Source organism: Nonomuraea sp. NPDC005730, assembly GCF_040630865.1.
Taxonomy (GTDB): domain Bacteria; phylum Actinomycetota; class Actinomycetes; order Streptosporangiales; family Streptosporangiaceae; genus Nonomuraea.
In genome coordinates, this window is sequence record NZ_JBEXYK010000009.1 from 165737 (window position 1) to 215419 (window position 49683).

Below are 49683 nucleotides of genomic sequence, written 5' to 3' on the forward strand. Positions count from 1 at the left end.
GCCGTCGATGTCGACCTTCGCCTTGAACGGCCCCGCGTCCGCCACCGCCGTGGTGGCGCTGACCAGCGACAACGGCCAGATGACCGATAAGGCGAGCATGATCGTCAATAAGTTGCGAAGAACGTGTCCCATACGCGCGGAACTCCCTGGTGGGCGAGGAACGATGCACGATCACGGGGCATGCTGATCATCGTCGCCGTGGCGGCCGACCTCGCTCATCGCCCACGCGCCGACAGCTTGCTACGGCGGCGCGCCGCGGTCGTTAGCGTGAGACGCAGACTTTCTACGCACCAGGCGCACCCTGCGGTTCCCGCAGCGCCGTCACGCTGTGGCGGTAGTGCCTGGGCGACATCCCGTACGCCGCACGGAAGGACCGGCTGAAGTCGGCGGCACGCGGGAACCCCCAGCGGGCCGCGACGGCCTGGATCGACAGTGTGCGCAGCCGCGGATCAGCCAGGTCGGCGCGGCAGTGTTCGAGGCGCCGCCGCCTGATCCAGTCGGTCAGGGTGGTGCCCTGACGTTGGAAGAGCACCTGCAGGTGACGCACGGAGATGTGGTGACGGGCCGCGACGACCCCGGGCCCCAGTCGGGCGTCGCCCAGATTGTGCTCGACGAACGCGCAGATCTGCGCCATGAGGCTCTGGTCCCGGGTCTCGGGTGCCAGCCGGTGCTGGGCGTTCAGCCGATGGGCCAGGAAGGACAGGGCCAGGTCCAGGGTGGTCGCGCCCAGCCGCGTGGCGTCCTGGGGTGACATGGCGGGAACCTCGCGCACCAGGGTCCTGAGGTAGGTGGCGAGCACCGCACTCAGCCCGCCGGTGGCGGGCATCCTGCGCGACAGGAGGCCGTCTACCTGCCGTTCGGGCAGCGGCAGCCCGGCGCGTGGCAGGTGCATGATGATGGCCTTCGCCTGGTGCGGCCCGTCGAAGGCGCCGCCGTCGTACGGGCGCGAGGTCTGCCACATCACCAGGTCGCCCGTGGTCATCCGGGTGTCGTCCCGGTTCTGGCAGATCCACATCTCGCCGCCCACGATCAGCGTCAGCTCGTACGCCTCGGGGTCGGAACGGCGGATCAGCGCCGGGGTCCGCGCCGACGTGAGCGCCGGGAAGGAGGTGGTGGTGAGCTGGACGACGCCCAGGTCGATGACTCCGGCGGTGGCACGGAAGTCGGCCATGTGGTCGCTCGTGATGCGGGTGGGCCCCACATCCCGGCTGATCATGTCGCACCACCAGCCGAATCGTTCCTCGGCCGGCAGGTCCGTGCTCTTCAGGACGACGAAGCTCATCCGCGCACCCCCACCACTGGACGACCACAGACTCCCATGATCGACCAACGACGAAGAGCCGGCGGCCCCGGGTCAGACGGCGGTACCGGGCGGGGACTTGAGCAGCGCCGCCTACGAGGTCGACCCGGACGCGGTCCCGGTCGACATCGTCCTGTGCTCGGCCCACGAGCGCGCCGGGACGATCCGCGACGGCCGCGCCGACGTCGGGCTGCTGCACCGCTCGAACACCGACCTGACCGGTCTCGACTTCGCGGAACTCCTGACCGAAGACCAGGTCGTCGTCCTCCCCCACCGCCACCACCTGGCCGGCCGGGCAAGCGTGCGCCTCGCCGACCTGACCGGTGAGACGATGCCCCGCTGGTCGGCCGGCAGCCCGAACGGGCTGTCCGTACAGGACGTCGGCCAACTCATGCAGCTCGTCGCGCTCGGCCGCGCGGTCGCCGTGGTGCCCGCCTCCGTACGCGGCCAGCTCCGCGACGACCTGGTCTGCGTACCCGTCACCGACGCCGAGCCCACCACCCTCATCCTCGCCTGGCCACAAGGACACCGAACGTCCGCACTCGTGGCCTTCGTCCGCACCGCGACCACCGTCGCGGCCCATCGGCAGCTCAAGCAGCCACGCCGCGGGTGAATGTCCGCAGTCGGGGTCGGGCGGCGGCTGTGTTCAGGCGTTACGCCCTATGCGGATCGGCAACGGCGTCGGCTACCTCGTGAAGGACACCCACGATCTGGAGGCCGTCCTGGCCGCCCTGCACGGGGTCGCCGCCGGCGGGATCATCATGGACCCGCACCTCATCGAGAAGCTGCTCACCCGGCTCGACAGGGTGCCCGCGTCCGTGCCGATCCTGCTCTCCCAGCGTGACGAGCGCCGCAAGGAGCCGCTCAGCCGGGCTCGGCCAGGTCGAGGAAGGCTCGTACGGCGGGCCCGCAGTCGCTCGGCGACAGGACGGCCAGGGCGAGCGTCCGGGTGAGGCGCGGTTCGAGCGGCCTGGTCGCGACCGGCCCGAGCTCGGGCGGCAGACCGAGCGTGGGCACGATGCTGACCCCCAGGCCCGCGGCCACCATTTCGAGGATGGCCGATTGGCCGCCGGCCTCGTGGGCGACGTCGAGCTGGGCGCCGGCCTGGCGTGCCGCTTCGGTGATGAGCGGGCGGCAGCCCGCCGTGGTGAGGATGAACGGCTGCCCGGTCAGGTCGGTGATGTGGACGGTCTCCTGCCCGGCCAGGTGATGGCCGGCCGGCACCACGGCAACCATCTCGTGCGTGCTGAGCGGGATCGTGTGCAGGCCGGGGGCCGGGAGCGTGACCACACCGACCTCGGCCGCGCCTCCTTGCAGCCAGCCGCGGACGTCGTCGTCGGCCCCCTCGAACAGACGTACCTGGACCTGGGGGTAACGATCGGTGAAGACCCGCAACCGGTGGGCGATCAGGGTGCCGGTGGCGCTGGGCAGGCTGGCCAGCCGGAGCGGCCCGGTGACCTCACCGGCGGCGGCTGCCACCTCCGCGCGGATCAGGTCGAAGTGGCGCAGAGCCTCGCGAGCACGAAGATGGGCGCGCCGTCCGGCCTCGGTGAGGGCGATGCCGTCGGTGTGCCGGACGAACAGGGGGGCGCCGAGCTCGCGTTCGAGACTGGCGACCGCGCGGCTGACAGCGGGCTGGGACATGCCGAGCAGGTCCGCCGCCGCGGTGAATCCGCCCTGCTCGGCCACCGCGATCAGCGCTCGGAGCTGCGTCAACGTCATGGGGCCATACCCTAAGTGGTATTTGACCGGCCTTTGCGCATTCCAAGATGGTTATGTCCATGTCCACACGCATGACGATCGACGTCGACGGCCGCGCGGCCAGTTATCTGACGGCGGGCGAGCACGGCCCGCAGGTCCTGTTGCTCCACGGCACGTACTGGAGCCGTGTCTGGCAGCCGGTGCTCGACGACCTGGCCGCGGCCGGGTTGCGGCCGGTCGCCGTCGACCTCCCCGGCCTGGGCCGCTCGGAAGGGGAGCTGACGCTGGAGACGGCCACCGTGCCCGCACTGGCCGCCTGGGTGGCGCGCTTCGCGGCGGCACTCGGCATGGACGCGCCCGCGGGCGTGGCCGGGCACGACATCGGCGGCGCGGTCGCCCAGCATCTGCTGACCGGCGGCGAGCTGACGGTTCCCCGGCTGGCGCTGGTCAACTCGGTGAGCTACGACTCCTGGCCGGTGCCCGGCGTGGCGCGCTACCGCGACCCCGCCGTGGTCGCCGCCACCACCGTGGAGGACCTGCTCGCCGCCCGGCGTGTGGCCGTCACCACCGCCCTGGCCCGGCCTGTCGCCGAAGAAGAGTTGGACGACTATCTCGACCCGTGGCGCGAAGCACGCGTGGGGCGGGCCTGGATGGCGCTGGCCGGCGCCGCCGACAGCCGCTACACCCTCGACCTCATGCCTGCCCTGCTCGCCTGCGACGTGCCGAAGCTGCTGGTGTGGGGCGAGGACGACACCTTCCAGAAGGTCGGCCACGCGCAGCGGTTCGCCGACGAGGTCCCGAACACCACGCTGGTGCGGGTCGCGAACGCCGGTCACATCCCCATGGAGAACGACCCCGCACTGGTCGCCCGCACGCTGGCCGCGTTCTTCCTGGCCTGACGGGCCTCGCCCGTCCGGCGCGGCCATGACGCTTCCGGGGCAGTCAGGCGGACCAGAGGGCGGTGAGCAGCGCGTTCAGCCGTTCCGGCGCCTCGACGTGCGGGTCGTGGGCGGTGCCCGGCACCTGCTCGTGCCGGGCGCCGATCCGCTCGGCCGTGACCCGTGCGCAGGCCATGAGGGACGCCGCCGCGCTCCCGGTACGGCCCGGCTGCGCCCTCCCAGGTGCCCGAGACGGCCAGCTTGGGGAAGGACGCCGCCCGCAGCGCCGGCAACGGGACGCCCGCCTCCCAGCAGACGCGTTCGCGCAGTGCCGTGGCGGCCGCGCGCAACCGCCGATCGCCCGCGCCGGGCTCCGGCATGCCGGTCGAGCCGGCGGCGGCCCGCAGCCACTCCTCGGGCGTCAGGTCGGGAAGGTCGGCGTAGGCGGCGTGGTTGGCGCGCAGCGCCTCGGCCACGGCGGGGTGGTCGGCGGCCGCCTGGTAGCAGCCTGGCTCGACCAAGGTGAGCGAGCGCACCACCTCCGGCCGGCGCGCCGCCGCGATCATGGCGCCGACGGCGCCGTAGGAGTGGCCGACCAGGTGCGCGCCCGCGCCGAGCAGTTCGGCGACGTCGTCGGCGGCGGCCAGGCAGTCGCCGGGGAACCTGTCCCCGGCGTCCGGATCGCCGTCGTAGCCCCGGCGGTCCATCAGGAGCAGACGGAACCGGCCGGTCAGTGGACGTTGCGCCGCGAACCCGTACACGGGGTCGTCGCCCCAGCTCGTGGAGCCGTGCACGAAGACCGCCGGCGGCCCGGCCCCGGGGCCGAGCGCGGTGACGTGCACGGCGCCCGGCAGCGGGCCGTTCGCGCGACCGCCAGCTCACCTGCGAGCGGATCGTCGACGTGGCGGTCGCCGTCCTCGACGCCGAGGGTCACCGCGGGCTGTCGATGCGCCGCGTCGCCACCGAGCTGGGGGTGACCGCCGGGTCGCTGTACTGGTACGTCCGCACCAAGGACGACCTGCTGGAGCTGGCCCTCGACCGCGTGCTGTCCGAGGTGCGCGCCGGCTCCGGCACGTCCGGCTGGCGGGACGCCCTGGCGGCGCTGGCCCGCAGCAACCGCGCCATGCTGCTGTGCCACCGGTGGGCCCTGTCCGAGCTGACCGTCAGGCCCAGCCTCGGCCCGAACGCGCTCGCCCTGGCCGAGATGGAGGTCTTCTCCCGACCGTGTCCCCGGCCGCCAAGTAGCGCAGCGGGATTTCCGTGACGCTGCGCTCGGTCAACCCCGACGAGACGCCGGGTCGCGTCCTTCCTGCCAGCGGGCTAGCGCCTCAGGCGAGACGCGAGCGTAGCGGACCAGCGAGGTGACCGAGGTGTGGCCGGAGTAGGCGAGCAGGGTAGAGGTGTTGGCGCCATCTCCGGCGGCGTGGGTCAGGGCGCTGTGGCGCAACTGGTGCAGCGTATTCGGGCCTCCGGGCAGCTCCGCGGTGGCCCTCTCGAACAGCTCGGCGGCCCCGGCGCGGCGGGCGTTGAGCAGGCGGGGCAGCAGCCTGGCGGTGGCGGTGCGCCAGACGATGACGTCGAGCGCGCCACCCTTGCGCCGTACCTTGGCGCGCCGGTTGCGCAGGTCGAGGTCGTCGACGTCGAGGGCCAGGGCCTCCTCCGCCCGGGCCGCTGACTCATACAGCAGCCGAAACAGGGCTCGTTCCCGCAGGGTCCGGCTCTGGTGGGTCAGCAGTGCCTCGACCTGGCCCCGATCCAGGGCCTTGAGCGGTCCGGGGTGCGGGAGCGGCGGCGCAGGCGGCGCAGCGGGTCGCTGGCGAGCCAGCCCTGATCGCGCCATCAGTCGCAGAGGTCTTTGAAGCTGGCAGGGGTTCAGCGTCATGGCGCCGCGATACCTTTCACGATTCGCCGCAGATCACGCGCGGGGGCGGTGACCACGATGGCCAGGCCGAACTCTGGAGTCCAGGCGAACTTCCGGGTGCGCGTGGAGGCCCCCGTGTCGAGCAGTTTCCCCTGCACCCCGGCGATGGTCGCCGACTCCGGCTCGCCTCTGGACACGCTGCTCCACCAGGTGGCGCTCGGAACCGCCGCCCCACGCTGGATGGAGACAGTGACGGTGTCTTCGCCGTCCGGGCCAATCCACCGCCGGGTGGTGGAACGCCAGCGTGGTGCCATGACGGTCTCCACAGGACCCGACCGCAAATTCGGATCATTGAAGGAGATCGCGATGCCGTCGACGGACTCGCCCTGGCCTTCGGGAGGCGACTGGATGCCCTCGGCGATCCGTACCAGGTCCCCCTCCGGCAGGTGGTCCCCCCTGACCCGCACGCCGATTCCCGGCTTGACCAGCCACAGCAACACCCGGCCTGCCTGTCCGGTGGCTCCCGCGTAGGCCGGCTGGCCATGCACCGAGGCCGGACGTATATCAGTCAGCGACTCCTTCGGCGGTTCGGCGGCACGCAACTTCGCAAGCGTCGCCGCGGCCCGGCCGTATACGACCTCGACGGAGACGCGCCGACCGGACTCGCCCTGCCAGAGCCGGGCAAGCGCCTCAAGATTCGTGCCCGCCGTCCCCACGGCCCACATGCCGGCCGGCATGTATGTGACGCGTAGTCCGGCGAAGGCGGGATTCCAGCCCGTCACCCGCAGCCCGTCGATGATCCGGTCGCGCTCGCCCTTCAGGGCCGCCGAGACCGCGACTTTCAGTACAAGGCGGTGGTCGGCGACCCACATGGCGCTGGTGCCGTCGCCTGACAGCACTGGACCGTCGACGGATCGCGGTTCGACCGGTGAGTCGACCATGTTCAGGGCGAGAATATCCAACGCGTCGCGTATGACACCGTCCGTGCGGTAGGCCGAAACCTGGGCGAAATCGCCGCCGGCCTGCCATCTCAGCGCCTCACCGCGCAGCCGGATCCCTCCTTCGACGTCTTTCTCCTGCGCCCGCAGGCGTTGCGGGGCACCCAGCCCCTCCGGGATGTAGCCGATCCGCACACCCTCCAGTTCCGGGGAGGTGGCGACCGGGTCAGGCCGGGTGACGATGTACGGCGACACGACGCCGATCACCACCAGCACGGCGGCGGCCGCAGCGATGCTCGCCGCAAGTTTGCGCCGCCTTCTGCGCAGCGCCACCCGGGCCGTCACCCGTACGGCCAGCTCCGGCGCTCCCCGCACTGGCCGGGTCGCGTCGGTCATTCCCTGGCGTAGTCGTTCCTCAATACCGCGCACTGTTCGCCACCTCCTCACCCAGCAGCGCCCGCAGGCGTTTCAGCGCCTTGGACGTCTGGCTCTTGACCGTGCCGACGGAGCAGCCGAGCATCTTCGCGGTCTGGGCCTCGGTCATGTCATCCCAGAACCTGAGCACCACCACAGCCCGCTGCCGGGGCGGCAACGCCCGCAACCCGTCTACGACGATGTGCCGTAACTCGATGTCCTCCCGCGCGGTGGGCAGTTCGGGAGGGGTGTGCGTCGGAATCAATCGCACGATGGCCAGCCGCCGCGCCCGGCTGATCGCCAGATTGACGATGATCCGCCGGATGTAGGGCTCGGGGTCGCCGCCACGGCACAGCCTGTCCCAACGCAAGCACGCCCGCTCCAGCGCGGTCTGCAGCAAGTCTTCGGCTTCCTCAAGCGAACCGCAGGTCAGGTACGCCGTGCGCATCAGGCTTGTACTGCGGGCGGCCACGAACTCCGTGAACCCGTCCGTATGCGGCGTCACTGAACGCCCTTCGAAATCATGACCCCATACACGCACAGCACGCCGCGAAGGTTGCCTTGGTCTCCCAGCCCAGTCGCACAAGGGAGACCGCGTGATGGGAGCCTGGCATGCACCGGGACCGGACGGCGAGCGCCCCGCCGCAGAGCGGCTGCTCGGTTCCCCCACGGGCCGGGCTGGCCACCTGTCAACTGGCCCGAGCCGCAGGAGCGCACAAAGTGCAGCAGGTGAAGGGCGATCATGGACACCTCCTGGTTCTCCCGGTCGGTGCCGCCGATGGTGCCGGCCTTGCCGTAGAACAGGTCGGCGTTGGCCGGGTTCCAGTGGACCGTGGGTGCGCGTGCTGCCGTCCGGGAGGCGGAGGAGCCGGGGTAGCAGGTCGGCGGTGCCGCTGTCCCAGTACACCCATTCGATGGCGCCGCCCTTGGAGCGGACGGGGGCGCGCCGGTGCTCCAGGTCGAGATCTTCGACGTTCGGCGCCAGGATCTCCGCCGCCCGGGCGGCGGTCTCATACAGCATCCGCCACAGCGTCTTCTCGCGCAGCGGGATGTCGCGGCGGGACAGCAGCCGGTGGATCGTGGTCCTGGCGACCGCGCGGGTCTCGTCGGCGCTCTCCTTGCGGCGTTCGGCCTCAGCCGGGGCCGAGGGCGCCGCCCAGCGCTTCTTGGTCTGACACCAGGCCAGCCAGGAAGGCGTCGGCCGCCGCGGCGAGGCTGACGCCCCCACCGCGAAGGGCGGTGATCTTCGGCGCGGCGCTCATGCTGGCCGCCGGGTGATGCTCGCTGAGCCGGTCCGGGCGATGTATCGGATAACGTGCCGGAGTCGCGCACCGTTCCGGCGGGGAGTTGTCCTGGTCGCCATACCGCCGTGATCGCTCATGTACGTGATGACAGATCACTATCACGTACATGAGCGGCCTGGTGGATAGCGACGTTCGGTGGGCCCGTGCCGCTGGCTACGTTCCTGGTCTGGCTGTTCCGGCTCGTTTGCTGTCTCGGATGACCGGGGCACTTTCGATGTGCCGCACTCCCGGCAGGCTGCCGATGCCGCCCTCGAGGTAGCCGTAAAGCGCGCCAGCGTCGCGGCAGGCGACGAACAACAGCAGGTTGGTCGGGCCGGTGGTGGCGGCGGCAAAGGCGACCTCGGGATGCGCGGCCACCGCCTGGGCTGTGCGGCGCAGGGCGGAGGGCTCGACGGTCAGCCAGAGGATTGCGACCATCTCGAAGCCCAGGAGCAGAGGGTCGATGTCCACGTCGAAGAACAGCACGCCGCAGTCGCGCAGATGGTCCAGCCTGCGCTTGGCCGTTGCCGGAGACCAGCCGGTGGCACGGGCCAACTCCGGATATCCGGCGCGACCGTCCCGAGCCAGGACCCCCAGCAGATGCTCATCGCCTTCGTCCAGGACGACCCGCTCACGCTGAGCCCCTGGTGCGTGCTGCGGGGCGAGCGCGGCGATCTGCTCGCGCGTGAGCGAGTCGGCTCTGCCGTGCCAGCCGGTGGGGCCGCCGGCGAAGACCCGCAGCAGGCAGTGCGCCGTCACCCCGACCACCCGCGGTGTGCGGGGCAACTGGCCCAGCAGCAGCGCATCGCGCTCGCGGAAGCTGCGTGCCCGCACCACGCAGACGATCTGGGTGCCGCCGGAGGTGAGGCTGACCCAGGAGGTGTCCGCTCGGCGGGCCAGCGCCTCGGCGATGGGGACGGCCGCATCGGGTACGACCTGGATCCGGACGAACCACTCCGCCCAGCCCAGCCGTCGCGCCTGGACCTGACCGATCACCTGCAGCAGCCCTGCGGAGCGGAGCCTGTGGTAGCGGCGTGCCACTGTCTGGTCGGACACCTTCAGCACCGACGCGATACGGCTGAAGGGGGCGCGGCCGTCCACGTGCAGGGCGTGGACGATGGCGCGATCGAGCTCGTCCAGGACAGGGGCGATCACCGTGGTCAGGTTGGCGTGATGTGCTCGACGTGAGAGAAGGCGGGCCAGCCGGGCGAGCCGTCGTGGACGAAAGCCGTCCAGGCGCCCTGCACGTGCGCCACGAGCTGCTCAAGCCGAGCAGGCTCGGCGCCGGCCAGCATCGGGGAGGCATGCCAGGCTGGCAGATTGCCGAAGACGAACGGCAGTTCGATGCAGTGGCAGGCGCCGAACGGGCTGCCCGGCGGTGACCAGTCGAACTGGTAGAGGTGGGCCGAGCGGGCTCGCCCGGCCAGGCGCAGGCTGCCGTCGCGGAACAGCCGCGCGGTGAGCTCGGCCTCAGCTTGGGGGAAGAAGGCCCGGGCCTCGTCCTGGGTGGTGCCGATCAGCATGGGCACCTCCTCCTGGGGACTGGTGGTCAGGTCGGCCGGCACGCCGTCGGCGGCGACCAGTTGGAAGGGCGGCGTCACCCCCGTGAGCTGCGCGGTGCGGCGGGCGATCTGCTCCTGGCCGGCGAGCAGGTCGGCGAGCGGTAGGGTGCGCAGCCGTTCGGCGTCACTCGGGCGCAGCTTGAGGGCGTCCAGGAGGATCTGACCGATCTCGGCGGCCTCGCCGAGACTGTACGGCTGTACGCCGGCCGGTGTGCTTTGCAGGAGGACTTGCCGGAACAGGTCACGGCCCGCGGAATGGCCGGACAGGGCCAGTGCGGACAGCGCTCCGGAGGACTGGCCGGCCAGCGTGATGCGAGCCGGGTCACCGCCGAACGCCGAAATGTTCTCCCTCACCCAGCGTAGGGCGGCGATCTGGTCGAGCAGCCCGAGGTTGGCCGGGGCGAACTGCGGCGTCAGGTACAGGTAGCCCAGGGCTCCCAGCCGGTAGTTGACGGTGACGACCACCATCCGGCCGCGTTCTGCCAGCAGCGCGCCGTCGTACCAGGCTTGGGCGCCGGAACCGGTCAGGAAGCCGCCACCGTGCAGCCACACCAGGACCGGCAACCCGCTGCCGCCCGGTGTCCACGCACTGAGTGACAGGCAGTCCTCACCCTGGGGAAGTTCGCTGCCGGGGCCGAGGACGCGTTCGAGCCGGGACGTGCGCGGCTGCGGGGCCGCCAGGCCCGGCCGGACGGCATCCAGCACGCCGTTCCACCGCGTCGGCTGCGGCGCGGCGAACCGCTCGGCGCGAGCGTACGGGATCCCAAGAAAGGCGGTGACCGCGCCGCCCGCGGGGACGCCGCGCAGCGCCCCGGCGGGTGCGTGGATCAGGTCGGTCACCGGTCACACCTCCAGGAAGGCCAGCGCGGCGCCGCGGGCCTGGGCGGCCCCGACGAAGAACCCGCCGGGCATGTCCCTTGTGGTGAACCCGTTGCCCTCCACCAGGTCGCGGGCCGCCTGTACGTCCCGTACCGACACGGCCTGCCCGGCCATGTACGGCAACGCGGGCACCGGCTCGCCGGGCATCATCGCGCGGAAGGCGGACACCGCGACGACCTCCACCCGGCCCAGCGGCAGCGGCAGCACGTGCACTGGTCCCTCGATCACCGGTTCGGTGTCAAGGATGAGGGCGTAGCGGGCGACGGTGGGCTCCAGGTCGGCCTCGTCCACCACGAGCAGCACACTGTACAGGCCGATGGCGCCGTTGGCGTGCTCCAGGTAGCGCGGCTGGTGGATCAGTTCAGGGGTCAGGTGGTACGCGGCGTGGATCAGCCCTTCGGGTGTGAGCGCCCGGTCGAGGTGGACCGCCTGAAAGCGGGCGCTCTCCACACCGTCAGGGGTGTCCACATCCCGCTGCAGCGGCAGCACACCGGAGGAGGACAAGCCGGTCGCGCGCAGGCGCTTTTCGGCGGTTTCGATGTCGGTACAGCCGAAAGAGTACCCGTGCAGGCCCTCGTACTGGGCGATGAGCGGGCGGATGTTCCAGGGGTCGACCGAGCCGTCCCCGTAGAGGCCGAGCAATTCCAGGTAGGTGCGGCCGAACAGGGCGCACCGGTTGCCGGCACCCATCGGCCTTCGCTCGCCGCCGGGGCGGTCGGAGCCCACGTGCATGGACAGCGGGCTGAGCGTGAAGCCCAGCGCCTCGTAGGTCGCCGCGGTGGCGTCCATGTCGGTGGTGTACAGGACGGAGTGGTCGATCCGGTCGATGTCACGAGCAATCATGGGTGACAGGCTGCCGCCCGGCGGCCGCCGGTTCCAGCCAATGAGGTGGGATCGACGTCTTTCGACATTCAAGGTCCTATCGTGATGGAATCCCACGCGCCAGCGCCAACTGACGCTTCACGGGAGCAGCCTCGGGTTCGGCGACGTCGCCCTGACGCTGGCGCACCAGCTTGCGATGCGCCTTCGCACTGCGAGAGGAGCCGTGATCCGGCCAGATGTCCTCGGCCAACTCCAGACAGCGCCGAACGTGGTCAATCACCACCTCGGGGATCTCGTCCGGGGACGGGAAACGCGCCATCTTCTGAAAGCACTTCAACGCCAGCACCAGCGCGAAGCACGACTGTCGCTGGCCAACCATTCGATCAGGGCCTCCTCATCGGCCCGGGTCGCCTCGCGAAATCCCAGCGCGCTAACGTCCAGGCTGCGATGGGCTCTTCCGGTTCCCACTCCCGACGCACCAGCGCGCTCCCTCGTCCGACCGGTCCCCGAGATCGAGACCCACCGTCGAACGTCCACGAACCGCTACCGCCCGGTTTGCCTCACTTGTGACGATCACGAACCGCGACCGTGATCTATCACAGAGCTACTTTGCGGACACGTTCGAGAGAAGACCCCCGAGACCGGCTCGCGCCTGCTGGAGCGCGCCGGGTTCGCCGGCTCCGACCTCGACGCCGCCATGGCCGCCGTCAACGACCACGTGGTCGGCGCGGTCATCGCGGAGGTCGCCCGGCGCGACACGCCGGCCCGCATGAGCGGGACCGGGTCCGGCTGGGACGAGCAGGCGGCCGAGTACCTGCGCCAGGCCGCCGAACGCCACCCGACGCCGGCCGGCCGGATGGCCGCCACCGGCGAGATCGACGTCGGACGCGAGAGCGAGCGGCGCTTCGCGTTCGGCCTCGACTGCCTCCTGGACGGCCTCGCCACCCGCTGCGCGCCCCCTCCCCCTCATGGCGCAGGGGCGCGGTCCCGCCGCCGACCGGGCGTCCTGAGTCGCGGCGCCGGACCGTACGTCACCAGTTGCGCACCTCGTGCGCCCACGCGATCAGCCCCGCCACGAACCCCTGCCGGTCCGACGGCGAGAGGTTGTCCAGAACGCGCAGCAGCGGCGCGGCACGCAGGGCGACGAATCCCTCGACCATCGCCCGATGATCAGGGGCCAGCGACACCAGGGTGCGGCGGCGGTCGGCCGGATCCTCCCGGCGTTCGACCAGGCCGGCCCGGCTGAGGTCGCCGACCAGCTCGCTCGCGGTCGGCAGTGACATGCCCATCCTGTCGGCCAGCTCGCTCACGCTGAGCGACGACTCGACGGTCAGCTGCGGGATGACCGCGCCATGCCTCCCGGTGAGGCCGTTGCTGCGGAAGATCTCCCGCAGCCGGTCCGGCATCTCGGCCTGGGCTCGCCGGAAGTACGCCTCCACCAGGGGTACGAAGCCGAGGGCTTCCCTGACCTCCTCGGGCCGTGGCAGTCGCGGGGGCGAAATGGGGTCCATCACGGTCACAGGTTACAGTCCTCATATCCAAACAGTTCGGATATCCGAAGTGAGGTAGACGTTGATTCTGGTGACAGGCGCCACGGGTAACGTCGGGCGTCATCTGGTGGATCTGCTGCTCGGAGCAGGCGAGCAGGTCCGGGCGATCAGCCGGCACCCCGAGCGGGCCGGCCTGCCCGACGGCGTGGAGGTGGTCAGAGCCGACATGTCGCGGGCGGAGGACCTGCGGGCCGCGTTGCGGGGGGCGGACCGCGCGTTCCTGCTCCCGGCCGCCGGCCAGGTGGACGGCTTCCTGCGCGAGGCCGCGAGGGCCGGCCTCGGGCACGTGGTGCTGCTGTCCGCGCTGGCGGTGACCATGAAGCAGGCCGGCGTGCTGGGCAGCGCCCATGCCGAGTACGAGCGGGCCGTGGCCGGGTCGGGGCTGCCGTGGACGTTCCTGCGTCCTGGCGCGTTCATGGCGAACGACCTGCGGTGGGCGCCCGGCGTCAAGAACGGCGGCGTGGTGCGCGCCCCGTTCGCCGAGGCGGCCACCGCGCCGATCGACGAACGTGACATCGCCGCGGTGGCCGCGCGGACACTGCTCGACGACGGGCACGCGGGCAGGGCCTATGAGCTGAGCGGTCCCGCCTCGCTGACGACGGCCGAGCGGGTACGGATCCTCGGCGAGGTCCTGGGCCGCGACCTGCGTCTGGAGGAACTGTCTCCCGAGCAGGCCCGCGAGCAGATGGTCGCGCACACCCCCGCGGCGGTCGTGGACTCGATGCTCACGCTGTTCGCCTCGTTCGTCGGCAGGGCCGCGGACGTGTCACCGGTCGTGCGGGAGGTGACCGGCGACGCGCCGCACACCTACGCCGACTGGGCGGCCCGGAACGCCGCGGTGTTCGGCTGACGAAGCACCCCGGCCTGTCCCGGTTCGGCAAAACAACGCTGACGCATGAGCCCGAATGAACCCGGGAAAGATCCCGGCGTCTGAGAAAAATGCGGACGCGGCGCCGGGACCGGCGAATGTGCGCGGCCCCGGTGAACCGAGAGTGGCGTTGTGCGATGAGGCCGATGACTACGGGGACTTTTCCCATGAAGACGCTCAGGGAGTACGTCGAGACGCGAATTCTCTCGCCGGACGACCTCAAAGGCGCTCTGCAACTCGCGATGCGGCTGGAGTTCGCCACGATCCCGCCGTATCTGTGCGCCGAGTGGTCGGTCCGGCACGATCCGGACCACACCCGGAACGTCGTCCACCAGGTGGTGATCCAGGAGATGCACCATTTCGCGCTGGCGGGCAACCTGCTGACCGCGGTAGGTGGCACGCCGTCGATCGCCCACGCGGACTTCCTGCCCGTCTACCCGGCGAACGAGTTGCCCGGCGGCATCGCGCAGGAGCGACCGGTCGATCTCAAGCCGCTGAACAAGGACCAGCTTGCGGTGTTCATGCAGATCGAGCATCCGGACTTTCCTCCGGTCGCCCGCCGGGACACGCCGCCGCCGCCGACGATCGGCGCCTTCTACGACACGATCATCGAGACGTTCCAGGAGACCGAGCCGGCGATCGACCAGGACGCGCTCGCGGTGGAGGTCCCCCTCGCGCCGCCGATCCGGACCGTCTACGACGCGATCGAGACGATCGACCGGATCAAGCGCGAAGGGGAAGGCGTTCCCGGCTCGCCCGACGTCCCCACCAGCGCGGGGACGAAGCATGCGCACTACTACCTGTTCAAGGAGCTGTTCGTCCAGAAGCGGCTGGTCAAGGTCGATGGGGTGTGGAGTTTCACTGGCGCGCCGATCACCCTGCCGGACGTGCACGACTTCATGCCCTCGACGGCGGATCCGGATCTGTCGCTGGAGTTCCGGCGCACTCTGAGCGGCCTGCTGACCAGCCTGGAGTCCTGCTGGACGACGCCGGGCACCGAACCGGACCTGTCGGCGATGTTCGATCTGAGCTCAACCGGCCAGGATCTCATCGAACGGCACATCCGCCCGGACTTCACCTGGTTGGATCCGTCGCAATAGCGCTCGCCTCAGGGCGGCACACGAACGCACCCTGCGAGGAAGATATGTCCGGAATGCCAAATACGCCAGTTCGTGGCATCCACCTCCGATGACGGGGAGCGTTCCAGGATCGTCGACCGGCGACCGGAACAAACCGCTGCCCCCGGCGTTGAGCCTGCCCGAGGGCGGCGGCGCCGTCCGCGGCCTGGGGGAGAAATTCCGGCCAACGCCCTTCTGGGCAGCGCGAGTCTGACCATTCCGCTCCCGCTCCGCTCCTCGCGTTCCGGGTTCGGTCCCGCCCTCGCGCTCGGCTGCGACTCGACGGCCCCCGGCAGCGCCTTCTGCCTGAGCTGGCGGCTGCACGCCACCCAGATCACCCTGCGGACCGACCGCGGCGTCCCCAGGTACGACGAGCACCGACACCTTCCGCCTCGACCAGGACGACCTCGTCCCGGCCTTGGACGACGACGGCCTCGCCGCTCTGACCTCATGCCTTGTCTGGGGATTCCGTCATCCCCATCGACCTTCACATCGTCACCACCGAGGCCCTCGATCAGCACGGCAGCGAACGCCACCATTTCCTGCACTCGGTCCTGAGATCCGGCAAGGTGCTCTACACCCGGCCCTGCCGGTACCGGGACACGACGGCAGCGTATGGCGAGACGTCGGTCGAGCCAGGCTTCGACTTCCGCAGATGACGCCGGCCACTCTCGTGTGGGGGTTGTCTCTTGAGCGGTGGCGAGGTCAGCGGTTGAAGTCGCGGGCCGTCACGCTGCCAAGTCCGTTACTCCCGTTCTTTGACAGGTAAACGGTCATCCCTTCCTCGTGGAGGTTGATCCACCCGCCACCCTGACCGTAGGGGGCGTCCTTCGCGCGTACGGAGTCGGCGTACACAACACCACTGGTGGTGTCCGTCCCGCCCTGGTACACCTGCAGCCCAGACCTGGGGAAGGCGATCCGTCCGTCGTCGGTGCTTCTGCCCTGCACCCATGTGGTGTTGACGCCGTTGACGTCGGCCTTGTCGGCGAACACGGTGCCCGGGTCGTTGGAGTTGCCGGTGCTCCAGACTTTCACCCCGCCCGGGAGGAAGGTGATGCTTCCGTCGCCCTTGGTCGATCCCTCCAACCGCGGGGTGGTGACGCCATCGATGGCGGTGAGGGTTCGCAGGACGGGATTGCGCACCTGAACGGTGGTGGTGAAGGTGTGCCGCCGGGTGCCGGAGGTGGCGATGAGGGTGTAGGTGGTGTCGCGCTCCGGGGCGTCGTCCAGCACCAAGGAGTACGGGCCGTGCGAGCCGGCGTGCTTGACCTTGGGAACGGGCTTCCGGCCACCCGGGAACAGGATCTCGTATGTGAAGTCGTCGGATCCCTCCCAGTTCAGCGTGACCTTCGTTCCGGAGTCCACCACGACGTTGTCCGCGAGGAAGCCGTGCGGCGCCGGTATCTCCTTCGGCGCCGTCTTCACCACCGCCACCGCCGTGTCACTGTTGCGCAGGCCCCCATTCTTGCTTCTGCCGGCGGCCTCGGTCACCCGCAGCACGGCCAGCCCGGGTTCGGGGGCGACAGTGACGTTCTCCAGCGTCACCACCATGTAGTCACCGGGACCGAAACTGATTGCGCTGCCCTGATCGCTGACCTGGAATGCGGAGCTCTGCGCCTGGACGGTCACTGGACGGGCGTGGCCGGTCTTGATGTCGGTGTGCTCGCCTTTGGGGGTGATCGTGGTGAAGTCGTCGGTGAGGTGGCCGGCGCCGGTGCCGACGGGAACCGTCACCTTGATCGTGCAGTACGCCGTCTGCCCGGTGTTCGTGACGAGCAGGTACACCGTCCCGGTGGACCTGGACTGCCGCCCGGCCGCTGACGCCGCCAAGGGTGCCGGGTCCGTGATGAGGGTGTAGGTCAGCATGGTCAAGGTCGCGACTCCTTCTCTTGGCGGCAACAGCGGCAGGCCGATGACCTGCGCGCTATGAGAGGACTGGGCCGGGCATGACAGGCGGCGGCCCGGGTGACGCTCCGCGCTTGTCTCCAAGGTGATCCAAACGTCAAGGTGAAGGGCGCGACAAGAGTGCTCAAGGTGGCTATAACGGGACGCTTCGGCAATACCCTCAGCACCTTGACATGCGTTAGGTGCATGGTTCGGAACTGTCCGTAACCTGCACCCTCCTGTGGGCCGACCCGCCGCGGCCTTGGGGGCCGCTGGCGGATTCCACCACGTTGAGCCCCCCGACCGACCGAACTGGCTGAACAACCAGCTCAGCGGCAAGGCTCCCGGGACAGAAACCTGTGGCGTAACGAAAGATCCTTTGACATGGTGGGCCGCATTCTCGCCTGAGTCGAAGGGAAACGACCATGGGCCGTGCAGTTACGTTGATCCGCTCGTCCTCTTTGTCTGACGTCGCCGAGTACGCCTACGCGGCCACTGCTCCCGCCGGAGCCCGCCTGATCTTCCTGGCCGGAGCCTGCCCGCTGAACAAGGATGGATCCACGGCGGCGGTCGGAGACTACGCAGGTCAGGCAGCGAAGGCCCTCGAAAACATGCAGACCGCCCTGACGGACTCCGGCGCATCCCTGCACGACATCATCAGCACCAGGGTTCTCGTGGCGTCCAGCAGGCAGCAGGACCTGGGGGCGGCCTGGGAGGTGGTCCGGGCCTTCTTCGGTGATCACGACGTTCCCAGCACATTGATGGGCGTCACGGTGCTGGGTTATGAAGATCAACTCGTGGAGATCGAAGCCATCGCCGCCGTGCTCGACTCCTGAGGTGGCGATCAACCGAACCCTGCGGGCACCGCATCCGCTACCACCCCGCCGAGGTCGCCGGCTCGTCCGGCCGACCGCGTGATCTCCACCTGTCCGGGGCCGCGCGCGATCTTGTCGGCCGGCTCGGCCTTGCCGCCGTAGCAGGTGACCGTGGGCAGCGCCGTGGCCCTCCTACGCCATGACCGGCTTGTCGGGATCGAGGTGGCGGTAGATCGTGGCGCGGCTGACGTCGAGCCGGTCGGCGACCTGCTGGACGGTGCAGCTGCGCCGCTGTCGAGGACACCTACCGCGTCCGCGCCACAGGACAACCCGTCGACACCTCACTCATGGCCGCGATTTCGGCGGCGGTCAGGTGGGAGATCCCCGGGGCGTGTCCGATCCGTACAAGACCGACGCCGATCTTGCTGAATATCGTCACGGCTGTGCGCCTCGGTGGGCGCATGAGGACGTCGTGCCCGTAGTGAGATCCTGGTTGAGACGGAGTGCTCGTGAATATTGGAATTGGTCTGCCGATCGCCGTTCCCGGACGTCCTGCGCGGGAGGTCAAGCAGTGGGCGGAGGACAGCGAGCGCCTCGGCTTCCACTCCCTGGGATCCATCGACCGCCTGGTCTACGACATCCTGGACCCGCTGGTCTCCCTCGGCATCGCCGCGGCGGTGACCGAGCGCGTCCAGCTGTTCACCAGCGTGCTGAACGTCGGATGGCGGGGCAACCCGATCCTGTTCGCCAAGCAGCTCGCCACCATCGACCTGATCTCGGAGGGCCGGCTCACGGCGGGGCTGGGCATCGGGGGCTGGCCGGACGACTTCGCCCTCAGCGGTGCCCCCGAAAAGGGCCACGGCAAGATCTTCGACGACACCCTGACCGAAATGCGCCGGGTCTGGGACGGGGAGGTCACCAGCGTCTCCGGCCCCACCCCGCTGCCCGGCAAGGGCCGTCCGAAGCTGCTCATCGGTGGCCTGATCCCCGCGGGCTATGCCCGCGCCGCCCGCTTCGGCGACGGCTGGGTGGCGCCGACGCTGAGCCTGGACCTGCTGGTGAACGGCGTGCAGGGCGCCACCGAGGCATGGGCCACGGCTGAGCGGCCCGGCAAGCCGCACATCCTCACCGGCCGCTACTTCTGCTGCGGTTCCGGGGCCGTCCAGCTCACCGACGAGTACGTGGCTCACTACTACGGCTCCAAGGAGTCGCCGTACTACGAGCCGGTCCGCGCCGACTCGCTCGACTCCGACGAGCGCCTGCTCAAGGAGCTGATCGCTTTGTCGGACGCGGGCGTCGACGACCTGGTGCTCTACCCGGTCAGCAGTTCCCTGGACCAGGTCCACCTGCTGGCCGAGGCGCTGGAGCGGGTGGGGGCCCGGCGGAACCCGACCTTCGAGTTCACCACCGGCTGACCTGGACCGGCCGACGCGCCACCTGAACGACGACACGTGAGGACATGCCAGTGATCGAGCAGACCCAGCCGGCGGGTGGCCCCACCCGGACCGCCGGGACGGTGATGGGACTCGCCGACAGCGTCAGGGGCCCGGTCTTCCTCCCCGGCGACCCGGGGTACGCCGAGGAGGCGGAGGGCTTCGACCGCTCCGTCGTACATCATCCGGCCGTCATCGTCGGCGCGGCGGGCGCCGACGACGTGGTGGCCGCGGTGCGCTTCGCCCGCGACCACGGCCTGGGCGTCGCCGTGCAGGCCACCGGCCACGGTGTGGGGCTACCCGCCGACGGGGCCGTGCTCATCTCCACGCGGCGCATGGACGGCCACCGGGTCGACCCCGAGCGCCGCACCGTGCGGCTGGAGGCGGGCGTGCTGTGGCGGGAGGTCATCCAGTCCGCCGCCCGACACGGCCTGGCCCCGCTGAACGGCTCGGCGCCGTTCGTCGGCGCCGTCTCCTACACGTTGGGCGGCGGCATCGGCGTCCTGTCCCGCCGCTACGGTTACGCCGCCGACCACGTCCGCTCCATCGAGGTCGTCACCGCCGACGGCGAACTGCGCACCGCCTCGGAGGAGGAGAACACCGACCTGTTCTGGGCGCTGCGCGGCGGCAAGGGCAACTTCGGCGTGGTCACCTCACTTGAGGTGGAACTGGTGGAGGTGTCGCGGATCTACGGCGGCGGTCTGTACTTCCCGGCCGAGTCGATCCGTGACGTGCTGCACTTCTACCGCACATGGGTCACCGAGGTGCCCGACGAGCTCAGCTCCTCCTTCTTCATGATGCCCTGGCCCGATGTGCCCGAGGTCCCCGAGGAGTTGCGCGGGCGTTTCGCCATGCACCTGCGCCTGAGCTACCTCGGCTCGCCGCAGGACGGTGCCCGGCTCGTCAAGCCGCTGCGCGAGATCGCCACGCCGCTGCTCGACACGGTCACCGACATCCCGTACACCGAGGTCGGCACCATCCACAACGATCCGCCGACGCCCGGTTCGTACCACATCAACAACTTTCAGCTCACCCACCTCGACCATGACGCCGTCGAGGCGATCCTGGCGCTGGTGGGCCCCGGGTCGAACAGCGCGGTCGGCATCGAGATCCGTCATCTCGGCGGCGCCCTCGCCCGGCCGCCGCGCCTACCGAACGCGGTCGCGCGCACCACCGCCCAGTTCCAGCTGTACTCCGCCGGTGTCCTCGGCATCGGCGAGGACGAGGCCGTATACGCCGGGCACGACCGGGTCATCCAGACCCTCGCCCCATGGAACAGCGGGATGCGCACGCTCAACTTCATGGCGGGCGTCTCCCACACCGACCCGGAGGACGTGCGCCAGGCGTTCACACCGGAGGCGTACGAGCGACTGGTCGCCGTCAAGACGACCCACGACCCCGGCAACATGTTCCGCTTCAACCACAACATCCCGCCGGCGGCCGGAGGAAGTCGATGACGAAGGACGTCGACACGCCCACCGAGGAGCTGATCCTGCTCGGACACCAAGCAGTACGGGAACTGACGCAACGCCCCCAGGACCCTTTCTTGATTCAGCTCACCCCTCAGGGAGTCGGGGCCTGGTCGGTAAGGTTCGCCCTCGGCAGCGGCTACGAGGACCTTGACGCCGACGCCTTGCTGGAACAGGTCGTCGAGGACGATCAGTCCTTCCAGGAGGGCCGGCCGAGCCGGTCGACGTCCTGGAAGGTGAGCAGGGCGGGTCGGTCCTCGATGGCGAGCTTGCCGCCGGCCTTATCCTCGATGGCCTTCAGGCAGATCGGATCCAGGGCGTCGTGCTGCCACCTGGCCGGAGTCGTCCTCGGCGGCATTCAGGTCGCGGATGGCGTCCGGCGCGAGGTCGGGCATGGCGAAGGTGCAGGTGCCGAGGTGGGAGTGGACGACTGTCCTTTCTCTCGTACTTGGTCTGCCCCCCTTGAGCGCGCTGCGTTGCATGGTGACGGTCAGGGGCTGAGCACGATCTTGCCGTGGGTGTGTCGGCGTTCGAGTTCGGTGTAGGCCTGGCGGACCTGCGTCAGCGGGTAGACGCCGGCGATCGGGACTTCGAGGTGTCCGTCGGCGATCAGGGCGGCCAGTTCGGCCAGTACCTCGGCGCCCGGCCTGGCGTTGGTTCCGGGTTCGGTCTTGACCCCGTACCTCGCGGCTGCCGCGAAATCGGCGATGGTGTCGATCCGCTCGACCGCGACGCCGAGGCCAAGGGCCATTTCGACGTACCCGCCGCCGTAGGCGTCGATGAAGGCATCGATGCCGCCCGGTGCGGCGGCCCTGATCCGGTCGATGACGCCGTCACCGTATGCGACCGGGATCACGCCGTGGCTTCGCAGCCACTCATGGTTGTGCTCGCTCGCCAGGCCGATGACCGTGGCTCCGGCACGGCGCGCGAGCTGAACGGCGAGCGAGCCGACTCCTCCGGCTGCCGCGGAGATGACGACGGTCTCCCCGACGTCGAGTTGTATGGAATGCACTGCCCTCCACGCGGTCACGCCGGCGACGTACAGGCCGCCCGCTACCTCCCATGAGATGCCGTCCGGCTTGGGGGTGAGGTTGTCGACGTCGACCAGGACCGGCTCGGCCTGTGCTGCCCGCCGCTCGGAGAACCCGATCACCTCGTCACCGACCACGAATCGGTCGACTCCGGCGCCGACCTCGGCGACGACTCCGGCGAGGTCGCTGCCCTGCCCGGACGGAAAGGTCGAGGGAAAGATGTCGGCCATCGCGCCGGTGCGTATGGCCGCCTCGCCGGGGTTGATGCCTGCGGCCTTGACCCGTACGAGGACCTGCCCGCTCTCGGGCACTGGCCGGTCGACCTCGTCGACCCGCAACACCTCGATTCCCCCGAACTCGTCGTATCTGACAGCCTTTGTCATTGCCTTGCTTCTCCTGTGACGCGCGATGCGCGGCTGACGTCCAGAACGGGAATGGTTCGTGCTGGTGTGGGCTGTCACCAGGGCACCGTTCCGGCGTCGTCGAAGAATTCGCCGGTCGGTCCGTCGTCGGGCAGGGTTGCGAGGTGAATCGCGATGGCCGCGCCCTGTTGTGGTGTGCGGACGCCTTGGAAGCCGTTGAGGTCGGTGGCGGTGAAGCCGGGGCAGCCGGAGTTGATCAGGATGTTGGTGTCGCGCAGTTCCTTGGCGTATTGGACGGTGAGGGCGTTGAGGAAGGTCTTCGAGGCCAAGTAGGCGGCGGGAACCGGGCCCATGTCGATGCCCGGCGTGGTCTGCAGGGCAAGCGAACCGACGCTGCTGGACATGTTGACGATCCGCGGTGATGCCGAGTCGCGCAGCATCGGCAGCATCGCGTTGGTGACGCGGATGACGCCGATCACGTTGGTCTCCACGACAGCTCGCACGGTCGCGGGCTCGACCGTGGTCGGTGTCTGTGGCATACCGCCGGTGATCGCGGCATTGTTGACCAGGACGTCAAGCCCTCCGGCATGGCCGGCGATCAGTTCGGCCGCGGCGGCGACGCTTTCGTCGTCGGTGACGTCGAGCGGCACGCCGAACGCATCGGTCCCGGCCGCGCGCAGCTTCTCCACCGCGGTGTCGCGGCGTTGTTGATCCCTCGCGCCCACACCGACTCGCCAGCCAAGGGCGCCCAGGCCGGCGGCGATCTCGTATCCGATTCCCTTGTTCGCGCCGGTCACCAGCGCGATCGTCCGTTCACTCATGCCGTCGATCATGTTGCCGACCCGGGTGGGGCGTCCAAGACCGGTCAGGTGAGCGGCGATACCGCACGGGTATTGGTCGTGGTCAGCGCCGGATACGATGAGCTGGTGGAGACGCGGGAGTTGCGATACTTCGTCGCCGTGGCCGAGGAGTTGCACTTCGGGCGGGCGGCACAACGGCTCGCGATGGCGCAACCACCACTGTCGCGGGCGATCCAGCAACTGGAACGCCGCCTCGGAGTCGTTCTGCTGCACCGCACCGCTCGCGCCGTCGCCTTGACCGAGGCCGGGTCGGTGCTGCTCCGGGAGGCCCGGCTCGCGCTCGACGCGGTCGAAGCCGCCGAGCGCCGTACCCGCCGCGCCGCGGCTGACCAGCCCGGAGTGGTCCTGGCCACCAAGGCCGGCGCGTCCAGGGAACTGTTGTCGAAGCTTCTGCACGCCTACGCCGCCGAACCGGGCGCCGTGGCCGTCGAGGTGATGCTGTGCGGGCCGGGCGAGCCGGAAAGCCTGCTGCGCACCGGGCGTGCCGACGTTGCCCTGCTCCACCGGCCTTACGACACGACAGCCGGACTCGACACCGAGGATCTGCACACCGAACAGCAGGTCGTGGTCCTGCCCAAGGGGCATCCCCTCGCCAACCGGGCGCATGTGCCGTTGGCCGAGGTCAACACCCTGACGAACCTGCCCCTGCCACGCTGGCCCGGACGGGATGGCAGCTTTCCGGACGGCCCCGGCCCGCAGGTGCGCGACCATACCCAACTGTTCCAACTGATCGCGCTCGGACTGGCCTGCGCCGTCGTACCCGAGTCGCTCCGAGACCAGCTACGCGACGACCACGCCATCGTGCCGGTGCCGGACGCACCGGCCGTCACGACCGTCATCGCCTGGCCGCCGCACAGCAGATCCAAGGCCGTCGCCGACCTCGTCCGCACCGCGACACGCCTCTAGCCGATACCCGCTGCAGCACAGCCGCGCTCGGCGCGCCTTGTTCAAACGTCGCAAACCAAGCGGTGGGGCGAACAGGCCAAGAGGCCCACGACCAGGCCGGAGCAACAACCGGACAGGCCCGCGCCGAGTACTCCGAAGCGCCCGACCGTCTCCGGCCAATCCGGGCTTCTCCCGCTGGTCACAGCGATATCGTCTTCCGGTCGGCGACTGGCGACAAGATCCGACCGCTCACGCCGGAGCGGCGTTCAGGGCCCCCCGCTCGGGTCCGTGTCACCAGCCGCAAAGTAACGCTGTGTGACTGCTGCTGTGCGGTTTGACCACGGACTCCTTCGTGAACCGGGCCGCAATATGGCAAAGAGTTATGTCTCTGGCACGTTGCGTCGCCATCACGGGTGTGGCATACCGGTTGGTAGCCGAGCGGTTACAAAACATGTTTCTCCTGACCCTTGTTGGAGGTCCGGGAGAAAGGTGCGTGCATGCGACGCGAATGGGAGTTAGAGGACCTGATCGAGTGCTGGACGCTGGATGAGGAGGAGTTCGCGCTGCTGGCGAACAAATCCGGGGCGACGCGGCTCGGCTTCGGTCTGATGCTGAAGTTCTTCGAGCTGGAAGCCAGGCTCCCTCGCCGGGAGGACATACCTCGCGCCGCGGTGGAGTTCATGGCGGGACAGGTCAAAGTGGACGCGGAGTTGTTCGCCGCCTACGACTGGTCCGGGCGCACGATCGAGTACCACCGCGCGCAGATCAGGAAGTTCCACGACTTCCGCGAGCCGACGGTCGGCGATGAGGACAAGCTCGCCGACTGGCTAGCCACCAAGATCTGTCCGGTGGAGATGTCGCGGGACCGGCTGCGCGGCGCGCTGCTGGCGCGCTGCCGCGAAGACCGGATCGAGCCGCCGAAGACGACCCGGATCGAACGCGTGCTGGGCGCGGCAGAGGCGATGTTCGAGCGGAACTTCACTGCCACGACCGTGCAGCGCTTGTCCTTCGAGTCGGTCGGCAAGCTGGAAGAGTTGATCGTGGCCGAGCCTGCTCCGGCCGGTGCCCCGGTCGCCGGACAGGACGCTCCAGAGGGAGACGCCACGCAAGGAGACGGGCAGGCTCAGGTCGCTGGTGGCGGGCGGCGCGCGTTCTTGCAGGAGCTGAAGGAGGACCCGGGGCCGCTGCAGTTGGAGACGCTGCTGGCCGAGATCGTGAAGCTGGAGCGGGTCAAGGCGATCGGGCTGCCTGCCGCGTTGTTCGAGGGGGTCTCGGAGAAGGTCGTGGCGGGCTGGCGGGCCCGGGCGATGAAGATGTACCCGTCCGATTTCGAGGCGGCGGCGCCGCCGGTGCGGCTCACCCTGCTGGCCGCGTTGTGCCAGGTGCGGCAGGCGGAGCTGATCGACGGGCTGGTGGAGCTGCTGATCCAGCTCGTGCACAAGATCAGCGTTCGGGCGGAGAAGAAGGTCGAGGGCGAGCTCAACGCCGAGTTCCGGCGGGTGCAAGGCAAGAACGGGATCTTGGTGAAGCTCGCCACGGCGGCGCTGGAGCTGCCGGAGGAGATCGTCCGCAAGGCCCTGTATCCGGTGGTCGGCGAGCGGACGCTGGAAGACATCATCGCCGAGGCCAAGGCGAACGAGAAGGAGCTGCGCACCCGGGTGCGGACCAAGCTGCGCGGCTCCTACTCCCACCACTACCGGCGCGGCCTGCCCAAGCTGCTCAAGGCGGTGAGGTTCCGCTCCAGCAACGACACCTTCAAGCCGGTCATGGACGCCCTGGACCTGCTCAAGCGCTACGACGGCTCCGACGCCGACTTCTACGCCGCAGCCGAGGCGGTGCCGCTGGAGCACGTCGTGCCCGAGGACTGGCGCGATGCGGTCCTGGACCCCGACAGCGGCCTGGTGGAGCGGATCCCGTACGAGCTGTGCGTGCTGGTCGCGCTGCGCAAGGCCGTCCGGCGCCGCGAGATCTGGGTGGAGGGCGCCAACACCTGGCGCAACCCCGATGAGGATCTGCCCGCCGACTTCGAGGACAACCGGGACGTGCACTACGAGGCGCTGGCCAAGCCCCGCGACCCGGCCGACTTCATCGCCGACCTGCAAAAGCGGCACGTGGCGGCGCTGGACCGGCTGAACAAGGGCCTGAAGAAGGCCACGACGGGCGGGGTGAGCATCACCAGAAGGAAGGGCGAGCCGTGGATTAGCGTGCCGCCCCTGGGCAAGCAGATCGAGCCGGAGAACCTGGAGGCGCTGAAGGAGGAGATCGCCCGCCGCTGGGGCGTGATCGACCTGCTGGACCTGATCAAGAACGTCGACCACGCCACCGACTTCACCGGCGAGTTCACCTCGGTGGCCTCGCGCACGGTGACTGATGCGAAGGTGCTGCGCCGCCGGCTGCTGCTGTGCACCTTCGGGCTCGGCACGAACATGGGGATCAAACGGGTCGCCGACGGCACCGCGGCGATCGAGGGGATGGAGGCCGACACCGAGGCCGCGCTGCGCCGGACCCGCCGGCTGTTCGTCAACCGCGACAACCTGCGCGCCGCGATCCGCACGGTGGTCAACAAGACGCTGGAGGTGCGCGATGTCTCGCTGTGGGGGCCGGGCACGGCGTGCGCGTCGGACTCGCGCAAGTTCGGCTCGTGGTCGGCGAACTTCATGACCGAGTGGCACCAGCGCTACGGCGGCGCCGGGATCATGGTCTATTGGCACGTCGAGCGCAAGAACGTGTGCATCTACAGCCAGGTGCGATCTACCACCGACTCCGAGGTGGCCTCGATGATCGAGGGCTTGCTCCGGCACCTGACCAGCGCGGAGATCGATCGCCAGTACACCGATACGCACGGAGCTTCGATCGTTGGCTTTGCGTTCTCGCACTTGCTGGACTTCAAGCTGCTGCCCCGGCTGAAGAACATCGGCTCGGCCCGCCTGTACCGGCCGGGCCTGACCGAAGGCGAGGCCTGGCCGCAGCTGGACGGCGTCCTGTCGGGCAAGACCATCGACTGGGAGCTGATCGCCAACCAGTACGACCAGATGATCAAATACGCGACGGCCCTGCGGCTGGGCACCGCCGAGGCCCACCAGATGCTGCGCCGCTTCACCCGCGGCGGCCCCAAGCACCCCACCTACCGGGCCATCGAAGAACTCGGCCGAGTGATCCGCACCGTCTTCATCTGCGACTACCTGGCCGCAGAGGAACTGCGCCGCGAAATCCACGAAGGCCTGAACGTGGTCGAGAACTGGAACTCGGCCAACAAGGACATCTTCTACGGCAAGGCCGGTGATCTGACCGGCGACGACCGCGAACACGTCGAGGTCTCCGCGCTGGCCCTTCACCTGGTCCAGGCCGCGATCGTCTACCTGAACACCAGGATGGTGCAGATCGTCCTGGCCGAGCCGAAGTGGCGCAAGAAGCTCACCGACGCCGACCGGCGCGCTCTGTCGGCTCTCTTCTGGTCCCATCTGAACCTGTATGGCAAGTTCGAGCTCGACATGAGCAAACAACTCGACCTTGGGTCGGGCATGGAGGTGCAACGTCCCACCTGATCCGCCCTGAGTGGCGAATGACCTATTTCGGCCCTTTCCGCGACCAGATCAACAACCGGATCAGCGGCTGGCCCAGCCCTTGCCCCCTTGCCTCAGGGCAGGTGAAGGACGATGTAACCTTCGCGTTCCATCACCAGCCTGTAACCGCGAGCCTGCAATTCGGCGACGTCGGCCCGTTGCTCCTCAACTGACTTGAAGATCGGTTGGGGCGAGGCCACGTCGGCCACGACCCATGGAGCACGGCGTGGCATCGGCCGCCACATGACCACCTTGGTCCTGGCCGAGAGGTTCGGCCCAACCTGGTTGGCGGCCTCGACCAAGGCCCCATCAGGGACAACCGCGACCGCCGCGGCAGCCGCGTCCTCGCGTGCACCGCTTCGATACCAGGCCGGATCGAAGACATCGCGCAGAGGGAAGAGCGCCACCAGCCCGAGGCCGAGCACCGCACAAGCGGTGGCCCAGGTGAAACCCAGGCGTCGGCGAGACACATCTGCCGTGCCGCGACGCCGCTGGAAACGGTCGATCACATCGATGGACGCGCAGAACAGCGCCATGACGACGGCGGCGTTGTAGTGGTAACTGGTACTCCACCAGCCTGGTTGATCGGTGGCCAGCATCCGTTCCAGGATGAGCATCGCGGGCGGCAGCGCGTACGGCGACAGCAGCGGCACGAACAGCACAAGCGCCAGCAGCAGCAACATCGTCTGCACCTTGACGCCCGGCGAGGTGAGCACGGACAGGACATCCAGCGGACGTATGAGGAGCCGGGTGATGACCTCCCCCGGACCTGCTCCGAGGCCGCTGTAATACCAGTAACGGCCCGACGAGCCGCCGAACGCTGGGATGACGATCTGACTCGTCACCCACACCGCCAAGGGGCCGACCACGACCATGGCCGCCCCTATGCGGCGCCATGACGGGCGGAACAGCAGGGCCAGGCCGAGTCCCGCGACGAAGAAGCCCAGGTCCTCCTTGACCAGGAGGAGCGCCGCCGCCGAGACGATGACAGCACCGCGCCGACCGGCGTCGAGTCGTTCGAAAAGCACAGCCGTCAGCAAGGGCACGAAGGCGTACTCGTGAAAATGGAAGGCCGCAGCCTCGGCGATCGGCCACGACAACAGGTAGGCGGTGGCGACCAGATAGGCCGCAGGTGTTCCTAATCGGCGTCGGCTCAGTCTCCACAGCGGGATGGCCGCGACAGCAAAGAGCACCGCCTGGGCGACGATGAGGGTCTGCGGGCCGTCGTAGATCCAATACAGGGGCGCCAGAACGACCAAGATCGGTGAGAAGTGGTCACCCAGGATCGATACCGCCGTGCCGAGCTGGTTCCACTGGTCTTTGACGAACGAGCCGGGAACCTCAAAGCGGGAGTAGCCACGGACCGCCTGATCGAAGATCACTAAGTCATAGATGCCGGTACGGAAGCGCGCATACTCGACCAACCCTATGATCGCGTAGGCCACCGCCGCGGGAACCAGGCATGCCAAAGGCCACATACGCCGCATTTCGATCATGGTAGAAGATCCGCAAGCGGCTTGTACCAAATCACTGCAGATCGCGACGCTCGTCGCTCCTCCAGCTTCCGGAATGACGGAATTCCGGAAGCAGGCTCGGGGAGTGAAATCGGACGCGAGACCCACGATGGTCACCGCATCGCCGCTGCGCCGTGTGGTGCGGTTCTCACCGGCACCCCAATCCGCGCGCGAAAGCCCTCTCGCAGCTTCAGAAAACATTCGTTTTTTGAAGATCTTGAAAACGGGGTCGCCGGAGACCTCCCCAGCCTTCAAAAACTCCTTCAACAACCCGAGTGGTTCAACAACCTCTCAGCACCGTTTGTTGAGAGAATGACGGGCGTGACCGACGCCCTGCAGCTTCCTGCCGACCCGCTGGCCGCCTTCCCCGCCCACCGCAGCGAGATCCGCATCGGCTACGCCCGCGTCTCCACCGCCGGCCAGAATCTCGAACGCCAACTCGACGCCCTCAAAGCGGCGGGCTGCCGGCGCGTGTTCGCCGACAAGAAGTCCGGCAAGACCGCCGAAAGGCCTGAACTCGCCGCCTGCCACGCCTTCCTGACCGAGGGCGACACGCTGGTCGTCCCGAGCCTGGACCGCTACGGCCGCTCGCTGGCCGACCTCATCACCATGGTCGCCGAACTCCGCCGCCGCGAGATCGGCTTCACCTCACTGCACGAGAACCTCGACACCACCACCCCCGGCGGCCGGCTCATCTTCCACGTCTTCGCCGCCCTGGCGGAGTTCATCCGCGAACTCATCGTCGCCGGCACCCGCGACGGCCTGGCCGCCGCCAGGGCGCGCGGCCGTACCGGCGGCCGCCCCACGGTCATCACCCCCGAACTTCTGCGGGCCGCCCGCGACATGCTGCCCAACCCCGACAACTCGATCACCTCGATCGCCAAGCTGCTCGGCGTCTCTCCAGGCACGCTGTACAACCACATCCCCGACCTGCAGCAGCTCCGCGCCGGCCGGACCACGAGCGCTCTCGAAGCCACCGCCCCGCAGACAGCGCCGTGATCGCCTGGCTGGGGCCCGCCGACTTCCCCGAGCACCGTCGCGACGCGCTGCTGCGCCGGCTGGCCTGGGAGTCCGGTACCGACGAGCCCGCGGCCCTGGCAGCGCTGGCCGCCGCCAGGGCCGCTCAGCCCTGCCGAATCCTCACCGGATCCACCGCGCTCACCCCTGCGATCGCGGTACTCGGCGACGACGGCCGCTACCACCTGCGCCTTGGCACGCGATACCTCTGCGCCCGGGCGTGGCGAGGACTGAAGAAGCCGCCGCCCCCGGCCCTGCCGCACGAGCAATGGTGCACGTGGTGGAGCGCGGATGGACAGCACTATCGGGTCAACCCGCCCCCCGGCACCCGGCCGGAGGAGGGCCTCTGCGGCAGCAGGACCGTGCGCTGGGCGGTGCTTGCCCTCGACTCCGAGGCCAACCCTGCGCTCGTCAGGCGACGCGAGCGATGCCCTGTCGAACAAGACAGCGCGCGGTGGCCACCGTTCCAGGGGCCGGTTCTGGGCCCGATCATCAAGGCGCTGATCGCGGCCTTGGGCCCTGCCTGCCACGCGTGCCACAGCACGATCGGCGTGTTCGTCGACCACGCCCCTGTCAGCCTCCAGGTCCGTGGCCTGCTGTGCCGGCACTGCAACACGTGGCTGGAGACCTGCCCCCACTCCACGGGCTGCATCTGGGGTGACTACCTCAACAACCCGCCGGCCGCGCACCTCTGCCTTACCTATCCGCGAGCCGCGATCAGCCGTAAACGCCGGTGATCCGGCGTGTTCAGCTGCCCTGCGATGACCGAGCTCGCGACCACGCATAGCGATGACGGTTACTCAGCGTTACTTTGCGGCTGGTGACGCGGACCCGAGCGGGGGGCCTTCAGGTCCGCTCCTTGGCCCCCGCCTCTCACGCAAGCGTTCGAGCGCGGGACTGCATGGAGCGAATGACGGCGACGTCGATGCCGATCTGCTCGGCGAATGCCCCGGTGTCCCAATATGAGCGCACCCGCGTGATCAGGCCTTCACGGTTGAAGGAGAAGAACGCGGCCATGTCCAACCTGTACGGTCGACCACGCGTCGGGCCGGTGACAGGCCCACCGGCCAACGCCGGCGGGACAGTGAGGGTGCCGGTCTCGACGACTCGCATGCGACCGTTTCACCCTCGACCACGGTGCTGACCACCTCATCGTGGGCCTGCGTCGTTCGGCATGAATTCGCGCCTGCTCGTGGTCCCATGAGCACTGCGATCCTCGTCACCAATGATGGCCCCACCAGCGGTAGTCAACTCCATTGCAATAGCCCTGTTCATGAACAGGGCCTGGTCCCCTGCCGCCGCACAGCACGTAATCAAGAGCTCCGCTCCTGCGCACGCTCCATCTTCGGATGACGAACTCGGGAGGCGTAGCCCCCGGAATTCGCCGCCGCCTGCCTTCTGCCAGTCAGAGACCGACATTCCGCATGGCGTTGTCCCGCCAGCGGTCCACCGCCCTGATGTACCGCAAGACCACGGGTGAAGCGGGCGCCCAGCGGCCATGTTTGGCGATGACCGCGACGGGGACTCCGGCGGCGTAGGCGACGGTGGCGCCTCCGGCGCGCAGGCTGTGCGCCGTAACCGTGTTGGCGAAGGGCACTCCGGCGCGTACCGCCAGGTCGCGGACGATGACGTTGACGGCATCGGCGCCCAGGGACGGGCCGATGCCGCCGTGCCGGTTGATGCGGCGCAGCAGCCGCCCGGTCGTGTGCCCGGCCTGGTCAAGGATGGCGAGCCAGTCGCGCCAGGCGGCGACCGGGTCGGTGAGGGGGTGGGTGCCGCGGGGTATGGCGATGGTCTCGCCGCGGGAGTCCTTGTCGGTTTTGGAAGTGCGGATGACCACCTCCAGCCCATCGGCGACCTCGCGCACGTCGTCCCTGATCAAGGCGACGAGTTCGCTGCGGCGGCCCATCAGGGCCAGACCGAGCACCAGCAGCAGCCGGTCGCGCAGCCCGATCGCGGTGGCCAGGTCGCAGGCGCTGACCATGGCGCGCAGCGCGTCGATGGTTATGGGCGGGGCCTCGCGCTGGCCGCGGCCGCCGTTTTCGGCGCGCTGGCGTTTGTAGGCGCGCAACGCCAGCCGGGCGGCCTCGGTGGCGGGTTGGCCGGCGTGCCCGGACAGGCGGTGCATGGTTCGCACGGCGGCCATGGCCTGCTCGATGCTGGCCGGGGCCTGTCCGGCCGCGCACAGTTGGGCGGTGTACTCGGCCAGCGTCTGTCCGGTGGCGGGCAGCGCCTGCCGGCCTTGCGTGGCGCACCAGGTCGTGAAGGCGGCCCATTGACGAGCGTAGGCGCGGCGGGTGTTGGCCGGCACGCCCTCGGCGATCAGACGGCGGGTGTCCGCGCTGAGCGCATAGTCGGCCACGGTGTGGCCGGCCCCGTTCTCCGCCACCCCGACAACCGTTGACTGCTCCCCCGCCGCCGGCGATCGCCCGCCTTCACTCATGCCCGTTTCGTCCCTTCATCCAGGCGGGAGCGCCCGATTTTCCTAACCTCCGATAAGGAAGGTTATCACGGGCTAGAATTGGAGACATCAGCGTTTGCGTTCGTACGAAGCAGGTGCGTTCGTTCGCAACGAACGCTAGTCTGGCTGACTGTGGCAGACGATCAGGAACTTGTGGCAGCCGACTCATCAGCCGAGGACGACGAGCCGACCCTCCACGACGAGACGATGGAGACGGCCGAGGAACTGCGATGTGCCGGGCCCGGTTGCGCCAACGCCCTCCCCGGACGTAGCAGCCGCGCCAAGTACTGCAGCGACGCCTGCCGTGCCGCCGCCTACCGGGCACGTACCGCCTCCCATGCCGCACCAGTGGCGAACGCGCTGCTCCGCGCCCAAGGTCTCCTCGGCCCGCTGCTGGCCGCCGGCGAGCAGTGGCAGGCTGCCCAGGCTGCGTTGAGCGCCCAGTTGACCGAGCTGAGCAGCGGCGCCCTGGCACAGGTCCAGGCCGCGGAGCAGGCAGCCGAGGAGGCCCGCGCCGCCGCAGCAGCGGCTGACCAGCGTGCCGCGGCGGCAGATCAGCGCGCCACGACGATCGCCAACACCGCCGCCGCCCATGTCGCCGCCGCCGAACAGGCGCAGAAACAGGCGGAGACCGCCCGCGACCGCGCCGAGGAACGCGAGCAGGACGCCTGGCGCCAGGTGGGCGAACACCAGAACGCACGTTCTCAAGCCGAGCAACGCGCCACCGAAGCCACTGGCCGGCAACGCCAAGCCGAGCAGCACCGTGACACCGCCCGCCACCGAACCGCCGAACTGACCGAGCTGCACACCGCGGCGACCGCCCGTATCGCAGACCTGGAACGCCAGGCCACTGTCCAGCAGCACGACCTCACCGACCTCCGCCACCACCTCCAGGAGCAGGAAGTCCAGACCCGCAGGGCCGAGCAGGAACGCGACCAAGCCCGCGGCGCCGCCGCAGCGCACGCGGCGGAAGCCGACCGGCTACGAGAGGCGCTGATCGTCGAACGTCAGCAGCGCGAACAAGCGGTCACCGCGGCCGCCGTGGCCGAACAAGCCCGCACCCTCGCCGACCAATCCAAAACCGCGTCCCTGAGCGAGACCGAACGACTGCGCACCGAACTCACCGACCTCGCCAACGCCCTGAAAACCGCCCAGCAGCAACGCGAAGAGGCCATCACAGCCGCCGCCGTCGCCCACGCCCTCCTACGCCAGCAACAATCCCCTCGCGTATCCGATCAGCCAAAAACCCCGGACGCCGGCGACTCGACGGAGGAGTCAAGAGCATCGGACTCATAATCCGTGGGTCGTGGGTTCAAGTCCCACCCGCCCTACTCTTCAAAACCGCGTCCGACCTGGGATTTCTCGGTTCTCGCCAGCCTCGGATCTCGTTTTTGATCATGGCTGGTTGCTCGCTGGTTGCTCTTGTGTACGGACCGTGTAACCCGGTAGATCGTTTAGCCAGGCCACCGTCAACTCAGACCCCGAAGACGACCACCAGAAGATCAAGCCAGAAGACCCAGCAAGCGCCGTCGTTAGCAATGACTCCAAGTGGGGTCAAGCATCGCCCAAGGCGACTCGTCTCGCCGGCAAAGGTCACTCGTCTTGCCAACCGGGCCGTTGGTGACCAGCAGATAAAGGATCCGCTGCTTCTCGCTGCCATCCGCTCGCCCCGTTTCACGGCGCAGGGAGGGGATCGATTGGCTGCACGACCTGTGCGCTGACGGCTGACGACAAAAGAGCAGGCCCGCCGGAGGTTCGACGGGCCTGCTCAGGCTCGACGGTTCAGGTGAAGTTCTCGCCGGTATGGGTCGGCAGGGTGATCAGCCGTGCCGTCTGGGCACCAGCCGCTGCGGTGTTGACCAGGGCCGCGGTGGATTCCGCGGCGGCGCGGGCCACCTCCGGGTAGACGCTGGTGTAGGTGTCGCGGGTGAATGTGGACGAGACGTGCCCCAGCGTCTCCTGCACGACCTTCAGATCCACCCCGGCGGTGAGCATGAGCGAGGCGGCTCCGTGACGCAGGTCATGCAGCCGCACCGGCGGCAGCCCCACCTCGAAGGCCAGTAGGTAGAACTGGTCGCTGACCTGCTGGGGATGCAGCGGCCGGCCGATCTCGTCGGTGAAGACGAAGCCGCTGTCCACCCAATCCTCGCCCGCGGCCAAGCGTTCGGCCGTTTGGCGCTTGCGGTGCGCGCGCAGCGCGGTGACGGTGTCCTCGTCCAGGGCGATGGTGCGGTCGCTGGCCTCGGTCTTCGGCCTGCCCTGCACCGGCTCCCAGCCCAGCTGGGTGATCTGCCAATGCACCCCCGTCGGGGCTGAAGTACAGGTTGTACGGGTCCTCGACGTGAACCGGCTTGCCGGGTATGCCGGTGAGCGGGTTGATCGGGGTCAGTGTGTTGCCGTCGTTGTTGTTGACCCACAAGGTCTCAAGGTCCCAGGAGGGCACGACGTGCTGGGGACGCCTGCCGACCCGATACGTGTTGATAATCTTGTAGGTGGCCGGGTCGATCACGTCTACGGTGTTGTCCTGGCTGTTGGGCACGTACACCCGCGCGGGAAACCGCACCACCACCTGGCTCAGCAGACCGGGACGGTTGTGAGCGTAGACGTCCAGCGCGGCAGCGGAAGGCGCTGGAGAGTCGTGCGCCGTCAAGGGAGGCCTCGCGGGGATAGTCGGCACCGCTGAGGAGCCCGACGTCGTGCTGCAGGAGGCCATGTCCGTGAGCACAATTACCATTACCACAAGCAGCCGCATCGGCTCAGATTAGGGAGCCTAAGATGAGCGCAGGAATGAGGCACGGTTAACGGAACACTGACCTTTGCCTGGTTACCATCCGCACATGAAGATGTCGGCGAGTACGACCGGCGCGTGTCACCTCGTTGCAGGTCAAGCGCCGCCACCGCTTCGCGAACAGGGCTGCAGCTGGTCGTCCCCCTTGCTCCCTCGGCGGCGCTAGGAAGCTATATTTATGCCCACTTTCGACGTAATGTAGACAAATAAGAGAAAGTCCATATGGTTAATCGGGCGATAGGCCCATCAACGCATAAAGGGGGAGACTATGACCTTCCCGCGATACATTTCTGCCGCGAGAATCTGCCTGCTTGTGCCCGTCGCGCCTCGACCGAAGCCGGTGGGGCCGCATGAAAAGAGCGGTCCCAGCAGCAGCTGCCGTCGTTGAACGGGGCGTGATGAGACTCCCTGGCGTGGTCGCCGGCTCCCGGGAGCGGCGGCCAGGCTCCACCGCTTTGGCGGATCAAGGTGCTGTGGCACCGTTCCGGCGATCGCCGAGGTGGTTGACGGCGGCACACTACCTGCTGTGCGTTCTTCTTCGTGGATCTCTGTGACCGCTCTCCTGCCGGTGGCCTTGATCGCTCTTGTCGTGTTGGGCGCCCTGGTGGCCTGGTTCGGCCGGCTGGGACATGGACGGGCTGTCCTGACCGCCTGCGTGCGGGCGGCCGCCCAGCTCGGCGCGGTCTCCGTGGTGATCGCCTGGGTGGTCGCCTACTTCGCGGCCGCGGCGGGGTTCATTGTGCTCATGTACGGTGTGGCCTCCTTCACCGCGGGCCGGCGCATCACTCGTGGCCGGAAGGCGTGGAGGGCGGCGGTGCCGATCGCGGCGGGCACCGCCCCAGCGCTGACGATCCTGGCCATGAGCGGGACGATCTCCATGGACGGGATCGTGGTGATCCCGATCGCGGGGATCCTGCTGGGTGGCTGTCTGACCGCTACCTCCCTCGCCGGACGGCGGGCCATGGAGGAACTGGTCCAGCGGAGAGGAGAGGTGGAGGCGGCTCTGGCGCTGGGCTTCCTGCCCAGGGAGGCGGCGCTGGAGATCTGCCGCCCGGCGGCGGCCCAGGCGCTGGTCCCCGCGCTGGATCAGACGCGGACTGTAGGGCTGGTCACTCTTCCTGGCGCCTTCGTCGGGATGCTGCTCGGCGGGGCGAGCCCGATCGAGGCTGGAGTCGTGCAGCTCGTTGTCCTGGTGGCTCTGCTGGCCGCTGAGGCGATCGCGATCCTGGTGGCGACCGAGATGGTCGCGCGTGGCTGCTTCACCTGAGCCTCCTGGGCTGACACCTCCCCCGCTCGGCGGGTCGGTGGGGCTGGGCATGTGCTTCACGCTCACCTTCGGCCAAGGGCACAGCCGATGGGCCCCCTGAAGGGCGCCTGTCGGAGCTACTGGTGGTCGGGCCTGGCGGCAAGAACGATCTGGACCGGTCGAACAGACTGACGCGCCGCGCGAGCTGATCGAAGTCGAAAATCAAGCCGCGAACCTGGCGCTGGCGGCGGGGATATGCGTCACCGAGACGGTGCCGGAGGGCTCATGACAGCGCCGCAGGCCGCGCGGGCGGCCGGGTTCCGAACAGACTGGCGGCGAGCTTCTGCAGCAGGCTGTAGGCCAGGATCGGCACGAGGACCTGCGGACGGTGCGCGAACCAGTTCGTGGCCAGGACCGCCGCCGCGCTGGTGTTGTTCATGCCGGTGGCGAAGATGAGCGAGATGCCGTCAGGAGTATCGCATCGGGTCCATCGGGACATCCACCTGCCGACGAGGAAGGACATGCAGCAGACCGCACCGGCCACGCCGACGGCCAGAGCCAGGAAGTCAGGGTCGGGGGGCGACAGCGCCTGCCCGAGCGCGCCGGAGGCGTTGAGGTAGCACAGCAGCAGGATGTTCACGATGTTGACCAGTTTGATGACCGGCGCGATGCGTGCCACTCGCCGCTCCCCGAGCATGGCCCGCGCAAGGATCCCGGCCAGAGAGGGCAGCACGATCAAGGCCAGCGCGAACGCGCCCGCGCCCGCCGTCCCAGCCAGCCCGTCCAGCCGCGCCGTGTCATCAAGGCTACGTGCGCCCCCTGGGCCGACCAGGGCGGCGGACACGGTCAGCCCCCACGGAACCGTGACAGGACTGAGCAGCGTCGAGCCCACGACCATGGCGACCACCAAGGGAACGTTGCCTCCAGCGTTCTGCCCCCATGACGCCGCCCCGCCGGCGATCGGCATGGCCAGCACCAGCAGCAACCCGACCGCGAGGCACTCCACCTCCGCGGCGTCGGGCCAGGCCCGCAGGCACATCGCAGCAACCGGCAAAAGCATCACGGGCAGGAACGCGTTCATCGCCACGCCCGACGCCAACCGCAGGGGCCGACCCACGACGGCGCGCAGATCCCGTACCCGCACTCCGAGACCGGCGGTCGACAACATCACAGCCAGCAAGACCATGGGCACCGTGACCGGACCACCCGATCCAAGCGCCATCGCCCGCACAGCCTCGCCCGGCCGCGGTGCGGCGGCAGCCAGCAGATAGCAGAGGATCATCAAGGCGAGCAGCCGCCGCTGCATCGAGCCCACCATCCGGTCAATCATCTGAGCAACCTATCGATTACCGTCAGTGACCCGCACTTCGGGGGGCAGGAACTGGCGCGCCGGGCGGCCATGGCCGCCCGGCCGAGCCGGCGCCCGTGGTCGGAGGGGCTTGTCGTGCGGCCGGACAGACTTGCCGGAAGGCCGGCAGTGCCGCTGACCTGCCGCGGCAACGGCAGAAGCGGGCGCCGAACAGTTCAGGAGTGGCCGGGCCCCGCCGACGACGAGTCGGCGGGGGCCCGGCGCCTGGCTCAGCCGTCCTCGGGCTCGGAGGCGTCGCCCTTGCCCTCCTGCTCGTGCTGGTCGCCCGCCTGGCCCTGCTTTCCCTCCTGGGTCTCGGAGCCGGCTTCCTGCCCCTTGTCGTCCTGGCCGTCCTCGGCCTCGGCCTTCTCGGCGCCCTGGTCGTCGTCGCCGTCCTCCGCCTCGGCCTGCTGGCCGGCCGTGTCGTCGTTGCCGTCCTCGGCCTCAGCCTGCTGGCCCTGCGCGTCTTCCTGCGTGCCCTCGTTGGGGTCCGCGCTCTCCGCAGGCGTGGCGGCCTCGTTCTCGGGGGCCTGCTCGGAGGGGGTGGCGGAGGACTGGGAGGAGGTGGGGGCGGGGCTCTGGTCGAGGGAGGAGGCGTACGCGGCAGCTCCGCCGCCCGCCACGAGGACGACCACGGTGGCGAGACCGGGGATGAGCATGGACTTACGCATTGAAATATCTCCGATGCATTGGCGTCGTACTGACGCACTCAGTCTGCGGAGACGCGGGACAGCGGCAGGTTCGGCGGACCACAACGTGGGGTTAATCCTGGCCGGAACCCCGGATCTGCCCCTGGCCTGCGCCCGCGGAAAGGTAAGCGCCGCGCTAACCGAGTGCTGAGCGGACGCTGTCACGCCTCTCTCTACCGTGCGTTCATGAGATCAGGCAGCACAACGACCGTCCCGGTGCCGGTCTCCGCCGCGTTCCTGGGCCTGGGGGTGGTCGTCGGCTTCGCCGCGCGCACGCCGGCGTGGACAGCGGTGGACATGAGAGTGAGCCAGGCGGTGCAGTCGCTGCGCGGCCCATGGCTCACCGCGATGGCGCAGGTCCTGAACGTGGGCTTCGGCACCGTCGTGGGCACGGCCCTGGCCGTCCTCCTCGTCGTGGGTGTCGCCATTTCAGGACGGACCCGCGCCGCCGTCGGCGTGCTGACGGTGATCGCGGCGGGGTGGGGCGTGGGCGCGCTGGTCAAGGTGGTCGTCGCCCGTCCCCGGCCCCCGGCGGTGGACGCTCTGGTGCGGGAGCTCGGTTCTGACAGCTTTCCCAGCGGTCATGTGTGCCTGACCCTGTCCATCGTGGTGGCCGGGGCGCTGCTGGCCAGGAAGACCCGCCTCTTCCGTCCTGTGGTGGTGGCGGGCGCAGTGCTCGTGGCGGGTCAGATGACCGCGAGGGTCTACCTCGGGGCGCACTATCCCAGCGACACCTTGGGCTCGATCATCCTCACCCCGGCTGCCATCCACCTGACCGTCAACGCGCGACGGGTCGGGGTACTCCTGCTGCGGGCGGACAACCGCCGCAGGGCGCGCAGGGCCGGCCCGCGCAGCACCCGGCAGGTGAAGATCCTCCTGCTGCACGCGTACGGCATGGGCGGCACCATCAGGACCGCTTTCAACCTCGCCGGCATGCTGGCGGCCCGTCATGACGTCGAGATCGTCAGTGTCACCAAGACCAGGGACAAGCCCTTCTTCGAGGTGCCGCCCGGCGTTCGCATCACCTTCCTGGACGACCGCGCAGGCCACCGGCCCCGCGGCGCACTGCGTGCGCGGCTGCTCCGGAGCAGGCTCAACCCGCGGCAGGAGGCCGCCTACGACAGATTCGACCTGCGTACCGACCTGGCTCTGCTGCGTTTCCTACGCGGCTTGCGAACCGGCGTCCTGATCACCACGCGCCCCGGCCTCAACCTGGCCGCCGCCCTGCTGACCCCGCCCGGCGTCATCACGATCGGGCAGGAACACACCGGCCTCGGTTCCCACAAAACCGCCGTCCAGGATCTGATCGCCCGCAGATACGGCAGGCTCGACGCGCTCGTCACCCTGACAGAGGCCGATCTGGGCGCCTACCGAGTGGCACTGGGCCCGCGAGCGCCGCGGCACCTGCTGCGCATCCCCAACGCCACGCCACCTCTCACCGGCGGCCCCTCCCCGCTGAACGCCGAGACCGTCGTCGCGATCGGCCGCCTGTCCAAGGTCAAGGGCTTCGACCTGCTCCTGCGCGCCTGGGAACAGGTCAGTGCCGCCCGCCCCGGCTGGCGGCTGCGCATCGTCGGCTCAGGACCCGAGCGCGCCCGCCTGCTCAAGCTGGCCGACGAGCTCGGCCTGGCCCGCACAGTCGAGTTCCCCGGACCTTCTGGGGACGTCGGCGCCGAACTCGACGCCGCCTCGATCTTCGTGCTCAGCTCCCGCCGCGAAGGATTCCCGATGACGGTTCTGGAGGCACTGAGCAAGGGGGTGCCGGTGGTCGCCTTCGACTGTCCGCACGGGCCGGGCGAGATGATCACTCACGGCCACGACGGGCTCCTCGTCCCGCGGCAGCACGTCACCGCCCTGGCCGCGGCGATCGGGCTGCTCATCGACCACGAGGCCGGTCGCCGGACAATGGGCACGGCCGCGCTGACCACCTCACAGCGCTACACCTCTGAGGTCGTCGGCCGGTGCTGGACCGAGCTCCTGGCCGAGCTGGGAACGGGCCGCTGATGGGGCATAGGTCGCGCAGCACGGTCATCGGCGGGCGGCGAGTACCGTCGTATGTCCCAGCGGGCCCGCGCGCGAGTCAAGCAGGGCGTTGGCCGACGTCGACCTGTGCTCAGAACCTCAAGGAGGCGTGTGTCCGGCATGCGGCGGAGCGCGCTGGAGCTCGTGGTGGCCGGACCGGTGTCGGTGGGCCCCCGGGAGGGCGTTGCGCCTGCGGTGAGCGCGGCGGTGGATGATCTGGTTCAGCCCGCGGCCGGGCAGCCGGTGCCCAACCGGGACACGGCGCTGGTGAGCGCCTGCGCCTGCTCCATCTCATCGCGCGCGGTGCTGGCGAACAGGGCCGCCACGGTGTGGTCGCCAACCCTGGCGGCTTGCCTGGCGTAGCCGGGATACATCTGCCGGCCGTTGTAGATCTCACCACCGATCGCCTCGCACGTGTTCGCCCTGGTGTCGTGGACCAGGCCGGCGAGCCGTGCCTCCGCGGCGAAGTGCTCTGTGCGCCCAGCACCGGCCATGCTGCCGAACAGCATCGCCAGCCGCGGCTCGCCCGTCTGCCGGGCCCGCTGAGCGTAGAGGGCGTACTTGGCGTCGGCGAATGCCTCTTGCATCAGCGCGGTGACCAGATTGCCCAGCGTACGGGCAGCCGATGCGGCAGGACCGCCGGTTCGGGTCCTCTCCGGCGGGACGGGCACCGCCGCCGGGATCGCCGCGCCCGACGCGGGGTGGACGATCGCCTCGAGCGCCTGCGTCAGGGTGTCGTGGCGGGCGGCCACGTTTCGAGCCTGATCAGTGAACACCCGGACCGCGTTCCTCTCGCCGTCGTGCTCGGCTTCGGCGGCGAACCTCCTGTACAGGCTCGCCAGGGAGGAGTTGCGGGTGATGGCGTCGCGCAGGTTCGCGGCGTTGTCGCCGACCAGCTCGATCAGCTTGGCCTGCCCGGTGAAGTGGTCGTGCAACTCGGTGCGTGCCGCCTGGCTGAGCAGGTCCCGCATCTGCGGAAGCCTTTCCTGGGCAGCGTGGGTGGCGTAGACCCGGTACATCGCGCGGGCAAAGGCCGCACTGCGCGCTGACTCGTCCAGGTTGGTGCGCGTTTGAGCATGTACGTCGTTGCGGCTGCGGACGTCCGCCACGTTCATGGTGCTGACCGGCACGGCGATGAGCATCGCGGCGCCGACCACCACGACGGCGGCTCTCCGGCAGGCGCAACCTGGCGAGCTCATATGCCCTCCTGGTCGATGTGGCGATCCAAGCTCGGATCTAGCCTTGCCCTTGCTCGTCCGGGCCAACTCCTACGCCGCCTTCATGCTGTGTGCCGGCCCTGGCAAAGGGACCGTCTCGGGCGTCGATGGCGTGCCGCTTGGGGCCCAAGATTCCATCGCCGAAGAAGGTGCGCCGGGTGGGATCCTCCTCCGAGCGGGCCACTGATGGATCACAGGTCGCGCAACACGGTCATCGGCGGGCGGCGGGCGGCCCGTAGCGTCGCCGCCCCGGCTACCAGCAACGCCGCGACGCCGAGGACGGCCAGCACGGCCAGGTAGGCCCACGGCACGGCCAGCGCGTCGGGAGGCGGGTCGAACACCCCGCTGAGCACGGCGACCAGCATCCTCGACAGCGCCCACCCGCACAGCGCCCCGAGCACGGCCGCGGCCACCCCGACCAGCGCCACCTCCGCCCACACGAACGAGCCCAGCTGCCGCGGGGTCGCCCCCAGCACCCGGGCCAGCGCGTAGGTGCGGCGCCGCTCGGCGAAGCCGAGTGCCAGCAGCAGACCGGTGGCCAGGGCCGCCAGCGCCAGCGCGTAGCCGAGTTCGATGGTCGTCAGGCCGGCCAGGTCCACGGCGGTGAGGCTGCTGCCGACGACCTGGCGCGTGGTCTGCACGTCGGTGACCTTCGCCGTCGGCCCGAGCCTGGCGCGCAGGTCTGCGGCGACCTGCCTCGGCTGGGCTCCGTCGGTGCTGATCAGGTACAGGGTGTCGGCGGGCATGGTGCGGGTCAGGTAGGAGGCGTTGGCGACGAGGAAGCTGTCGCGGGGCGCGGTCGGGAACTCGGTGATGACGCCGGCGTAGTGGAAGGGGACGGTCCTGCCGTTCTCGGTCCGCAGCCGCACCTGGTCACCGAGGTGAAGCTGGAAGTCGTTGACGGTCTCCTGGCTGACCAGCAGCGCGTCAGGTTGCCGGGCGAGCCGGTCGAGGATCTCGCGGGCGGTGCCGCCGGAGACGTAGGCGTCGTGCAGGCGCACGGTGGAGGGGCGGATGCCGTACAGGTCCTGCAGGTCGGAGCCGACGTAGGCGAAGCGGTGCTGCAGCGGCTCCACCCGCCCGACGCCCGGCACGGCCGCGAGCTGCCCCTGGGTGGCGGTGGTCTGGGAGACGGTGACGTCGGCGCCGTTGGTCAGCTCCGCGTCCACCTGGGCCTGCTGGCGGTAGGTCGTGTCGAACACGGAGGTGGAGACGGCGAACGCGACGGCCAGTGCGGCCAGGGTGGCCGCCCGGGCCAGCGGCGCGCGCTGGCGCGTCAGCATCGCCGAGACGGTGCCCGCCAGGCCCCCGGTCAGCGGCCGGACCGCCCAGGTGATGGGCAGCGTCCTGGTCAGGCGCCAGATCAGCAGGCCCGCGCCGGTCCACAGCAGGGCCGGCCCGGCGAAGGCCCAGTAGTCGACCGACAGCTGGGGCAGGCCCTCGGGGACCAGGACGAGCTGGTAGCCGTTCTTGCTGGTGATCCAGAAGATCACCGCGGATCCCGCCAGCAGCCACAGGTCCAGCCCGTACCGCAACCAGGCGGGCGATCGGCGCGATCCGCCGACCGGACGGCGAGCGGCCGCCACGGTGGTGGCACGCACCGTGGGCGGCAGCACGGTGACGGCCGCGACCAGCAGTCCCAGAGCGGCCGCCCACCACGACACGTTCGCCGATCCGAACAGCGCCCGCCCGGCCAGCGCGGCCAGCCCCAGGCCCGCCAGCACTCCCGCCACGCCCACCAGCGCCGTCTCGGCCAGCGCGAGCCGCACCAGCGTGCTCTTGGAGGCGCCCCTGGTACGCAGCAGCGCCTGATCGGCCATCCGCCGTGGCGCCCCGGCGCGGGTCACGAGACCGGCGAGCAGAGCCGCCAGCACGATCGCCGGCGCGCCCAGGAACAGGAACAGCACCTGGGAGTACAGGGCGTCCTCGCGGGCGGCGTCCAGGGCCGCGCCGAGGTTGTCTCCGACCAGGCCGCTGCCGGCCATGCGCTCCTCCAGGTTGCGCGCCTGCCCCGTGACCGCGGTGTAGGCGGCGGCCGGGTCGGGCGGCAGCCGGTGGTCGACGCGGACGTGGAACTGGGTGCGCACGCGGTCGCGCGGGATGCCGTCGAACAGCCGGTGCCAGTCGCTCTCCGGCAGCAGCAGCACGTTGTCCGGGGGTGCCTGCGGCTGCGCGCCGGGCGGTGCTCCGACGCGCTGGAACAGCGAGTCGGCGGCGGGCAGCTCCACCACCCCGGTAACCGCCACCGTCGCGTCCGGCAGCCCCGGGCGGCGCACGGTGACACTGGCGCCGGGCTGGGCGTGCAGGTTGGCGGCGGTCTGCTGGGCCAGCAGCGGCCCGTTGGCCTTACCCGCGAGCAGGCGCAGCTCGCCGGGGAAGGTGCCGGAGTAACCGGGGGGCAGCCCGAGGACCTGGCCCGCGCCCGTGGTCAGCGTCTGCCCGGCCTGGCGGGACTCCAGCCCGTCGATCCTGGCGAAGTTCACTTGCTTGGACGTGCCGGGCATCGGGACGGACACGCTCTGGCCGGGCTGCTGCTCCACCTGCCAGTCGACCGCCACCCGCTGGATCGAGCGGGCCGTCATGGTGGTCTTCGCAGTCGCGAGGAACGCGCCGAGCGCGGCGGGAAGCGCCACGGCGAGCGCGATGCCCGCCGCGGCCGCGGCCAGCCTGCCCGTCCGGCGAGCAAGCAGGCCGCGCAGCCAGATGAGGATCAGCATGTGAGAGCTCCGTCGCTCATGGTCCAGGTAGCGGGCAGCCGCGCCGCGACCAGCGGGTCGTGCGTGGCCACCACGAGGGCCGCCGCCAGCCGGGAGGCCACCCCGACGAGCAGGTCCACCACTTTGCGGGCCAGGTCCGAGTCGAGCTGGGCCGTGGGCTCGTCCGCGATGATCAGGCGCGGCTCGGCGGCCAGCACGCGGGCGACCGCGACGCGCTGCGCCTGCCCGCCCGACAGCTCTTCGGGCAGCGACCCGGCCAGACCGGCCAGACCGATCGTGGCCAGCGCGATCAGCGCCCGTTCCCTGGCCTCGGCGTCTTCGACACCCGCGATGACCAGTGGCAGCGCGACGTTCTCCGCGACGTTGAGCGGGGGCAGCAGGCTGGGCCCCTGGAAGACCACGCCGACGTGGCCGCGCGGCCGGTCGTCGAGGGCGGGCCAGGCGATCCGGCCCGCCGTGGGCCGGTCCAGCCCGGCCAGCAGGTGCAGCAGCGTCGTCTTGCCCGACCCAGACGGGCCGGTGATCGCGATCTGCTGTCCCGGCCGCAGCTCGCAGGTGACGCTGTGCACGGCGACCAGGGCGTTGGCCCCCTTGCCGTACGAGCGGGCCAAGCCTTGGCAGGTGACCAGCGCGGTCATGCCCGCCGCCCGGTCCTTGGCCTGCGTGGTCATGTCGCCCGGCCGTCCTTCAGCTCCAGGACGCGGTCGGCCAGCCGCCGCACGGCCGGGCTGTGCGAGGCGATCACCACGGCGGTCCGCTCGCCGGCCTGACGGCGGATCAGCCGCAGCACGGGCCCCTCGGTGTGCTGGTCGAGCTCGCCGGTGGGCTCGTCGGCCAGCAGCAACGCCGGACGGTTGGCCAGCGCCACCGCCAGCCCCGCGCGGGCCGACTCGCCCCCGGACAGCTCACTCGGCCACGCCCGCGCCCTGGCCGCCAGCCCCAGACCGTCCAGCAGCTCATCACGCAGGCGACGATCGCGCCGCCCCGCCAGCCGCTGGGCCAGGTCGACGTTGGCCGCCACTGTCAGATGCTCGATCAGGTTGCCGCTCTGGAACAGCACCCCCACCAGCCGGGCGCGCAGCGCGGCGCGCTCCGCCTCCGGCCGGTGACTGATGCGATGGCCGTCCACCCTGACGGTGCCGCCGTCCGGGTCGTCCAGCCCGCCCAGGCAGGCCAGCAGCGTCGACTTGCCCGAACCCGACGGGCCGCTGACCAGCACGACCTCGCCCGCGGCGACATCAAGGCTGACGCCACGCAGCGCCTTGGTCTCCTCGTCGCCCGACCGGTAGAACCGGTAGAGCTCTTCGGCCTGCACGATCACGACGCCGTCCAGCGGAAGGAGTCGGAGACCGTGCGCCACGGGTCCACGTTGTCGGCGCCGACCGGCCCGGACAAGGTGAGGATCGCTTCGTGCCCGGACTGGTAGAAGGCATAGCGCTCGACCTCGTCCTTGACGACCTTGCCGGTGACCGGGTCGGGGCTGCTGCCTGCGCGGTAGACGATCCGCACGGCCTTGCCGCCCTTCCTTGCCACCGTGTCCACCGTGCGAATGTTGCTGCTGGGCACCCCACTCCTGACCGACGTCTCGGTCGGCGCGGACGCGGCGGGCCTGGTCTCGATGCGGATGCTGTTGAGCTTGTCGGTGAAGCTCGCCCCGGTGGACAGGTCCGTGCGCGCCCACCCTTCGGGCACCTTCACCTCGTACGGTTGCCCGGGGTGCCGGTAGGTCACGAACACCGTGTCGTCCGGGATGTCGCCCGGCGGATTCGACTCCGAGGGCTGCGGAGCCGGGGTGCCGTTGCCCGCGGGCACCTGTGCCTGTGCCTGTGTCTGCGTCTGGGGCTGGGCCTGGGTCTGGGCGGGCGTGACTGTCGAGCAGCCTGCCGCCAGCCCTGCCATGATCAGGGCCATGACGCTTCGCCGTACCTTCATGTCTCCACGCTAGGAACAGGCCGGCAAGCGCCCGCTCAGCAACCGGTTAGCGGGACGTTTACCTGACGTCTGCCACCCTGGAAGGGTGACAGCGCAGGGTGTCCCGCTGCGTCGGCGGGTGCTGGTGGTGATCGTCAGCGTGACCGCCGTCGCCGTCGCGCTCTTCCTGGTGCCGCTGGCGATCGCGGTGAACATCCTCTACCACGATCAGGCTGTGGCGGCCCTGCAACGTGACGCCGCCTGGGTCGCGGCCGCCGTCCCCGACGAGCCGCGGGGGCCTTTGAAACTGCCGACGGGAGTGCCGGGCGACCTGGCCATCGGCGGCTACACCAAGGCCGGGGCCCGCCTGTTCGGCAACGGCCCCGCCTACTCCGGCCTGGCCGCCTTCAGCAAGGACGGCCGGGTTCACGACGCGGTGGAGGGCGGCTTCCTGGCGGTGTCGGCTCCCGTCCCCTCTGACGAGGGCCCCGCGTTGATCATCCGGGTGGCGACGCCGAACGCCGCGGTCGAGCAGCGTATCCACCAGGCGTGGCTGCTCATGGGCGGGCTGGCGCTGATCGTGATCGCGCTGGCCGCGGGCGCGGCTGTGCGCCAGTCGGCGCGGCTCGCCGCCCCCTTGGAGCGGCTCACCGCCGCGGCGCAGGCGCTCGGCGGCGGCGACTTCAGCGTCCGCGCCGCCCCCTCCGGGCTGCGGGAGGCCGACCAGGCCGCCCAGGCGCTGGAGTCCACGGCGCGCCGGCTCGGCGACGTGCTCGCCCGCGAGCGCGCCTTCAGCGCCGATGTCTCCCACCAGTTGCGCACCGGGCTGACCGGCTTGCTGCTCGGCCTGGAATCGGCGCTGTCCCGGCCCGGCACGGACCTGACCCCGGCCGTCCGGGCGGCGCTGAGCAGGGGTGAGCGGCTGCAGGAGGTCCTCGACGATCTTGTACGGCTCAGCCGCGACAGCCGCGCGCCCGCCGAGCGACTCGATGTGGACGCGCTGATGGAGGAGATCCGGCAAGAATGGCACGGCCCGCTGGCCCAAGTGGGCCGCCGCCTGACCATCACCGTGGAACCCGCACTGCCGCCGGTGACCGCCCAGCCCGCCGCCGTCCGGCAGATCCTGCGCGTCCTGCTCGACAACGCCCTGCGCCACGGCCGGGGAGAGGTCGCCGTCACCGTCTCCGACGTGGGGCCCGGCATGGCCGTCGAGGTGAGCGATCACGGGCCGGGCGTGGCCCCGGACAGCGACCCGTTCGTCAGGTCCAGCGGGCACAGCCACGGCATCGGCCTCGCCCTCGCCCGGTCACTGGCCGAGGCCGAAGGCGGCAGGCTGGTGCTCAGCCGCGCCAGTCCCCCGCTGTTCAGCCTGCTGCTCCCCCGTCACGGCGACTAACCACCGGATGGGCGGCGAGTCATGGCTCGTAGCGGTAGCCGCGCCCCCGTACCGTGACGATGCGCTCCATCGGTTCGCCGTGCTCGGCCAGCTTGCGGCGCAGCGCGAAGACGTGCACATCCAGCGTCTTGGTGGGGCCGAACCAGTTCTCGTCCCACACCTCGTCCATCAGCTGCTCGCGGGTCACCACCTCGCCCGCCCGGCTGACCAGCGCTGCCAGCAGGTCGAACTCCTTGGGCCGCAACAGAACCTCCTCCTGCCCGACGTAGGCGCGCCGCGCCGGCAGGTCGAGCCTCAACCGCCCGGCCGTCAGTATGCGCTCCCCCGGCGCCGGGCCACGCCGCCGCAGGTGCGCGCGGATCCTGGCCATCAGCTCGGTCAGCCGGAACGGCTTGGTCAGGTAGTCGTCAGCCCCCGCGTCCAGCGCCACCACGACCTCGAACTCCTGCGTACGAGCCGTCAGCACGACGATCACCGTGTCCGGAACCCTCAACCGCAACCGCCGGCACAGGGACACCCCGTCCACATCGGGCAACCCCAGATCCAGCAGGACGAGATCCGGCTGATGCCGCTCGGCCGCCCGCATCGCCTCCGCCCCGTCCGCGGCCGGCTCCGCCTCGTACCCCTGGGCGGCCAGCGCCTCGACCAACTCGGACCGGATGACCAGATCGTCCTCCACGACCAGCACACATGCCATGCCGTCGATGGTATGAGTTGCGCTGCCAAGGCGAGCCCGCCATGCCGACCAGTCCAAGGGCGAGCCCGATCCTGGCCAGGAGCAGGCCGAGGAGTTCCAGCATCCGGTACTCAGTTGTCCACACCCTCGGGGGGAGGGCCCATGGTCGATGAGCGGCGTCGGCTGCCGATCGGCCGCTCCTAGATCACCGCCGCGATCCACGCGGCCAGCCGCTGCGTGATCGCCCTGATGGTCGGCCTGGGGCGCCCTCGGTGCTGCGGCCCATGGCTCCTACCTGGTGGCGGCAAGACCCGCAGCTGCGAGGGCCTGGACCCCATCGACATCATCTGCTCGGGGAACAGCAGCACGGTGTTCGCCAGGAGCATCGACTACCTCGGCACCCATTACGGAACCTTGGAGATCCGCTGGTCGCCTGCCTGCGGGGTGAACTGGACCAGGATCGTCGGCATCAGCAACGGTGCCTGCTTCTGGGCACAGGTCCGGTCATCACATGACGCGCACCAGTGGCCGGTGTCAGGCGCCGCAGCGTACTGCGGCGGGGACAGAATGTGGACCGACGTCACCTACGCCCCGAACGAACAGGTCAACGGCACGTACTGGCTGTCAACCGACGGTGGGCACAGCTACGCCTACTGCGAATCCTGGTACCAGAACTCCACCCGAGGAGGCTGCTGAAGGCTGCTCTCCAGCCCACCACACCCTCCAGTTCGCGGCCCGATTCGATCCTCTGGAACCACGCTGGTGGCTGTACACAACCTGAAGCCGGTCGTAGACGTCGAGACGTTGCTCCACGAGTACGCCGATCTTGAGATCCTCGACTGGCCCATGCAGTGCGACGGGTTGGCCATTCTCTCCTCAGGGCGTCGGGAACAGGTCTTCCTCAAGGCCAACGCCCCTGCTCGGCGTCGCTGCTTCACCGCCGCACACGAGTTGGGGCATGTTGTCATTCCATGACATATCGGGACCTTGGAATGCACAGGAGAACCGAGTGCGTCAGCGGGCATGGAGGAGGCGGAGGCCAACCTCTTCGCCTCCCATCTGCTCGTCCCTGATGAGTTCCTCGATCCCTTCCGCGACGGCTACGTCGATCTAGGCCGTGTTTCGAAAGATCGCGTGTGAGGCGTGTCGGTGATCGTTGAACGAAGAGGTCTCCGGTAGTTGGTTCAACGACCAAGAAGAACGAA

49 protein-coding genes and 2 pseudogenes (1 of these 51 running past the window's edge) are annotated in these 49683 nt (G+C 69.8%); 20 read left to right on the top strand and 31 right to left on the bottom strand.

Translation table 11 applies throughout. The annotated features are described in order from the left end of the window. Both ABZ444_RS15020 and ABZ444_RS15025 read right to left on the bottom strand, forming a co-directional pair. On the bottom strand, positions 1-99 hold the start of the coding sequence (locus ABZ444_RS15020) for a C39 family peptidase (RefSeq protein ID WP_357996074.1). Its footprint begins 2469 nt before the window's first position; only the first 99 of its 2568 coding nucleotides appear in the window; it begins with the start codon at positions 97-99; its stop codon lies off the left edge, out of view. Positions 100-283: 184 nt separating this feature from the next. Continuing rightward, the gene (locus tag ABZ444_RS15025; protein ID WP_357996077.1) at positions 284-1282 is read right to left on the bottom strand and encodes a helix-turn-helix domain-containing protein; all 999 of its coding nucleotides are present in this window, start codon (positions 1280-1282) and stop codon (positions 284-286) included. Positions 1283-1379: 97 nt separating this feature from the next. On the opposite strand from ABZ444_RS15025, the gene ABZ444_RS15030 reads away from it, so the two are divergent. Further along, positions 1380-1913, top strand: coding sequence for a LysR substrate-binding domain-containing protein (locus ABZ444_RS15030; RefSeq protein ID WP_357996080.1), 534 nt, complete (start codon positions 1380-1382; stop codon positions 1911-1913). A gap of 251 nt (positions 1914-2164) precedes the next feature. On the opposite strand, the gene ABZ444_RS15035 is transcribed toward ABZ444_RS15030, so the two are convergent. Next, a complete protein-coding gene (locus ABZ444_RS15035) occupies positions 2165-3022 on the bottom strand; it encodes a LysR family transcriptional regulator (RefSeq protein ID WP_357996083.1) in 858 nt (285 codons plus the stop codon). 59 nt (positions 3023-3081) lie between these two features. Here ABZ444_RS15035 and ABZ444_RS15040 point away from each other — a divergent pair, with 59 nt between their 5' ends. Then, positions 3082-3900 carry an alpha/beta hydrolase gene (locus tag ABZ444_RS15040; protein WP_357996086.1) on the top strand — a complete coding sequence of 273 codons (819 nt, stop codon included), beginning with the start codon at positions 3082-3084 and terminating at the stop codon, positions 3898-3900. On the opposite strand, the gene ABZ444_RS15045 is transcribed toward ABZ444_RS15040, so the two are convergent. After that, positions 3834-4721: an alpha/beta hydrolase gene (locus tag ABZ444_RS15045; RefSeq protein WP_357996089.1), complete on the bottom strand. Its 888-nt coding sequence runs from the start codon at positions 4719-4721 to the stop codon at positions 3834-3836. The two genes, ABZ444_RS15040 and ABZ444_RS15045, sit on opposite strands and share 67 nt — an antisense overlap. Before the next feature lie 59 nt (positions 4722-4780). On the opposite strand from ABZ444_RS15045, the gene ABZ444_RS15050 reads away from it, so the two are divergent. Next, positions 4781-5143, top strand: a complete 363-nt coding sequence (locus ABZ444_RS15050) for a TetR/AcrR family transcriptional regulator (RefSeq protein WP_357996091.1) — start codon at positions 4781-4783, stop codon at positions 5141-5143. 12 nt (positions 5144-5155) lie between these two features. On the opposite strand, the gene ABZ444_RS15055 is transcribed toward ABZ444_RS15050, so the two are convergent. From ABZ444_RS15055 to ABZ444_RS15090, 8 genes are all read right to left on the bottom strand, one after another. Further along, positions 5156-5719: a tyrosine-type recombinase/integrase gene (locus tag ABZ444_RS15055; protein ID WP_357996094.1), complete on the bottom strand. Its 564-nt coding sequence runs from the start codon at positions 5717-5719 to the stop codon at positions 5156-5158. A 38-nt stretch (positions 5720-5757) separates the two neighbouring features. After that, the gene (locus ABZ444_RS15060) at positions 5758-7107 is read right to left on the bottom strand and encodes a hypothetical protein (RefSeq protein ID WP_357996097.1); all 1350 of its coding nucleotides are present in this window, start codon (positions 7105-7107) and stop codon (positions 5758-5760) included. Next, a complete protein-coding gene (locus ABZ444_RS15065) occupies positions 7094-7597 on the bottom strand; it encodes a SigE family RNA polymerase sigma factor (RefSeq protein ID WP_357996100.1) in 504 nt (167 codons plus the stop codon). The genes ABZ444_RS15060 and ABZ444_RS15065 overlap by 14 nt, the downstream gene beginning before the upstream one ends. A gap of 628 nt (positions 7598-8225) precedes the next feature. Continuing rightward, the gene (locus ABZ444_RS15070; RefSeq protein ID WP_357996103.1) at positions 8226-8504 is read right to left on the bottom strand and encodes a hypothetical protein; all 279 of its coding nucleotides are present in this window, start codon (positions 8502-8504) and stop codon (positions 8226-8228) included. Between the two features lie 45 nt (positions 8505-8549). Next, positions 8550-9530 carry an Lrp/AsnC family transcriptional regulator gene (locus ABZ444_RS15075; RefSeq protein ID WP_357996106.1) on the bottom strand — a complete coding sequence of 327 codons (981 nt, stop codon included), beginning with the start codon at positions 9528-9530 and terminating at the stop codon, positions 8550-8552. 5 nt (positions 9531-9535) lie between these two features. Further along, positions 9536-10777, bottom strand: coding sequence for a carboxylesterase family protein (locus ABZ444_RS15080; protein ID WP_357996109.1), 1242 nt, complete (start codon positions 10775-10777; stop codon positions 9536-9538). Between the two features lie 3 nt (positions 10778-10780). After that, positions 10781-11659, bottom strand: coding sequence for a VOC family protein (locus tag ABZ444_RS15085; protein ID WP_357996112.1), 879 nt, complete (start codon positions 11657-11659; stop codon positions 10781-10783). A gap of 76 nt (positions 11660-11735) precedes the next feature. Next, positions 11736-12017: a DUF4158 domain-containing protein gene (locus ABZ444_RS15090; protein ID WP_357996115.1), complete on the bottom strand. Its 282-nt coding sequence runs from the start codon at positions 12015-12017 to the stop codon at positions 11736-11738. Positions 12018-12233: 216 nt separating this feature from the next. Here ABZ444_RS15090 and ABZ444_RS15095 point away from each other — a divergent pair. Continuing rightward, positions 12234-12572: pseudogene (locus ABZ444_RS15095) on the top strand (TetR/AcrR family transcriptional regulator C-terminal domain-containing protein); the annotation flags it as partial. Between the two features lie 97 nt (positions 12573-12669). Here ABZ444_RS15095 and ABZ444_RS15100 read toward each other — a convergent pair. Next, positions 12670-13149: a MarR family transcriptional regulator gene (locus tag ABZ444_RS15100; protein ID WP_357996228.1), complete on the bottom strand. Its 480-nt coding sequence runs from the start codon at positions 13147-13149 to the stop codon at positions 12670-12672. 70 nt (positions 13150-13219) lie between these two features. Between ABZ444_RS15100 and ABZ444_RS15105 the strand changes: the two genes are divergently transcribed. The 3 genes from ABZ444_RS15105 to ABZ444_RS15115 all read left to right on the top strand — a co-directional run bounded on the left by ABZ444_RS15105 (position 13220) and on the right by ABZ444_RS15115 (position 15732). After that, a complete protein-coding gene (locus tag ABZ444_RS15105) occupies positions 13220-14038 on the top strand; it encodes an NAD(P)H-binding protein (protein WP_357996118.1) in 819 nt (272 codons plus the stop codon). 116 nt (positions 14039-14154) lie between these two features. Beyond that, the gene (locus tag ABZ444_RS15110; RefSeq protein ID WP_357996121.1) at positions 14155-15156 is read left to right on the top strand and encodes a ferritin-like protein; all 1002 of its coding nucleotides are present in this window, start codon (positions 14155-14157) and stop codon (positions 15154-15156) included. A 72-nt stretch (positions 15157-15228) separates the two neighbouring features. Beyond that, positions 15229-15732, top strand: coding sequence for a SpvB/TcaC N-terminal domain-containing protein (locus ABZ444_RS15115; protein ID WP_357996125.1), 504 nt, complete (start codon positions 15229-15231; stop codon positions 15730-15732). A gap of 147 nt (positions 15733-15879) precedes the next feature. On the opposite strand, the gene ABZ444_RS15120 is transcribed toward ABZ444_RS15115, so the two are convergent. Continuing rightward, complete coding sequence (locus ABZ444_RS15120; RefSeq protein ID WP_357996128.1) at positions 15880-16959, bottom strand: hypothetical protein; 1080 nt, start codon at positions 16957-16959, stop codon at positions 15880-15882. Positions 16960-17483: 524 nt separating this feature from the next. Between ABZ444_RS15120 and ABZ444_RS15125 the strand changes: the two genes are divergently transcribed. Next, positions 17484-17894 (top strand): Rid family hydrolase, encoded by a 411-nt coding sequence (locus ABZ444_RS15125; protein WP_357996131.1) that lies wholly within the window; start codon positions 17484-17486, stop codon positions 17892-17894. A gap of 171 nt (positions 17895-18065) precedes the next feature. On the opposite strand, the gene ABZ444_RS15130 is transcribed toward ABZ444_RS15125, so the two are convergent. Continuing rightward, positions 18066-18218, bottom strand: a complete 153-nt coding sequence (locus ABZ444_RS15130) for a helix-turn-helix domain-containing protein (protein WP_357996134.1) — start codon at positions 18216-18218, stop codon at positions 18066-18068. Positions 18219-18382: 164 nt separating this feature from the next. On the opposite strand from ABZ444_RS15130, the gene ABZ444_RS15135 reads away from it, so the two are divergent. Together ABZ444_RS15135 and ABZ444_RS15140 are read left to right on the top strand one after the other, a co-directional pair. Beyond that, positions 18383-19288 (top strand): LLM class flavin-dependent oxidoreductase, encoded by a 906-nt coding sequence (locus tag ABZ444_RS15135; RefSeq protein ID WP_357996137.1) that lies wholly within the window; start codon positions 18383-18385, stop codon positions 19286-19288. Between the two features lie 50 nt (positions 19289-19338). After that, entirely contained in the window at positions 19339-20763 is a 1425-nt protein-coding gene (locus tag ABZ444_RS15140) for an FAD-binding oxidoreductase (RefSeq protein WP_357996140.1), read from the top strand. 202 nt (positions 20764-20965) lie between these two features. Here ABZ444_RS15140 and ABZ444_RS15145 read toward each other — a convergent pair whose 3' ends face one another. From ABZ444_RS15145 to ABZ444_RS15155, 3 genes are all read right to left on the bottom strand, one after another. Continuing rightward, the gene (locus tag ABZ444_RS15145; RefSeq protein ID WP_357996143.1) at positions 20966-21133 is read right to left on the bottom strand and encodes a hypothetical protein; all 168 of its coding nucleotides are present in this window, start codon (positions 21131-21133) and stop codon (positions 20966-20968) included. Between the two features lie 132 nt (positions 21134-21265). Next, the gene (locus ABZ444_RS15150) at positions 21266-22147 is read right to left on the bottom strand and encodes an NADP-dependent oxidoreductase (protein ID WP_357996149.1); all 882 of its coding nucleotides are present in this window, start codon (positions 22145-22147) and stop codon (positions 21266-21268) included. 116 nt (positions 22148-22263) lie between these two features. After that, complete coding sequence (locus tag ABZ444_RS15155; protein WP_357996152.1) at positions 22264-23001, bottom strand: SDR family oxidoreductase; 738 nt, start codon at positions 22999-23001, stop codon at positions 22264-22266. Between the two features lie 36 nt (positions 23002-23037). On the opposite strand from ABZ444_RS15155, the gene ABZ444_RS15160 reads away from it, so the two are divergent. Both ABZ444_RS15160 and ABZ444_RS15165 read left to right on the top strand, forming a co-directional pair. Further along, entirely contained in the window at positions 23038-23934 is an 897-nt protein-coding gene (locus ABZ444_RS15160) for a LysR family transcriptional regulator (protein WP_357996155.1), read from the top strand. A gap of 476 nt (positions 23935-24410) precedes the next feature. Next, on the top strand, positions 24411-27458 hold the full coding sequence (locus ABZ444_RS15165) for a Tn3 family transposase (protein WP_357996158.1): 3048 nt from the start codon (positions 24411-24413) through the stop codon (positions 27456-27458). Positions 27459-27550: 92 nt separating this feature from the next. Here ABZ444_RS15165 and ABZ444_RS15170 read toward each other — a convergent pair whose 3' ends face one another. Further along, positions 27551-29257 carry a DUF2079 domain-containing protein gene (locus tag ABZ444_RS15170; RefSeq protein ID WP_357996161.1) on the bottom strand — a complete coding sequence of 569 codons (1707 nt, stop codon included), beginning with the start codon at positions 29255-29257 and terminating at the stop codon, positions 27551-27553. A 54-nt stretch (positions 29258-29311) separates the two neighbouring features. On the opposite strand from ABZ444_RS15170, the gene ABZ444_RS15175 reads away from it, so the two are divergent. After that, positions 29312-29989 (top strand): recombinase family protein, encoded by a 678-nt coding sequence (locus ABZ444_RS15175; RefSeq protein WP_357996164.1) that lies wholly within the window; start codon positions 29312-29314, stop codon positions 29987-29989. Further along, positions 29986-30744, top strand: coding sequence for an endonuclease domain-containing protein (locus ABZ444_RS15180; RefSeq protein ID WP_357996167.1), 759 nt, complete (start codon positions 29986-29988; stop codon positions 30742-30744). The genes ABZ444_RS15175 and ABZ444_RS15180 overlap by 4 nt, the downstream gene beginning before the upstream one ends. Before the next feature lie 136 nt (positions 30745-30880). Here the strand turns inward: ABZ444_RS15180 and ABZ444_RS15185 are convergent, their stop codons facing one another. Further along, positions 30881-31024 carry a hypothetical protein gene (locus tag ABZ444_RS15185; protein WP_357987751.1) on the bottom strand — a complete coding sequence of 48 codons (144 nt, stop codon included), beginning with the start codon at positions 31022-31024 and terminating at the stop codon, positions 30881-30883. Positions 31025-31412: 388 nt separating this feature from the next. Then, positions 31413-32396 carry a tyrosine-type recombinase/integrase gene (locus ABZ444_RS15190; RefSeq protein WP_357996170.1) on the bottom strand — a complete coding sequence of 328 codons (984 nt, stop codon included), beginning with the start codon at positions 32394-32396 and terminating at the stop codon, positions 31413-31415. A 204-nt stretch (positions 32397-32600) separates the two neighbouring features. On the opposite strand from ABZ444_RS15190, the gene ABZ444_RS15195 reads away from it, so the two are divergent. Continuing rightward, the gene (locus tag ABZ444_RS15195; protein WP_357996173.1) at positions 32601-33764 is read left to right on the top strand and encodes a hypothetical protein; all 1164 of its coding nucleotides are present in this window, start codon (positions 32601-32603) and stop codon (positions 33762-33764) included. 486 nt (positions 33765-34250) lie between these two features. On the opposite strand, the gene ABZ444_RS15200 is transcribed toward ABZ444_RS15195, so the two are convergent. Both ABZ444_RS15200 and ABZ444_RS15205 read right to left on the bottom strand, forming a co-directional pair. Further along, positions 34251-34769, bottom strand: a complete 519-nt coding sequence (locus ABZ444_RS15200) for a tyrosine-type recombinase/integrase (protein ID WP_357996176.1) — start codon at positions 34767-34769, stop codon at positions 34251-34253. Positions 34770-34785: 16 nt separating this feature from the next. Beyond that, a pseudogene (locus ABZ444_RS15205) lies at positions 34786-35220 on the bottom strand (hypothetical protein); the annotation flags it as partial. 586 nt (positions 35221-35806) lie between these two features. Between ABZ444_RS15205 and ABZ444_RS15210 the strand changes: the two are divergent. Then, positions 35807-36523 (top strand): ABC transporter permease, encoded by a 717-nt coding sequence (locus tag ABZ444_RS15210; protein ID WP_357996180.1) that lies wholly within the window; start codon positions 35807-35809, stop codon positions 36521-36523. Between the two features lie 262 nt (positions 36524-36785). Here ABZ444_RS15210 and ABZ444_RS15215 read toward each other — a convergent pair whose 3' ends face one another. Then, the gene (locus tag ABZ444_RS15215; protein WP_357996183.1) at positions 36786-37832 is read right to left on the bottom strand and encodes a bile acid:sodium symporter; all 1047 of its coding nucleotides are present in this window, start codon (positions 37830-37832) and stop codon (positions 36786-36788) included. Between the two features lie 248 nt (positions 37833-38080). Continuing rightward, complete coding sequence (locus tag ABZ444_RS15220; protein WP_357996186.1) at positions 38081-38521, bottom strand: hypothetical protein; 441 nt, start codon at positions 38519-38521, stop codon at positions 38081-38083. 204 nt (positions 38522-38725) lie between these two features. Between ABZ444_RS15220 and ABZ444_RS15225 the strand changes: the two genes are divergently transcribed. Then, positions 38726-40543 carry a glycosyltransferase gene (locus ABZ444_RS15225; RefSeq protein WP_357996189.1) on the top strand — a complete coding sequence of 606 codons (1818 nt, stop codon included), beginning with the start codon at positions 38726-38728 and terminating at the stop codon, positions 40541-40543. 239 nt (positions 40544-40782) lie between these two features. Here the strand turns inward: ABZ444_RS15225 and ABZ444_RS15230 are convergent, their stop codons facing one another. The 5 genes from ABZ444_RS15230 to ABZ444_RS15250 all read right to left on the bottom strand — a co-directional run bounded on the left by ABZ444_RS15230 (position 40783) and on the right by ABZ444_RS15250 (position 46427). Beyond that, complete coding sequence (locus ABZ444_RS15230) at positions 40783-41721, bottom strand: hypothetical protein (protein ID WP_357996191.1); 939 nt, start codon at positions 41719-41721, stop codon at positions 40783-40785. Between the two features lie 248 nt (positions 41722-41969). Then, positions 41970-44495: an FtsX-like permease family protein gene (locus ABZ444_RS15235; RefSeq protein ID WP_357996194.1), complete on the bottom strand. Its 2526-nt coding sequence runs from the start codon at positions 44493-44495 to the stop codon at positions 41970-41972. Beyond that, positions 44489-45166, bottom strand: a complete 678-nt coding sequence (locus tag ABZ444_RS15240; protein ID WP_357996197.1) for an ABC transporter ATP-binding protein — start codon at positions 45164-45166, stop codon at positions 44489-44491. The genes ABZ444_RS15235 and ABZ444_RS15240 overlap by 7 nt, the downstream gene beginning before the upstream one ends. Further along, positions 45163-45855, bottom strand: coding sequence for an ABC transporter ATP-binding protein (locus tag ABZ444_RS15245; RefSeq protein WP_357996200.1), 693 nt, complete (start codon positions 45853-45855; stop codon positions 45163-45165). Before ABZ444_RS15245 ends, ABZ444_RS15240 begins: the two co-directional genes overlap by 4 nt. Next, on the bottom strand, positions 45813-46427 hold the full coding sequence (locus ABZ444_RS15250) for a hypothetical protein (RefSeq protein ID WP_357996203.1): 615 nt from the start codon (positions 46425-46427) through the stop codon (positions 45813-45815). Before ABZ444_RS15250 ends, ABZ444_RS15245 begins: the two co-directional genes overlap by 43 nt. 85 nt (positions 46428-46512) lie before the next feature. On the opposite strand from ABZ444_RS15250, the gene ABZ444_RS15255 reads away from it, so the two are divergent. Then, the gene (locus ABZ444_RS15255) at positions 46513-47802 is read left to right on the top strand and encodes a HAMP domain-containing sensor histidine kinase (RefSeq protein ID WP_357996205.1); all 1290 of its coding nucleotides are present in this window, start codon (positions 46513-46515) and stop codon (positions 47800-47802) included. 19 nt (positions 47803-47821) lie between these two features. Here the strand turns inward: ABZ444_RS15255 and ABZ444_RS15260 are convergent, their stop codons facing one another. Beyond that, the gene (locus ABZ444_RS15260; protein WP_357996208.1) at positions 47822-48499 is read right to left on the bottom strand and encodes a response regulator transcription factor; all 678 of its coding nucleotides are present in this window, start codon (positions 48497-48499) and stop codon (positions 47822-47824) included. A gap of 216 nt (positions 48500-48715) precedes the next feature. Here ABZ444_RS15260 and ABZ444_RS15265 point away from each other — a divergent pair, with 216 nt between their 5' ends. Continuing rightward, positions 48716-49174 (top strand): DUF2690 domain-containing protein, encoded by a 459-nt coding sequence (locus ABZ444_RS15265; RefSeq protein ID WP_357996211.1) that lies wholly within the window; start codon positions 48716-48718, stop codon positions 49172-49174. 150 nt (positions 49175-49324) lie between these two features. Further along, positions 49325-49453, top strand: a complete 129-nt coding sequence (locus ABZ444_RS15270; RefSeq protein ID WP_357996231.1) for an ImmA/IrrE family metallo-endopeptidase — start codon at positions 49325-49327, stop codon at positions 49451-49453. The last annotated feature ends 230 nt before the right edge of the window (positions 49454-49683 follow it).

Excerpts from the sequence above, each read along its gene's own strand:
- ABZ444_RS15025 (WP_357996077.1), bottom strand. The coding sequence starts at position 1,282 with ATGAGCTTCGTCGTCCTGAAGAGCACGGACCTGCCGGCCGAGGAACGA.
- ABZ444_RS15035 (WP_357996083.1), bottom strand. The coding sequence starts at position 3,022 with ATGACGTTGACGCAGCTCCGAGCGCTGATCGCGGTGGCCGAGCAGGGC.
- ABZ444_RS15040 (WP_357996086.1), top strand. The coding sequence starts at position 3,082 with ATGTCCACACGCATGACGATCGACGTCGACGGCCGCGCGGCCAGTTAT.
- ABZ444_RS15055 (WP_357996094.1), bottom strand. The coding sequence starts at position 5,719 with ATGGCGCGATCAGGGCTGGCTCGCCAGCGACCCGCTGCGCCGCCTGCG.
- ABZ444_RS15070 (WP_357996103.1), bottom strand. The coding sequence starts at position 8,504 with ATGTACGTGATAGTGATCTGTCATCACGTACATGAGCGATCACGGCGG.
- ABZ444_RS15085 (WP_357996112.1), bottom strand. The coding sequence starts at position 11,659 with ATGATTGCTCGTGACATCGACCGGATCGACCACTCCGTCCTGTACACC.
- ABZ444_RS15090 (WP_357996115.1), bottom strand. The coding sequence starts at position 12,017 with ATGGTTGGCCAGCGACAGTCGTGCTTCGCGCTGGTGCTGGCGTTGAAG.
- ABZ444_RS15100 (WP_357996228.1), bottom strand. The coding sequence starts at position 13,149 with ATGGACCCCATTTCGCCCCCGCGACTGCCACGGCCCGAGGAGGTCAGG.
- ABZ444_RS15110 (WP_357996121.1), top strand. The coding sequence starts at position 14,155 with ATGTGCGCGGCCCCGGTGAACCGAGAGTGGCGTTGTGCGATGAGGCCG.
- ABZ444_RS15125 (WP_357996131.1), top strand. The coding sequence starts at position 17,484 with ATGGGCCGTGCAGTTACGTTGATCCGCTCGTCCTCTTTGTCTGACGTC.
- ABZ444_RS15145 (WP_357996143.1), bottom strand. The coding sequence starts at position 21,133 with ATGCCGCCGAGGACGACTCCGGCCAGGTGGCAGCACGACGCCCTGGAT.
- ABZ444_RS15155 (WP_357996152.1), bottom strand. The coding sequence starts at position 23,001 with ATGATCGACGGCATGAGTGAACGGACGATCGCGCTGGTGACCGGCGCG.
- ABZ444_RS15165 (WP_357996158.1), top strand. The coding sequence starts at position 24,411 with ATGCGACGCGAATGGGAGTTAGAGGACCTGATCGAGTGCTGGACGCTG.
- ABZ444_RS15185 (WP_357987751.1), bottom strand. The coding sequence starts at position 31,024 with ATGGCCGCGTTCTTCTCCTTCAACCGTGAAGGCCTGATCACGCGGGTG.
- ABZ444_RS15215 (WP_357996183.1), bottom strand. The coding sequence starts at position 37,832 with ATGATTGACCGGATGGTGGGCTCGATGCAGCGGCGGCTGCTCGCCTTG.
- ABZ444_RS15220 (WP_357996186.1), bottom strand. The coding sequence starts at position 38,521 with ATGCGTAAGTCCATGCTCATCCCCGGTCTCGCCACCGTGGTCGTCCTC.
- ABZ444_RS15225 (WP_357996189.1), top strand. The coding sequence starts at position 38,726 with ATGAGATCAGGCAGCACAACGACCGTCCCGGTGCCGGTCTCCGCCGCG.
- ABZ444_RS15235 (WP_357996194.1), bottom strand. The coding sequence starts at position 44,495 with ATGCTGATCCTCATCTGGCTGCGCGGCCTGCTTGCTCGCCGGACGGGC.
- ABZ444_RS15240 (WP_357996197.1), bottom strand. The coding sequence starts at position 45,166 with ATGACCACGCAGGCCAAGGACCGGGCGGCGGGCATGACCGCGCTGGTC.
- ABZ444_RS15250 (WP_357996203.1), bottom strand. The coding sequence starts at position 46,427 with ATGAAGGTACGGCGAAGCGTCATGGCCCTGATCATGGCAGGGCTGGCG.
- ABZ444_RS15260 (WP_357996208.1), bottom strand. The coding sequence starts at position 48,499 with ATGGCATGTGTGCTGGTCGTGGAGGACGATCTGGTCATCCGGTCCGAG.
- ABZ444_RS15270 (WP_357996231.1), top strand. The coding sequence starts at position 49,325 with ATGCAGTGCGACGGGTTGGCCATTCTCTCCTCAGGGCGTCGGGAACAG.